Origin of the sequence: Edaphosphingomonas laterariae, assembly GCF_900188165.1 — a bacterium.
In the GTDB taxonomy this organism is placed as follows: Bacteria; Pseudomonadota; Alphaproteobacteria; order Sphingomonadales; family Sphingomonadaceae; genus Sphingomonas_E; species Sphingomonas_E laterariae.
Genome location: NZ_FZOS01000011.1, coordinates 57092 through 114472, shown reverse-complemented (window position 1 = coordinate 114472; position 57381 = coordinate 57092). Strand labels below are relative to the sequence as shown.

Annotated in this window: 53 protein-coding genes (2 of these 53 only partly in view); 28 read left to right on the top strand and 25 right to left on the bottom strand. The window is 66.3% G+C overall.

What is annotated here, in order from left to right:
- Both CHB74_RS11820 and CHB74_RS11815 read left to right on the top strand, forming a co-directional pair.
- A protein-coding gene (locus tag CHB74_RS11820) for an amidohydrolase family protein (RefSeq protein ID WP_089219842.1) crosses the window boundary here: on the top strand, positions 1-308 show its 3' end. The gene continues 808 nt to the left of window position 1, outside the view; 308 of the gene's 1116 nt are visible here — the last part of the coding sequence; its start codon lies off the left edge, out of view; it ends in the stop codon at positions 306-308.
- A gap of 163 nt (positions 309-471) precedes the next feature.
- Complete coding sequence (locus CHB74_RS11815; protein WP_089219841.1) at positions 472-1491, top strand: AraC family transcriptional regulator; 1020 nt, start codon at positions 472-474, stop codon at positions 1489-1491.
- A gap of 26 nt (positions 1492-1517) precedes the next feature.
- Here the strand turns inward: CHB74_RS11815 and CHB74_RS11810 are convergent, their stop codons facing one another.
- The gene (locus tag CHB74_RS11810; RefSeq protein WP_089219840.1) at positions 1518-2504 is read right to left on the bottom strand and encodes a L,D-transpeptidase; all 987 of its coding nucleotides are present in this window, start codon (positions 2502-2504) and stop codon (positions 1518-1520) included.
- A 248-nt stretch (positions 2505-2752) separates the two neighbouring features.
- Between CHB74_RS11810 and CHB74_RS11805 the strand changes: the two genes are divergently transcribed.
- Both CHB74_RS11805 and CHB74_RS11800 read left to right on the top strand, forming a co-directional pair.
- Positions 2753-4258, top strand: a complete 1506-nt coding sequence (locus CHB74_RS11805; protein ID WP_089219839.1) for an amidase — start codon at positions 2753-2755, stop codon at positions 4256-4258.
- Between the two features lie 116 nt (positions 4259-4374).
- A complete protein-coding gene (locus CHB74_RS11800) occupies positions 4375-4995 on the top strand; it encodes a murein L,D-transpeptidase catalytic domain family protein (RefSeq protein ID WP_089219838.1) in 621 nt (206 codons plus the stop codon).
- 4 nt (positions 4996-4999) lie between these two features.
- Here CHB74_RS11800 and CHB74_RS11795 read toward each other — a convergent pair whose 3' ends face one another.
- Both CHB74_RS11795 and CHB74_RS11790 read right to left on the bottom strand, forming a co-directional pair.
- Entirely contained in the window at positions 5000-6061 is a 1062-nt protein-coding gene (locus CHB74_RS11795; protein WP_089219837.1) for a PepSY-associated TM helix domain-containing protein, read from the bottom strand.
- Between the two features lie 68 nt (positions 6062-6129).
- Positions 6130-8313 (bottom strand): TonB-dependent receptor, encoded by a 2184-nt coding sequence (locus CHB74_RS11790; RefSeq protein ID WP_425442268.1) that lies wholly within the window; start codon positions 8311-8313, stop codon positions 6130-6132.
- A 140-nt stretch (positions 8314-8453) separates the two neighbouring features.
- On the opposite strand from CHB74_RS11790, the gene CHB74_RS11785 reads away from it, so the two are divergent.
- Both CHB74_RS11785 and CHB74_RS11780 read left to right on the top strand, forming a co-directional pair.
- Positions 8454-10484 (top strand): amidohydrolase family protein, encoded by a 2031-nt coding sequence (locus CHB74_RS11785; protein WP_245842857.1) that lies wholly within the window; start codon positions 8454-8456, stop codon positions 10482-10484.
- A 12-nt stretch (positions 10485-10496) separates the two neighbouring features.
- Positions 10497-11252 carry a glucose 1-dehydrogenase gene (locus CHB74_RS11780; protein WP_089219836.1) on the top strand — a complete coding sequence of 252 codons (756 nt, stop codon included), beginning with the start codon at positions 10497-10499 and terminating at the stop codon, positions 11250-11252.
- Between the two features lie 112 nt (positions 11253-11364).
- Here the strand turns inward: CHB74_RS11780 and CHB74_RS11775 are convergent, their stop codons facing one another.
- Entirely contained in the window at positions 11365-11718 is a 354-nt protein-coding gene (locus tag CHB74_RS11775; protein WP_089219835.1) for a DUF488 domain-containing protein, read from the bottom strand.
- Positions 11719-11923: 205 nt separating this feature from the next.
- On the opposite strand from CHB74_RS11775, the gene CHB74_RS11770 reads away from it, so the two are divergent.
- The 5 genes from CHB74_RS11770 to CHB74_RS11750 all read left to right on the top strand — a co-directional run bounded on the left by CHB74_RS11770 (position 11924) and on the right by CHB74_RS11750 (position 17485).
- Positions 11924-13402, top strand: a complete 1479-nt coding sequence (locus tag CHB74_RS11770; RefSeq protein WP_089219863.1) for a L,D-transpeptidase family protein — start codon at positions 11924-11926, stop codon at positions 13400-13402.
- Between the two features lie 15 nt (positions 13403-13417).
- Positions 13418-13765, top strand: a complete 348-nt coding sequence (locus CHB74_RS11765; RefSeq protein ID WP_144033780.1) for a hypothetical protein — start codon at positions 13418-13420, stop codon at positions 13763-13765.
- 99 nt (positions 13766-13864) lie between these two features.
- Positions 13865-14776: a hypothetical protein gene (locus CHB74_RS11760; RefSeq protein WP_144033779.1), complete on the top strand. Its 912-nt coding sequence runs from the start codon at positions 13865-13867 to the stop codon at positions 14774-14776.
- Positions 14777-14930: 154 nt separating this feature from the next.
- Positions 14931-16667 (top strand): N-acyl-D-amino-acid deacylase family protein, encoded by a 1737-nt coding sequence (locus CHB74_RS11755; protein ID WP_089219832.1) that lies wholly within the window; start codon positions 14931-14933, stop codon positions 16665-16667.
- Complete coding sequence (locus CHB74_RS11750; RefSeq protein ID WP_089219831.1) at positions 16664-17485, top strand: hypothetical protein; 822 nt, start codon at positions 16664-16666, stop codon at positions 17483-17485. Before CHB74_RS11755 ends, CHB74_RS11750 begins: the two co-directional genes overlap by 4 nt.
- Before the next feature lie 85 nt (positions 17486-17570).
- Here the strand turns inward: CHB74_RS11750 and CHB74_RS11745 are convergent, their stop codons facing one another.
- A complete protein-coding gene (locus tag CHB74_RS11745) occupies positions 17571-19865 on the bottom strand; it encodes an arylsulfatase (protein WP_245842856.1) in 2295 nt (764 codons plus the stop codon).
- A gap of 281 nt (positions 19866-20146) precedes the next feature.
- Between CHB74_RS11745 and CHB74_RS11740 the strand changes: the two genes are divergently transcribed.
- A complete protein-coding gene (locus CHB74_RS11740) occupies positions 20147-21058 on the top strand; it encodes a formylglycine-generating enzyme family protein (protein WP_089219829.1) in 912 nt (303 codons plus the stop codon).
- A gap of 28 nt (positions 21059-21086) precedes the next feature.
- Entirely contained in the window at positions 21087-22331 is a 1245-nt protein-coding gene (locus CHB74_RS11735; protein ID WP_089219828.1) for a TetR/AcrR family transcriptional regulator, read from the top strand.
- A 27-nt stretch (positions 22332-22358) separates the two neighbouring features.
- On the opposite strand, the gene CHB74_RS11730 is transcribed toward CHB74_RS11735, so the two are convergent.
- The 3 genes from CHB74_RS11730 to CHB74_RS11725 all read right to left on the bottom strand — a co-directional run bounded on the left by CHB74_RS11730 (position 22359) and on the right by CHB74_RS11725 (position 24613).
- Positions 22359-23279: an alpha/beta fold hydrolase gene (locus CHB74_RS11730; protein WP_218821426.1), complete on the bottom strand. Its 921-nt coding sequence runs from the start codon at positions 23277-23279 to the stop codon at positions 22359-22361.
- On the bottom strand, positions 23231-23473 hold the full coding sequence (locus CHB74_RS22245) for a hypothetical protein (protein WP_218821425.1): 243 nt from the start codon (positions 23471-23473) through the stop codon (positions 23231-23233). Before CHB74_RS22245 ends, CHB74_RS11730 begins: the two co-directional genes overlap by 49 nt.
- Positions 23474-23551: 78 nt before the next feature.
- Positions 23552-24613: a TIGR03617 family F420-dependent LLM class oxidoreductase gene (locus tag CHB74_RS11725; protein ID WP_089219827.1), complete on the bottom strand. Its 1062-nt coding sequence runs from the start codon at positions 24611-24613 to the stop codon at positions 23552-23554.
- 301 nt (positions 24614-24914) lie between these two features.
- Here CHB74_RS11725 and CHB74_RS11720 point away from each other — a divergent pair, with 301 nt between their 5' ends.
- Positions 24915-25382: a Ros/MucR family transcriptional regulator gene (locus CHB74_RS11720; protein ID WP_089219826.1), complete on the top strand. Its 468-nt coding sequence runs from the start codon at positions 24915-24917 to the stop codon at positions 25380-25382.
- Between the two features lie 200 nt (positions 25383-25582).
- On the opposite strand, the gene CHB74_RS11715 is transcribed toward CHB74_RS11720, so the two are convergent.
- The gene (locus tag CHB74_RS11715) at positions 25583-27862 is read right to left on the bottom strand and encodes a sulfatase-like hydrolase/transferase (protein ID WP_089219825.1); all 2280 of its coding nucleotides are present in this window, start codon (positions 27860-27862) and stop codon (positions 25583-25585) included.
- A 55-nt stretch (positions 27863-27917) separates the two neighbouring features.
- Here CHB74_RS11715 and CHB74_RS11710 point away from each other — a divergent pair, with 55 nt between their 5' ends.
- Positions 27918-28571 (top strand): TetR/AcrR family transcriptional regulator, encoded by a 654-nt coding sequence (locus CHB74_RS11710; protein ID WP_179220818.1) that lies wholly within the window; start codon positions 27918-27920, stop codon positions 28569-28571.
- 42 nt (positions 28572-28613) lie between these two features.
- On the opposite strand, the gene CHB74_RS11705 is transcribed toward CHB74_RS11710, so the two are convergent.
- Positions 28614-30074: a CYTH and CHAD domain-containing protein gene (locus CHB74_RS11705; RefSeq protein ID WP_179220817.1), complete on the bottom strand. Its 1461-nt coding sequence runs from the start codon at positions 30072-30074 to the stop codon at positions 28614-28616.
- Positions 30075-30309: 235 nt separating this feature from the next.
- Here CHB74_RS11705 and CHB74_RS11700 point away from each other — a divergent pair, with 235 nt between their 5' ends.
- Entirely contained in the window at positions 30310-30777 is a 468-nt protein-coding gene (locus tag CHB74_RS11700; RefSeq protein WP_089219823.1) for a Ros/MucR family transcriptional regulator, read from the top strand.
- Between the two features lie 22 nt (positions 30778-30799).
- On the opposite strand, the gene bluB is transcribed toward CHB74_RS11700, so the two are convergent.
- Together bluB and CHB74_RS11690 are read right to left on the bottom strand one after the other, a co-directional pair.
- A complete protein-coding gene (gene bluB, locus CHB74_RS11695) occupies positions 30800-31462 on the bottom strand; it encodes a 5,6-dimethylbenzimidazole synthase (protein WP_089219822.1) in 663 nt (220 codons plus the stop codon).
- A 504-nt stretch (positions 31463-31966) separates the two neighbouring features.
- Entirely contained in the window at positions 31967-34282 is a 2316-nt protein-coding gene (locus tag CHB74_RS11690; protein WP_089219821.1) for an EAL domain-containing protein, read from the bottom strand.
- Between the two features lie 242 nt (positions 34283-34524).
- Here CHB74_RS11690 and CHB74_RS11685 point away from each other — a divergent pair, with 242 nt between their 5' ends.
- Positions 34525-36249 (top strand): GGDEF domain-containing protein, encoded by a 1725-nt coding sequence (locus tag CHB74_RS11685; protein WP_245842854.1) that lies wholly within the window; start codon positions 34525-34527, stop codon positions 36247-36249.
- A gap of 9 nt (positions 36250-36258) precedes the next feature.
- Here the strand turns inward: CHB74_RS11685 and cobT are convergent, their stop codons facing one another.
- The 4 genes from cobT to CHB74_RS11665 all read right to left on the bottom strand — a co-directional run bounded on the left by cobT (position 36259) and on the right by CHB74_RS11665 (position 40132).
- Positions 36259-38097 (bottom strand): cobaltochelatase subunit CobT, encoded by a 1839-nt coding sequence (gene cobT, locus CHB74_RS11680; RefSeq protein ID WP_089219820.1) that lies wholly within the window; start codon positions 38095-38097, stop codon positions 36259-36261.
- A complete protein-coding gene (locus CHB74_RS11675; RefSeq protein WP_089219819.1) occupies positions 38094-38507 on the bottom strand; it encodes an OsmC family protein in 414 nt (137 codons plus the stop codon). The genes cobT and CHB74_RS11675 overlap by 4 nt, the downstream gene beginning before the upstream one ends.
- Before the next feature lie 72 nt (positions 38508-38579).
- On the bottom strand, positions 38580-39584 hold the full coding sequence (cobS, locus tag CHB74_RS11670) for a cobaltochelatase subunit CobS (protein WP_089219818.1): 1005 nt from the start codon (positions 39582-39584) through the stop codon (positions 38580-38582).
- A gap of 20 nt (positions 39585-39604) precedes the next feature.
- Positions 39605-40132 (bottom strand): J domain-containing protein, encoded by a 528-nt coding sequence (locus CHB74_RS11665; protein WP_425442270.1) that lies wholly within the window; start codon positions 40130-40132, stop codon positions 39605-39607.
- A 109-nt stretch (positions 40133-40241) separates the two neighbouring features.
- Here CHB74_RS11665 and CHB74_RS11660 point away from each other — a divergent pair, with 109 nt between their 5' ends.
- Together CHB74_RS11660 and CHB74_RS11655 are read left to right on the top strand one after the other, a co-directional pair.
- Entirely contained in the window at positions 40242-40538 is a 297-nt protein-coding gene (locus tag CHB74_RS11660; RefSeq protein WP_089219816.1) for a BolA family protein, read from the top strand.
- Positions 40535-41464 carry an alpha/beta fold hydrolase gene (locus tag CHB74_RS11655; RefSeq protein WP_089219815.1) on the top strand — a complete coding sequence of 310 codons (930 nt, stop codon included), beginning with the start codon at positions 40535-40537 and terminating at the stop codon, positions 41462-41464. Before CHB74_RS11660 ends, CHB74_RS11655 begins: the two co-directional genes overlap by 4 nt.
- 47 nt (positions 41465-41511) lie before the next feature.
- Here CHB74_RS11655 and CHB74_RS11650 read toward each other — a convergent pair whose 3' ends face one another.
- Positions 41512-42492 (bottom strand): DUF3800 domain-containing protein, encoded by a 981-nt coding sequence (locus CHB74_RS11650; RefSeq protein WP_144033777.1) that lies wholly within the window; start codon positions 42490-42492, stop codon positions 41512-41514.
- Positions 42493-42495: 3 nt separating this feature from the next.
- Here CHB74_RS11650 and hisG point away from each other — a divergent pair, with 3 nt between their 5' ends.
- From hisG to CHB74_RS11610, 8 genes are all read left to right on the top strand, one after another.
- Positions 42496-43167: an ATP phosphoribosyltransferase gene (hisG, locus tag CHB74_RS11645; RefSeq protein WP_089219860.1), complete on the top strand. Its 672-nt coding sequence runs from the start codon at positions 42496-42498 to the stop codon at positions 43165-43167.
- Positions 43157-44443, top strand: coding sequence for a histidinol dehydrogenase (gene hisD / locus CHB74_RS11640; protein ID WP_089219813.1), 1287 nt, complete (start codon positions 43157-43159; stop codon positions 44441-44443). The genes hisG and hisD overlap by 11 nt, the downstream gene beginning before the upstream one ends.
- Positions 44440-44895 (top strand): transcription antitermination factor NusB, encoded by a 456-nt coding sequence (nusB, locus tag CHB74_RS11635; RefSeq protein WP_089219812.1) that lies wholly within the window; start codon positions 44440-44442, stop codon positions 44893-44895. The genes hisD and nusB overlap by 4 nt, the downstream gene beginning before the upstream one ends.
- Positions 44896-45071: 176 nt before the next feature.
- Positions 45072-46028 (top strand): thiamine-phosphate kinase, encoded by a 957-nt coding sequence (gene thiL, locus CHB74_RS11630; protein WP_089219811.1) that lies wholly within the window; start codon positions 45072-45074, stop codon positions 46026-46028.
- A gap of 168 nt (positions 46029-46196) precedes the next feature.
- The gene (locus CHB74_RS11625) at positions 46197-46397 is read left to right on the top strand and encodes a hypothetical protein (protein WP_218821424.1); all 201 of its coding nucleotides are present in this window, start codon (positions 46197-46199) and stop codon (positions 46395-46397) included.
- Positions 46398-46438: 41 nt separating this feature from the next.
- Positions 46439-48373, top strand: coding sequence for an excinuclease ABC subunit UvrC (gene uvrC / locus CHB74_RS11620; RefSeq protein WP_089219809.1), 1935 nt, complete (start codon positions 46439-46441; stop codon positions 48371-48373).
- Positions 48374-48643: 270 nt separating this feature from the next.
- Positions 48644-49375, top strand: a complete 732-nt coding sequence (gene recO / locus CHB74_RS11615; RefSeq protein WP_089219808.1) for a DNA repair protein RecO — start codon at positions 48644-48646, stop codon at positions 49373-49375.
- Between the two features lie 60 nt (positions 49376-49435).
- On the top strand, positions 49436-50425 hold the full coding sequence (locus CHB74_RS11610) for an NADP-dependent oxidoreductase (protein WP_089219807.1): 990 nt from the start codon (positions 49436-49438) through the stop codon (positions 50423-50425).
- Between the two features lie 91 nt (positions 50426-50516).
- Here CHB74_RS11610 and CHB74_RS11605 read toward each other — a convergent pair whose 3' ends face one another.
- From CHB74_RS11605 to CHB74_RS11570, 8 genes are all read right to left on the bottom strand, one after another.
- Positions 50517-51134, bottom strand: coding sequence for a F0F1 ATP synthase subunit B family protein (locus tag CHB74_RS11605; protein ID WP_089219806.1), 618 nt, complete (start codon positions 51132-51134; stop codon positions 50517-50519).
- Positions 51135-51147: 13 nt separating this feature from the next.
- Entirely contained in the window at positions 51148-51642 is a 495-nt protein-coding gene (locus CHB74_RS11600; RefSeq protein ID WP_089219805.1) for a F0F1 ATP synthase subunit B family protein, read from the bottom strand.
- Positions 51643-51699: 57 nt separating this feature from the next.
- The gene (locus tag CHB74_RS11595; protein WP_089219804.1) at positions 51700-51927 is read right to left on the bottom strand and encodes a F0F1 ATP synthase subunit C; all 228 of its coding nucleotides are present in this window, start codon (positions 51925-51927) and stop codon (positions 51700-51702) included.
- A 43-nt stretch (positions 51928-51970) separates the two neighbouring features.
- Positions 51971-52759, bottom strand: coding sequence for a F0F1 ATP synthase subunit A (locus tag CHB74_RS11590; RefSeq protein WP_089219803.1), 789 nt, complete (start codon positions 52757-52759; stop codon positions 51971-51973).
- Between the two features lie 34 nt (positions 52760-52793).
- On the bottom strand, positions 52794-53114 hold the full coding sequence (locus CHB74_RS11585) for an AtpZ/AtpI family protein (RefSeq protein ID WP_089219859.1): 321 nt from the start codon (positions 53112-53114) through the stop codon (positions 52794-52796).
- Positions 53115-53236: 122 nt separating this feature from the next.
- On the bottom strand, positions 53237-53623 hold the full coding sequence (locus CHB74_RS11580; RefSeq protein WP_089219802.1) for a YdbL family probable chaperone protein: 387 nt from the start codon (positions 53621-53623) through the stop codon (positions 53237-53239).
- Positions 53620-53799: a YnbE family lipoprotein gene (locus CHB74_RS11575; RefSeq protein ID WP_179220822.1), complete on the bottom strand. Its 180-nt coding sequence runs from the start codon at positions 53797-53799 to the stop codon at positions 53620-53622. Before CHB74_RS11575 ends, CHB74_RS11580 begins: the two co-directional genes overlap by 4 nt.
- Positions 53800-53855: 56 nt before the next feature.
- Positions 53856-56864, bottom strand: coding sequence for an intermembrane phospholipid transport YdbH family protein (locus CHB74_RS11570; RefSeq protein ID WP_089219801.1), 3009 nt, complete (start codon positions 56862-56864; stop codon positions 53856-53858).
- Positions 56865-56941: 77 nt separating this feature from the next.
- Between CHB74_RS11570 and radC the strand changes: the two genes are divergently transcribed.
- Positions 56942-57381, top strand: partial view of a RadC family protein gene (radC, locus tag CHB74_RS11565; RefSeq protein WP_089219800.1) — the 5' portion only. The gene runs 250 nt beyond the window's last position; only the first 440 of its 690 coding nucleotides appear in the window; its start codon is at positions 56942-56944; its stop codon lies beyond the right edge, outside the window.

The following is a 57381-nucleotide window of genomic DNA, read 5'->3' as shown; positions in this document are numbered from 1 at the left end:
TGATCCTCGATGGCCGCATCATCCAGGGCCATTACAGCTTCCCCAACCTGAAGATGCTGCCGACCGAATATTTCAAGCGGCAGATGGGCGCGACGTTCATGTACGAGCCGCTCGGCCTGAAATATTGCTACGAATATTTCGGCCCGGACGTGCTCTATTGGTCGACCGACTTCCCGCATCCGGCGACGTCGTGGCCCAATTCGCGCGCGCTGATGGAAAAGCAGTTCACCGCCGCCGGCATCCCGGATGCGGACCGTCGCAAGATCGTTTGCGACAACGGCCTGCGGATGTTCGCCACCAACACCTGACACGCCAAAACACGCGCGGCGATCCTTCGGGATTGCCGCGCCTGTCGCCCCCTTCCGGCCGGGCCCGCTGGCGCGATACACGGCCTTTTGCGAGCCGCGCACCTTGCCAACCCGCCCCATCGCATTAAGCTCCCCCTGGCTGGGACAGACGGGAGCCGAACAGGTGGCCGCGGCCACGCTTATCGACCATTATGCGCGAACCTTCCTCGCCAGTGCGGAACGGGCGGGCTTCGACCCCGCCGCCGTGGCCGAGGGGCGCGAGCCTGTCGCCGGTCGCTATGACGGCGCGGCGCTATCGACCATATCGCGCAACGCGAAGCTGATGATGCAGGACGAATTGTGCGGGCTGACCGCGCACCCGCTGCGCATGGGCGCGTTCCAGCTGATGTGCGAGATCGGCGCGCTGAGCGAAACGGTGGGCGACGCGCTGGACCGCGCCTTCCGCTTCTATGCCGCCGCGACGCCGGACCTGCGCTTCACCCTGACGCAGGAGGACGAGCATGACGCCGTCCTGACCGTCGCCATTCCCGATACCGGGCATGATCCGCTGCGCGTGCTGCCGGGCTGGTGGCTGATCTTCTGGCAGCGCTTCGCGCAATGGCTGATGGGCGAGAAGTTCGCGGTGATCGCCGCCGAATTTCCGGGCGAACCGGCGGTGCCGATGCCCGAATATCTGGAGGTGATGGGGTGCGACTGCCGCTTCGGCGCCGAAGTCGCGACGCTCCGCCTGCCGCGCACCGTGCTCGCCCGCAGGGTGGTGCGGGTTCCGGCGGACATTCCACGCTTCCTTGCCCACCGGCCGGTCGACATGCTGACGGTGGACGATGTCGGCGACGGGATCGTCACCGCGATCCGCGCCCGGATGCGCGCCCATCTCGAAAGCCATCAGGCGCTGCCCAAGCTGGAGACGCTGGCCGAAGGCTTCGGCATGTGCGGCCAGACCCTGCGGCGGCGGCTGGAGGGCGAGGGATCGAGCTATCGCGCGCTCAAGGCCGATGTCCGCCGCGAAGTGGCTTTGCTCTGCCTGCACGACCATAATATCCCGATCAGCCAGATCGCGACCCGCGCCGGCTTTGCCGAGGCGAACGGACTGGCCCGCGCGATCCGCGCCTGGGCCGGCGTATCGCCGACCGCCTATCGCCGCATGGTGCTCGACCGCGCCGGCCCGAGCGCGACGCCCTGACCGGACGGGAGCCGGGGCCGGCTCCCCTACCCCTCGTCCTCGCTCTTGATGACGGTCAGCTTCTTGCCGGCGCCGCCCGAACGCAGGCTGTCCCCCGTCAGCACCACCGTCGCCCCCGGCGCGAGGATGCCGGCCAGTTGCGCGCGGAAATCTTCCGGCAGGCGCAACCGTTCGCGTTCCTCGGGCAGAAGTTCGGTATTGGGCGCCACCGTCTGCCCCGGCAGCGGCAGTTGCAGCCAGTGATAGGTCGTGCCTTCGATCGCGCGCAGCGTATAGGCGCTGGTGCCGGCGACCTCGCCCGCGATGGTGACGGGCGTGCGCCCGATTTCCTTGCCGTTGCGCAACACCACAAGCCTGCGGTCCGACGCGCTGATGATGATCGAGATCGGCCCGGTCGGCGATTTTTCCGGCGTCCAGCGCACGCCATCGGCGTCCGCATCGGGCGGGGTGCCGGTGCCCGCTTCCAGCATCGCCGGCGTCGGCGCCACGCGCGGCACGGCGCCATTTTCGGTGATCACCACGGTCAGCCCCAGCGCCGTCACGCCGTAAAGCTGGCGGGCGAAGGCCGGGGGCAGGCGAATGCAGCCATGCGACGCCGGATAGCCCGGCAGCGAGCCGGCATGCATGGCAATGCCATCCCATGTCAGCCGCTGCATGTAGGGCATGGCCGCATTGTTATAGAGGTTCGAATGGTGAACCTTGGCCTTTTGCAGCACGGTGAACACGCCCGTCGGCGTTTCGTGCCCCTTCTTGCCGGTGGACACGGTGGAAACGCCGATCAGCACGCCGTTGCGATAGACATAGGCCCGTTGCAAAGCGAGGCTGACGAGCACCATCACCGGCCCGTCGGGGGCGATGTCCGGCGCCCACAGGAACTGGCCGGGCTTGAGGTTGGCAACCGATTCCTCGATCGTCGCGGGGTTCAGGGCCTGCATCGCATGGGCGGCGCCCGCCGACAGCGCGATGCCGCCGCCCAGCCACAGCATCGCCCCGCGCCGACTGGTGATCATCATGCTTCGTCCCTGCCTCTTCGCAAACACATCATGCCCTTGTGATGGAACCGCAGGGCAGCGGGATCAATCCGATATTACCCTAGGGCAGAGCGTCCGCGGGCCCGATCCTGACCTCGGACTATGGCGTTACGGACGAGCCGGCCGCGATGCGATTCAAATGGGCAACGCAATCCGCTTGCGCGGACGCCCCTGCCCCGGCCATCCTGACTGACGGGCCGCGCACAGACGCGGCGGGGAGAGGATGTGGAATGAAGATGTCACGGCGGGAAACGATGGCGGGGATGGCGGCGACGGCCGCGATTGCGGCAGGCGGCGCCAATGCGGCCGCGCCGAAAAACGTGCTTCAGGACCATGATGCGCTCGGCCTTGCCGATCTCGTCCGGCGCAAGCAGGTGTCGGCGTCGGAACTGCTGGAAGCGGCGATCGCGCGGACCGAGGCAACCAACCCGCGCTACAATTACATGGCGTCCAAGCTCTATGAGCGCGCCCGCGCGACGGTGGCCAAGGGGCTGCCGGACGGCCCGTTCGTGGGCGTGCCCTGGCTGGAAAAGGACCTCAACACCCATATCGCCGGCGAGATTACCGGGCAGGGCAGCCGTTATTACAAGGATTTCCGCCCGACCGTGACGTCGGAACTGGTGAAGCGGCACGAACGCGCCGGCCTTGTCATCTTCGGCAAGACGACCACCCCGGAATTCGGGCTGACCGGCACGACCGAAAGCAAGGCCACTGGGCTGACGCGCAACCCGTGGAACGGCGAACATATTGCCGGCGGATCGAGCGGGGGCGCCGCCGCCGCCGTGGCCGCGGGCGTGCTGCCCGCCGCCCATGCCACCGATGGCGGCGGATCGATCCGCATCCCGGCATCCTGCTGCGGGCTGTTCGGCCTGAAGCCGAGCCGTGGCCGCGTGCCGATGGGCCCGCCGCGCACCGAAGGCTGGGGCGGCATGTCCGCCCACCACGCCGTCACCATCAGCGTGCGCGACAGCGCCGCGCTGCTCGATGCGACGCACGGGCTGGAGCCAGGCTCACGCTATGGCGCGCCAACGCCGGAACGCCCGTATCTGGAGGAGGTGAAGCGCAATCCCGGCCGCCTGCGGATCGCGCTCAACGTCGCCACCATGGGCGGCACGCCGGTCGACCCGGAAGTCATCGCCGCCACCCGCGCGGCGGCCAAGCTGTGCGAGAGCCTTGGCCACCATGTCGAGGAAGCGACACCGAAATTCGATGTCGCCGCGCTCGGCCAGGCATCGTTCGCGATCATCACCTCGTCCATCGTTGCCGACCTGCAGGCGCGCGAGAAGGTGACGGGCATCCCGATCGGCCCCGACGTGATCGAAGTCGCCACGCTGGCTTATTACCAGATGGGCCTTTCGATGAAGGGCACCGATTATGCGATCGCCAACAACACCTTCCAGACGGCCGCCATCACCATGGCCGAGTTCATGGCCGATTATGACGTGCTGCTGACGCCGACGACTGCCGCGCCGCCGCCGAAGCTGGGCGTGCTCGGCCTGTCGCCGACCGACGTGCAGGCCTATTTCAAGGCCGTTACCGAGTTCATTCCCTTTACCGGCATCCACAACCAGACCGGCCAGCCGAGCATGTCGGTGCCGCTCGCCATGTCCAAGGCGGGCTTGCCGATCGGCGTGTTGTTCTCCGCCCGCTATGGCGACGAAGCGACCCTGTTCCGGCTGGCGGGCCAGCTGGAGCAGGCCGCGCCCTGGGCGGGCCGGCGCGCGCCTGTCGCCTGACATGGCATAGGGGATCGGCCGCGCGGCCTTGCCGGCGCGGCCGATCCCCCCTTCCCCATCTGCGCTACATCGGATGACCCATTGCCCGGCGTTGCGGGCGATGGCTTAATCCCGCGATGCAGACCCGGCCGCCCGCCTGCTCCCGCCGCGAGTTGCTGCTCGGCGCCATGGCCGGGGCAATCGCGACGCCGGCCATCGCCGGCCCCGGCGGGCTGTGGCGGGCCGCACCGGGCATCGACCCGGGCCTCAGATCACGCGCGCTCCAGGCGCTTGCCCGCCATGAACGGCGAATATGGTCCCGCGATATCGTCGCGATCGCCGATTTCGGTCTGCCGTCCACCGCCATGCGCTTCCACCTGATCGACCTGCAACGCGGGCGGACCCGCAGCTTTCTGGTGGCGCATGGCAAGGGTTCGGACCCGGCGCATGACGGCCGGCTCCACCGCTTTTCCAACATCGTCGGATCGGAAGCGACGTCGGAAGGTGCCTATCTGACCGGCCGGTCCTATCGCGGCGAACATGGCGCCGCGCGGCGGCTGATCGGCCTCGACCGAACCAACAGCAATGCCGAGGACCGCGCCATCGTGATCCACGCCGCCGGCTATGTCGGGCCGGATGTGCTGGACCGGCAGGGCAAGCTCGGCCGCAGCAATGGCTGCTTCGTCTTTTCGATGGCCGATATCGCCGAGATCCTCGGCCGGCTCGGGCGTGGGCGGCTGCTTTACGCGGGCCGCTAAAGGCTCAGCGCGCGGGGATCCTGCGCCCGCCCCGGAACCAGAAGGTCCAGACCGCGAGGCCGCCGAGCAGCGCCATGGCGAGGCCCGATACCGTCATCACCAGCCGATAAGCGAGGCCGCCCACCTTGGCGGCATGCAGCGGGTAGAAGAGGTTGAAGCCCTGCGCCTGCGCCGGCAGATCAAAGGCATTGCGCGCGTCGACCAGCACGCCGCTGTCGGCGGCGAACCACAGCGTCGAACGGCCGTTGGGCAGCCATTCGGCCTGCTGGCGGGTGCGCAGCGAGATCATCCCGCTCTTGCCGCGCGGCAATGACAGGATGCGGAGTTCCGCGTCGGGGAAGCGCGCGCGCGCGGTTTCGATCATGCCGCGCCAATCGGGGTGCGCGGCCAGCTTCGCCTCGCGCGGGGGTGGTGGCGCGAGTGCGCGCGAAACGACGGCCGGCGCCGAGGGGCCAAGGATCAGCGCCGCCACCGGGCGGAAGATCAGCGCGGCGCCGGTGACGATCGACAGCAGCAGCAGCGGCGCGACGACGATGCCGAGATCGCGATGCTGGCGCACGATCGCCGGGCGGCTCATCCGCCGGGGCCACAGGCGGAACTCGAAGGTCTTGCGCGTCCGCCACCACAGGATGGCGCCGGTGACGACGAAGAACAGCCCGCACAGGCCGGCAATGCCCGCCACCGTTTCGCCCGTATCGCCGGTGAACAGGTGGTGGTGGAGATCGAACAGCCAGAGTTCGGGCCGTTCCCACTGGCTCGCCCAACGGGTCACGATCTCGCCCGTCTGATCGGCATAGGCGCCGCCGCCATCCGCATAGCTCAGCCGGTTGAGGCCGAAATTCTGGCTGGCGAAGACGATGCTTTCGGGCCGCGCCGCCGGATCGGCCATGATCTTCGCGACCGCGTCAGCGACGGCCCCGGTGTCCTGCACCTGCGGATCGCCCGCATGGGGCAGCATGATCCACGCATCGCGGTGGACGAGCAACGCGCCGGTAAAGCCCAGCACGGCAAGCACGAGGCCGATCAATCCGCCCATCCAGCGGTGCAGCAGATCGATCAGCTTCATCCTCGCGCGCCCATTTTTATCCCGCGATGTCCGAGCCGGCAGCGGATGCCAGCGGCTTCGAAATCGCTTTAGAACCGATAATCCCAGCCCAGCGTGAAGGTGCGTCCCCGGCCGGCATAATAACGCGTGCTGTCCGTCGGGCGCTGGGTATCGCTGTTATAGTCGATGTAGAATTTGTCGAAGAGGTTCTGCACCGCCAGCGTCAGCCCGCCGACCTTCGTCTGATAGCGAATGATCGCGTCGGTCAGGTTGTAGCCGCCGAAATCATTGGCGCGGTTGAGCCCCGCGAAGTTCGGCAGCGGGCTGTTGTCGAACCGCCGCGCCAGATAGAATTGCGACTGGACACGGACGCTGAGCGGACCGTTCGCATAGCTCGCCGCCAGATTGAAGCGATCGGGCGAGATGTTGGCGCCATCGAGATCGATGTTGACCTTGTCGACGCCGTCATTGGGCGTGCCATCCGCGCGGCCCTTGAGATGGGCATAGCCGGTCGAGAGGGTGAGCCCGTCGATCGGCATCTTGACGCTGAGGTTCAGCTCCAGCCCCTCGATCTCGACGCGCTGGCGCTGCACTTCATAGACGCTGTTGACCAGGACGAGCAGCTGCCCGTTCTTGCTGGTCGACCAGAAATAAGCGGCGCTGAAATCCACCGGCCCGCGCTTCGCTTCGAAGCCCAGTTCGCGATTGTTGGAAATCACCGGGCTGATGTCGAGATAATTGTCGAGATCGACGCCGTCCCGTGCGATCGAGCGGGTAATGCGGCCGACATCGGGCATCGTATAGCCTTCGGCATAGCTCGCATAAGCGCGGATGCCGGGCACCGGCTCGACGATCACGCCGCCGTTGAACAGCGTGTCGCTGAACTTGGGCACGCCGCCATCCACCTGACGCGAACCATAAGAGGCGAGCGTGGTGTAGTCGTCGATCTTGATCCGCACATTTTCGTTACGGACGCCGCCGGCGATGCGCAGCTTTTTATCGAACAGCGCAAGATTGAGCTGACCGAAGGGCGCGAGGCTGCGGAAATCCGTGGGCGGCACCCAGGTGCGGCCCGTCTGGATCAGCGTCTGTTCGGTCTTGTCGAACAGAGCGTCGAAACCGATCGTCGCGGTCAGCGCATCCCAGCCGGGCACCGACCGTTCATAGCTGAACTTGCCGCCGATCTTGCGCGAGCGGTTCTCAGACTGATCGACCAGCGTGCCATCCGGCGCGATCGACGTGTCCTGGAAGGTATCCCCCGCAACGGCGGGCGACGCGCCGAAGGTGTCGCGCGTCCGGCTGTAGAAGATCTGGGTGACGAGGTTGCCGCCGGCCAGATCATCGTCGGTGAAGGACAGCGATGCGCTCTGCGCCAGGTTGCGCGGCGCCTTGCCGAGCGTCTCGCCCTTCTCGCTGGTGCTGGGCAGGCCGGTCAGGCGGTCGCCCGGCACGACGACATAATCGCCGTCGCCTTCGAGCTGGAAGCGATTGAGGATGAGATCGAAGCGCGCGCTTTCGTCGACCGCATAGCCGAAGCGGCCGAACAGCGACCAGCTGGTCGAATCCATCGTCTCGCCCTGCACCGCATCGATGCCGATGCGGTTGCCATGGCCGTCATAGAAGGCGCCGCGCTGTTCGAACGCGGCACCGACCGTCGCGTCGAACCGATCGGTCTTGTAGGCGACGAGGCCGCCGAGCTTGCCGCCCAGCCCGTCGCCGTTGAAATCATTGTCGGCCGAACCCTGCACCAGCACGCGGCCGGTGAGCCCGTCTTCCTTGGGCGGGCCGACCGTCACCTGATTGACGATGCCGCCGGTGCCGCCAATGCCCTGCAGCGCGTTCGAGCCGTAGATCAGTTCGACGCGATCGACGAAGAAGGGGTCGATCGTGAAACCGTCGCGGCTACCGTCGCGCAGCGGCGTCGACTGCGGGATGCCGTTGATCGCATAGAGGGGCGAACGACCACGCAGGGTTTCGCCCGAACCCGACAGCTTCTGTCGCGTGGGCGAGAAGGACGGGGTGAGGTTGGACACCGCATCGACCACCGAACCGCCGATCGCGACCTGCTGGTCGAGCGCCGACTTGTCGATCACGTCGATGGTGAGCGGCAGCGCATTGGGCGGCAGCGCCGTGCGCGCGGCGGTGACGACGATCACGTCCCGCTGCTGATCGGCGCGATCCTGCGCGATAGCGGGCATCGCGACGAGCGAGGCGGACGCGATCAGCATCATCGGCGTGAGCGTGCAGGAACGAACGGCAACGGAACGGCGCATCTGAATTCTTCCCCTTTGGGCCAGAGCGCGCCGCTAGCAGGGGGACTAATGCAAATCAATCGCAGGCTTGTGAAAGAAGCTCGCGATAGCAACGGTCGCAGGCCCTTTATTTCCCGCACGCACCATGATTTACCGGGCTTATGAAGACCTCGCTCCGCCTGGCCCTGTGCCTTTCCGCCGCGCTCCTCCCCACCATCGCCTCCGCGGCGCCCGAGCGCTTCACCGTGATTTTCGGCGGCCGCAATGTCGGCCACCTCAATGCCGACACGAACGGCGACACCACCGTCATCGATTATGATTTCAAGAATAACGGGCGCGGGCCGACGATCGCGGAAACGCTGCGCGTCGGCGCGGATGGGCTGCCCGCCGCATGGACGATCAGCGGCGCCACCACCTTCGGCAGCAAGGTGGCCGAACAATTCGCGATCAAGGGCCGGACGGCGACGTGGACGGATTCAACCGGACCCGGCAGCGCCCGGCTCGCCGAACCCAGCCTCTATGTCGGCCAGTCAGCCAGCCCATGGGCGCTTGGCCTCTATGCCCGCGCGCTGCTGAAGGATGCGGACGGCACCTTGCCCACGCTGCCCGGCGGCACGCTGCGCCTGGCCAAAGGCGACGTGCTGCAGGTGGCCGGCAAGCCCGGCCCGGAGACCGTGACGGCCTATGAACTGACCGGCACCGACCTCAACCCCGATACCGTGCTGCTGGACGCGCAGGGCGGCATGTTCGGTTTCGTCACGCCCGAATTCATCGTCGTCCGCCAGGGTTATGAGGGCGAGGAGGAACGGCTGCGCGGCCTTGCCGCCAAATGGTCCACCGATCGCTATGTCGCGATCCAGAAGAAGGTCGCCCACGCTTATGCGGCGCCCGTCCGCATCCGCAATGTCCGCCTGTTCGATCCCAGGACGCAGGCGCTGACCGCGCCGGTGGCGGTGCTGGTCAACGGCCGCGAGATCGCCGCGATCGAACCGCTCGACAGCCCGGCCACCCCCGGCGAGGTGACGATCGACGGCGCGGGCGGCACGCTGGTCGCCGGCATGTATGAAATGCACGCCCACATCTCGCAGGATGATGCGCTGCTCAACCTGATGGCCGGCATCACCACCGTGCGCGACATGGGCAATGACAATGCCGTGCTCGACAAGCTGATCGAACGCATCGACGGCGGGGTGATCGCCGGCCCGCATGTCGTGCGCAGCGGCTTCCTTGAAGGGCGCAGCCCGTTCAACGCCAATAACGGCATCGTCGTCGAAAGCGAGGCGCAGGCGGTGGATGCGGTGCGCTGGTATGCGGCGCGCGGCTATTGGCAGATCAAGGTCTATAACAGCATGAACCCGGCCTGGGTGCCCGCCGTGGTGGCCGAGGCGCATCGGCTGGGCCTGCGCGTGGCGGGCCATGTTCCCGCTTTCTCCAGCGCCGATGCGATGATCGCCGCCGGCTATGACGAGATGACGCACATCAACCAGTTCATGCTCGGCTGGGTGCTGCAACCCAAGGAAGATACGCGCACGCTGCTCCGCCTGACCGCGCTCAAGCGGCTCCAGACGCTCGACCTCAACAGCGCGAAGGTGCAGGCGACGATCGCAGCGATGGCGGAACGCAAGCTGGCGATCGACGTGACGCTCGGCATCCACGAGATGCTGACCCAGAATCGCGACGGCCAGATGCCGCCCGGCGCGGTCGATTATCTCGATCATATGCCGATCGGCTTCCAGCGCGGCGCGCGCAAGGCGATGGTCGACACGTCGGCGCCGGGCGACGACGCGGCCTATCGCGCCGCGTTCGACAAGATCGTGGCGACGGTGAAGATGCTCAACGATCGCGGCGTGCTGATCGTGCCGGGCACCGATACCGGCGGCTCCTTCACCTATCATCGCGAGCTGGAACTCTATCAGAAGGTGGGGATGACGCCCGCCCAGATCCTGAAGCGCGCGACATGGGACATGGCCGCCTATCTGGGGCAGGACCAGCGGCTGGGATCGATCGAGAAAGGCAAGCTCGCCGATTTCTTCCTGATCCCCGGCGATCCAACGCGCGACCTGAAGGCGATCAAGACGATCTCGATGGTGGCGAAGGACGGCGTCTTCTATTTCCCGAGCGAGGTTTACCCCAATTTCGGCATCAAGCCCTTCGCCCCCGCGCCGAAGGTGACGCCGGCCACGGCGCGCTGACCGGCAGGAGGCATGGGTAGCGTGGACCATCGCACAGCCATCGTCACCGGCGGCGGATCGGGCATCGGGCGCGCCGCCGCCATCGCCTTCGCCAAGGCCGGCACCCATGTCGTGCTGGCCGATGTTAACCGGGTTGCCGGCGAAGAGACCGCCCATCTGATCGAAGCGGCCGGCGCGAGGGCGATCTTCACGCCCTGCGACATCACCGCGGCCGATCAGGTGGAAGCGATGGTGGCGGCAGGCGTCGCCGCCTTCGGCCGGATCGACCATGCCTTCAACAATGCCGGCATCGCCCCGCCGGGCCGCCCGATCGCGGACATGGACGAAGCGGACTGGGATCGCATGATCGCGGTCAACCTGAAGGGCGTGTGGCTGTGCATGAAATATGAATGCCGGCAGATGCTGGCGCAGGGCGGCGGCGCGATCGTCAACACATCCTCCACCATGGGCGTGGTCAGCGCGCCCGGCCTCAGCGCCTATTCGGCGTCCAAGTTCGGCGTCGTCGGGCTCACCAAGGCGGTGGCGATGGATTATGCGGCGCAGGGCATCCGGGTGAACGCGATCTGCCCCGGCGGGATCGGCGGCACCGCGATCACCGACGATCCCGTCCACCAGTCGCACATGGCGCAGCTGACGCAGGCGACGCCGATGGGCCGGCTGGGCGCGCCGCGCGAAATCGCCGATGCGGTGGTGTGGCTGTGCAGCGAAGGCGCGTCCTACATGACCGGGCAGGCGATCACGATCGACGGCGGCTTCACCGTCTGGTGACGGGCTGGTCCTGAGCGTTTTCCAGGCAGGCGGAATCGCCTGCTGACGCGGAAAGCGCGGCGAACCAAAAGTTTGGAGCGTTCGAGCCGCCGCAGCCGGGTCGGAAAATGCTCTAGCGCAGCCGATCGGCCAGATAATCGGCAAGCGCCACCGCCTGATTATGCGCCGTATCGCGCGCGCCATAGAGCAGGGTCACGTCGCCGGCGGCGGCAAGATCGCGCAGGCGGGCCACCACGCTCGGCATGGCATCCAGCTCGGCACGATAGCGGCGGCGGAATTCCGCCCAACGGGCGGGATCATGGCCGAACCAGCGGCGCAGTTCGGTGGAGGGTGCGATGTCCTTCAGCCACAGGGCCAGCGCGGCATCGTCACGGCGCACGCCGCGCGGCCAGACGCGATCGACCAGGATGCGCTGGCCGTCTTCGGCCGCCGGGGGTTCATAGACACGCTTGATGCGGATCGCCATGCGCGGTTCCCCTGCTGACGGACCGGCGAAACAGGAAATCCGCGCTTCGGGCTGGCGTCCGGCCCTCCGTTCATCCTAACCTTCGGCGGTTCAGGCTGAATCAACCTGGAATGTGGATCAGGGTTGCTCCCCCAGGCAAGGGGGCCAATCGATTGGGGTAACGAACGTGCGTATGGAAAAGAGCGGGTTCACGATGCGGAATGCGATGCGGACGATATCGGGGGCGGCCGCCGCCCTGCCGCTTACGTCGCTCATCCTGGCGGATGCCGCTCTGGCGCAGAACAGCGTGGCGCCGGCAGTGCCCGCCGCCCCCGTGATCATGGCGCCGCCGCCCCCTCCGCCACCGCCGCCGGTGATCCTGCCCACGCTCAGCGACCAGCAGGCGCGCGAGCTGGCCGATCTCATCCGTCGCGACGCGGTGGCGCAGGGGCTGCGCGACACCGAGGTCGCGCCGGATACGAGCAGCAACAACGCGCTTGTCCGCGCGGCGCTTGATCATGCCCGCGCGGTGCGCACCGGCCGGCTCGACCCGTCCGACTTCCGCAAGGACTGGGGCTTGCGGCCGGTGGCCTATGATCCCCTGCCCGCCTTCGCCGATGCGGTGAAGCGCGATCGGCTGGCCGCGTGGATCGCATCGCTGCCGCCGCCTTATGCCGGCTATGACGGCTTGCAGCAGGCGCTGGGCACCTATCGCGCGCTTGAGCAATCGGGCGGCTGGTCTGCCATCTCCGCCGGCCCCGACCTCAGCTTCGGCATGAGCGGCCCGCGCGTGGCCGAGGTGCGCAAGCGCATCGCGATCGAGGACAAGGAACTCGCGGCGACGGGCGACAAGTTCGATACCGCGCTGCTCGAGGCCGTGCGCCGGGCGCAGCGCCGCTATGGCCTCAACCCCAGCGGGCTCGTTTCCGGCCAGACGCTCGCCGCGCTCAACGTGCCCGTTCATGCCCGCGTCCGGCAGATCATGGCGAACATGGAACGGTGGCGCTGGCTGCCGCCGGAACTGCCCAAGGATCGCATTCAGGTGAACATCGCCGCCGCCGTCCTCACCATGTTCGACGGCGATGCCCCGGTGGCATCGATGAAGGCGGTGACGGGGCGGCCGGGCGACGAGACGCCGATGCTCCAGTCGTCGATCCACAGCATCGTGCTCAACCCGCCATGGAACGTGCCGCAGTCGATCGCGACGAAGGAGCTCTGGCCCAAGGAAAAGGCCAGCCCCGGCTATCTGAAGCGCAACGGTTTCAGGGTCATCCCGCTTGATGGCGGCGGACGGCGCCTGCAGCAGGCATCGGGCCCGTCGAGCGCGCTTGGCCGCTACAAGTTCGATTTCGACAATAATTTCGCGGTCTATCTGCACGACACGCCGGCGCAGGCGGGCTTTTCGCGCTACAGCCGGCTGGCGAGCCATGGCTGCGTCCGGCTGGAAAAGCCGGCCGAGCTGGCGGAGCGGCTGCTCAGCAACGAACCGGCCTGGAGCGGCGACGCGATCGAAACGGCAGTGGACGCCGGCAAGACGGTGCGCGCGCGGCTGACCCAGCCGGTCGCGGTCTATCTGCTCTACTGGACGGCCTTCGCCAGTTCGACCGGCCCGACGAGCTTCCGTGCCGATCCCTATGAATGGGACAGCCTGTTGGCGGACAAGATCGAGGCGCGTTCGGCGCGCCAGTCGCTTGCCGCACGATAACAAAGGGGAATGACCATGATGCACAGCTCCACCATCCGCCGCCGCCTTGTCGCGGCGAGCGCCGCCGCCGCGATCGCGCTGCTCGCGGGCTGCTCCGGCACGTCCGATGAGGACGCCGTCGTCAATGATCTCAACGCCGCGGAACTCGTTCCCGACGAGGTGGAAGCGCCCGTCAACGTGATCGAGCCGGTGGACGAGGTGCCCAACATCGTCGAACCGGCGGCGAACCAGGCCGCCGCCACGCCGCCCCCGCCGCCCGTGGAGCCCGACGCGCAGATGATCGACGACGCCGAAGCCACCGGCATGACCGCGCGCGTATCCCGCGATTACACGGCCGGCAACGAAGCGACCGTGCAGGAATAAGGCGCCCGGAACCGCTCCGTTTCGGAGACGGTTCTAATTGGCCGGCTGGCCCCATGCCGATAATCGCCGCGTCAATCCGTGACAGGAAAGACGCGGCGCATGAAACGATCGGGGGGCACAGGGTGCGGCGGGCCGAAGGCGGCGATCATCGCCATTTGGCTGGTACTAGCCTGCCATGTGCCGATCGGGCCGGCACTCGCGCAGGGCAGCAACCTGCCCGTCATCGTCGATAACCGCCACGTACCGACGACGCTGGAAAGCAGCGGGCTGACGCGCGAAGCGGCGCCCGGCAGCGAGCGATTCGGGCACAGCGACCCGACATTCAACCCCCATGTTTATGCCGAAATGGCCCAGATACTCTTCGCCACGCTCGTCATCGCCATATTGCTGGAATCCGCGCTCGCCCTGATCTTCAACTGGCGGCCCTTCCTGATGTATTTCGACCGCCGTGGCGTGAAATCGGTCATCGCGCTCGCGGTCGGCTGGGCGACGGCCAGCGTGCTGAACCTCGATATCGTCCAGCGGCTGTATGTCGCGATCAACGGCCCCACCCCGGGCCTTTCCGTCGGCGGGTTAGGTGAGTTCCTGACCGGGTTGATCCTCGCCGGTGGCAGCGCCGCCGTTTACAATATCCTGCATGCGCTCGGCTTCCGGCAGTTCGATCGCGCGGCGGAAGTGACGCCCAAGCCCGCCACCGACAAGGCATGGATATCCGTGCGGCTGAAACGGGTGGTCGCAGATGGGCCGGTCAGCGTGCTGCTTTCGCGGAATGGCGGCACGCCCGAGCTGATCGGCGTGATCCGGGGCACGCGGCGCCCGCCAGCGGCCTGGGCCTGGGCTTTTACCGATTGGACGCGCTTTCCGACGGTCGCCGGCTATGAACTGCCGACCGGCACCGAGATCGCGCTGACGCTGAAAGGCAAAAACGAAGCAAACCAGACGGTTGAATCACGCGCCGAGACAGCAAAAGTCGGCGCGCGCGCCATCATCGATTTTGAAGTCGCACTGTGAATTGCGCCCAGCGGCTTTTGAGTCGCGGTGAACACATATGTCGCGATCGGACTATCGCTTGCCAGCCGGATAATCCGTCATAGTCTTGCCCGACAATCGGAGCGCGGCCGGCCGCCCGGGCTTGCCGCGACTTCGGCAAAATGGGTGAGAGGATATGGCCGAATTTGATCTCGTGCTGCGCGGCGGGCTGATCGCCGATGGCAGCGGTGGCGATCCGCAGGTGGGCGATGTCGCGATCCGTGGCGATCGCATCGTCGCGGTGGGCGCGGTTGCCGGCCAGGGCGCGCGTGAAATTGATGTCGCCGGCCGCGTCGTGGCGCCGGGCTTCGTGGACATCCACACCCATTATGACGGGCAGGCGATCTGGTCCGATCGCTTGAATCCATCGTCCCAACATGGCGTGACCACGGTGGTCGTCGGCAATTGCGGCGTCGGCTTCGCGCCCTGCCGCCCGGGCGACCATGATCTGCTGATCAATGTGATGGAAGGCGTGGAGGATATTCCCGGCGTCGTCATGGCCGAAGGGCTCGACTGGCATTGGGAAAGCTTCCCCCAATATCTCGACGCGCTGGAGGCCCGCCCCCGCGACATCGACATCGCCGCCTACCTGCCCCACAGCCCGTTGCGCGTCTATGCGATGGGCGATCGCGGCGCCGCGCGCGAAGCGGCGAACGACGACGATCTCGCCCGGATGCGGACGATCGCCAAGCAGGCGATCGAGGCCGGGGCGCTGGGCTTCGCCACCTCGCGCACCTTCATCCACCGCACCGCCGCCGGCCAGCAGATCCCGAGCTTCGATGCATCGCAGGCCGAACTGGAAGCGGTGGCGATGGGGCTTGCCGATGCCGGCGACGGCATCATCCAGGCCGTGCTCGACGTGCCGATGCGCAGCTGGGACGATGAAATCGCCATGCTGCGCGCGGTGATCCGCAAGACCGGGCGCCCCGCCACCTTCACGCTGGCCGCGCCCAATTCCGGCCCGCGCCTGTGGGAACCGGTGCTCGCCATGCTCGACGATGCGCGCGCCGAAGGCCAGCAGCTTTCCGCGCAGGTCTTCCCGCGCCCGATCGGCATGATCGCCGGGCTGGAACTTTCGACCAACCCCTTCTCGCTCTGCCCGACATTCCAGGCGATCGCGCAATTGCCGCTTGCCGAGAAAGTGGCGCGAATGCGCGATCCCGATTTCCGCGCGAAGCTGGTCCGCGAGGCGCCGGCCGACGGTCATCCGCTGACCCAGATGGGCCGCGCGTGGGACTGGATGTTCCTGCTGACCGACGAGCCGGACTATGAACCCGCGCTCGACAAGAGCGTGTCGGCCATCGCCAAGGCGCGCGGGGTTACGCCCGAGGAGGTCGCCTATGACCTGCTGCTCGAGGATGATGGCCATGCGATGCTGCTGATCGCGCTCGGCAACTTCTTCGAAGGGCGGCTCGATGCGGTGCAGGCCATGCTCGATCACCCCAATGTCGTCGTCGGCCTGGGCGATGGCGGCGCGCATTATGGCGTGATCTGCGATGCCAGCTTCCCCACCTTCACCTTGCAGCATTGGGTGCGCGACAGGACGGGTTCGCGCATGCCGCTCGGCCAGGCGGTGAAGATGCTGGCGCACGATCCGGCCCGCACCGTCGGCCTGCACGATCGCGGCCTGATCGCGCCCGGCTACAAGGCCGACATCAACGTCATCGATCTCGATCGGCTGCGGCTGTGCAAGCCCGAGGTGCGCTATGACCTGCCCGCCGGCGGCCGCCGGCTCGATCAGCGCGCCGAAGGATATGATTTCACGATCGTTTCGGGCGCGATCATCGCTGAGCGCGATACGCCCACCTCCGCGCGCCCCGGACGCCTTGTCCGCGGCACGCAATCCGCACCCGTTCTGGAGGCCGCCGAATGAACGACATTCCTTATCTGTTGCGCGGCGTGCAGCCGATGACCACCGAAAGCTCGGTGCTGATCAGCTCGTCCAAATATCTCAACGATCCGCGCCTGCGCGAATGGGTCGCCAATATCGCGCTCAAGCGCAACGGCCCCGACATGCCCGCGCAGGCGGAAATGTATCCGCTGATCGCCCTGCTGGATGAATTGCAGGACAAACACCGGATCGAGGAGCTGTTCACGGCGGAGCGCAAGAAGAACCCGGTGATGGATGCCTGGTTCAACGAATGGTTCCTGTCGGATTATGACGCGGACTATTTCAAGCAGTTCGACGAAGGATCGCTGGGCCACATCTTCTATCGCGACGTGATCGAAAAGAATTTCGAGATCGTGATCTACGAGAAGCCGCAGGCCAAGACCCAGTTCGAATATTTCCTCTACCGCGCCGGCCAGAATCACGATCTGGAACACATCCTGACCGGCGGCGATTTCAACTATATGGGCGAACTGGTGCCGGCCTGGTTCCGCATCACCAACCAGTTCAAGCATCTGAGCCCCGAACTCGCGACCGAGGTGTCGCTAAGCTACCTGTTCGTGACGATGCGCTATTCGATCCGCACGCTGCTGCATTACCCGACCGTGTGGCAGACCTGCCAGAACGCGATCGAGCGCGGCATGAAATGCGGCCACGCATCGGGCCCGCTGTTCATGGCGAAGTACGAACCCGTCTTCCACCTGCCGCTGGCCGAGGCACGCCTCGCGCTCGACGTGCATGAGGCGGAATTCGTCGATACCACCGGCCCGTCGATGGTGTGGGCGGGGCGCGACGCCGCCTGATCCCCCCGCCGGCTAAGAGGTCCGGCAAAAGAAAAGGCCGCCCCGGTTTCTGCCGGGGCGGCCTTTTCATGTCGGGCAACCGCGATCAGCGCAGTTCGATGGTGACCCCATCGATCTTGGCACCCGCGATCGGATAGCCGAGCGGCGCGGTTTCGGGATAGCGGCCGGCGGCCGAGCCCGTGTCGAGGCCGACATCGAACGTCTCGTTGATCGAGAACATCGAAGGCGGGCTGGCCGGGATCGTGTCGCTCGCCGCCGGCGCGCCGTTGACGAGCAGGCTGAGCTTGCCGCCCTTGGCAAAACCCTTGCCGTCATAATCGAAATCGACGCGCAGCGCGTTGCGGCCTGCGGGCAGCGGCGCGCCGACAAGGTTCACGGTCTTGAGGTCGAACAGGCGGTAGGTGAAGACCGGCCGGCGCTGAGGATCGATATAGAGCGACCAGCCCGCCGCCGTGCCGCCGATAGTGGCGATCACGCCCTGCGCCTGATCGGCGACATTCACGTCCGACGAAAGCGACCAGGACCGGTTGGCCATGTGCGGAACCGCCGTTTCCGGGACGCTGATCGTGCCCTGCCGATAGGTCGCCTTGGTGCGGCCCTCGGCCAGATCGGGCAACCCCTTCTTGCTCATCGACTGGCCCTTCAGCGGCAGCACCTGATTGGCGGCGGCCTGCTGCATGAACAGCGCCTTCATTTCTTCGAGCTTCGCGGGCTGCTTGGCGGCAAGGTCATTCGCCTGCGAGAAATCGGTCCGCAGGTCGTAAAGCTCCCACTTGTCCTCCTCGAACGGCTTGTTGCCGAGGCTGAACGCCTTCCACGGCAAGCGGTTGTGGAAGGCCGACGCCATCCAGCCGTCATGGTAGATCGCACGGTGGCCGAACACCTCGAAATATTGCGTGGTGTGCCGTTCCGCCGCCTTCGCGTCGTTGAAGCTATAGGCCAGGCTGACGCCGTTCATCGGCTTCTGGGCAATGCCGTTCACTTCCGCCGGCGCCTGCAGGCCAAGAATGTCGAGGATCGTCGGCGCGATATCGTTGACGTGGCCGAACTGGCTGCGCAGGCCGCCCTTGTCGGTGATCTTCTTCGGCCAGGTGACGATCAGCGGATTGCGCGTGCCGCCAAGATGCGAAGCGACCGTCTTGGTCCACTGGAAGGGCGAATTGGTCGCCCAGGCCCAGGCCGAGTTGACGTGGGCGTAGGATTCCGCCGTGCCGATACGATCCATCCCGGCGAGCTTGCCCGCCTCCGGCTCGGGCAGGCCCTGCAGCGTGCCCATATAGTTCAGGCTGCCTTCCAGCCCGCCCTCGGCGCTCGCGCCGTTATCGCCGACGACATAGATGAACAGCGTATTGTCATACTGGCCGCTATCCTTGAGCGACTGGACCAGCCGGCCGACCTGGACATCGGTATGTTCGAGGAACGCCGCATAGGATTCCATCAGGCGCGACGCGAACTTCTTCTGGTCCGGCGTCATGCTGTCCCACGCCGGCATGCCTTCCGGGCGCGGGGTGAGCTTGGTGTTGGCGGGAATGATGCCGAGCTTCTTCTGGCGCGCGAAAACCTCCTCGCGCAGCTTGTCCCAACCCTGATCGAACTTGCCGCGATAATGTTCGATATAGGATTCCGGCACCTGGATCGGCGCGTGAATGCCGCCGGTGGCGAGGTAGAGGAAGAAGGGCCGGTCGGGCGTCACCGCTTCCTGCGACTGCAGCCACTGGATGCTGTGATCGACGAGATCGTCGGTCAGGTGATAATCCTTGCCCGGCGGGCGCATCACCGGCGTCGTGCCATCATAGAGCGTCGGTTCGAACTGGTCGGTCTCGCCGCCCTGGAAGCCGTAGAACTTGTCGAAGCCCTCGCCCGTCGGCCAGCGATCGAACGGGCCGACCTGCGACACTTCCCAATCCGGCGTCTGGTGCCACTTGCCGAACGCGGCCGTGCTGTAGCCGTTCTGCTGCAGGATCGTCGCGATGGTCGCGGTATCCTTGGTGTGGAAACCCGAATAGCCCGGCCGCGCATCGGCACCGTTCATGACCGCGCCGATGCCCGTCGCGTGCGGGTTGCGGCCGGTGAGCAGCGAGGCGCGGGTGGGCGAGCAGATCGCCGTGGTGTGGAAACGGTTGTAGCGCAGCCCATCCTTGGCCAGCGCGTCCATCGCCGGCGTGCGCGCGGCGCCACCGAAGGTGGAACCGAGGCCGAAGCCGACATCGTCGAGCAGGACCAGCACGATATTGGGCGCACCGGCAGGCGCCGTGCGCTGATATTGCGGGGTCGGCGCGGCGGGCGCGGCGCCGGTATCGGCGGCTGCGGGCAGCGACCAGGAAGCCGCCAGTGCAAGCGCCAGGGCCGAAATGGCCGTCTGGTTACGTCTTTTCTTCACAGTGCTTTTCCCCTCTCCCCGGCCCGGAGCGGCCGTTGCTTCGTACGAGACTATACAGTACCAATCATGCCAGGATGCAAGCGATAATGCGCGAGCCCGGCATTGCCCCGCCCTCTTCAGGGATAAGCAAAGCCGACGGAAAATGGCAGTTACCGGCACGGAATGCCGGCCCGATGGGCGCCGAAGGCCCATTGGGGAATGGCCGTGACGCACGGGGGACGCTATCCGCCCGGCGTGGCGGCGGAAGAACATGGACGATACGGGAGACGCATGTGGACGGGATGATCGCGATCAAGGGCGGGCAGTTCCGCATGGGATCGGACCGGCATTATCCCGAGGAAGCCCCCGCGCATGACGTGATCGTCGACGATTTCCTGATCGACGAAACCCCCGTCACCAACGCGCAGTTCGCCGCCTTCGTGGCCGCGACCGGCCATGTCACGCTGGCCGAAACGCCGCCCAACCCCGACGATTATCCGGGCATCCTGCCCGAAATGATCCGGGCCGGATCGCTGGTGTTCACGCCCCCGCCCGGCCCGATCCCGCTGCACGATCCGTTCGCCTGGTGGTCGTTCACCTTCGATGCGGACTGGCGCCGACCGCTCGGCCCCGGCAGCACCATCGACGGGATCGAGGATCATCCCGTCGTCCATATCGCTTATGCCGATGCCGTCGCTTATGCCGCATGGGCGGGCAAGCTGCTGCCCACCGAGGCGCAGTGGGAATATGCCGCGCGCGGCGGGCTGGACGGCCGCGATTATGCCTGGGGTGACGAGCTGGAAGCCGGCGGCCGGCACCATGCCAATGTGTGGCAGGGCCAGTTCCCCTGGCAGAATCTGGTGGGCGATGGCTGGGACCGGACATCGCCGGTGCGCAGCTTCGCCCCCAACGGCCACGGCCTTTACGACATGATCGGCAATGTCTGGGAATGGACGAGCGACTGGTATGTCGATCGCCATGCAGCGTCGCAATCGGCCAGCCCCTGCTGCGTGCCGCGCAACCCGCGCGGGCCGGCCGAAGCCGACAGCCATGATCCCTGCACCCCCGATCTGGCGATCGGCCGCCGCGTGCTGAAGGGCGGATCGCATCTGTGTGCGCCCAATTATTGCCAGCGTTACCGGCCAGCCGCGCGCCACCCCCAGCCGATCGACACATCGACGTCGCACGTTGGCTTCCGGTGCGTTGCGCGCTAACGGACGGCCACCGACGAGCGCCCGAGGGATGAAGCACGCGCAGATGCGACCGGAAGACGAACGGCGGCAACGGATCATCGCCGAGGCGGCGGGCCATTTCCTGCGCAACGGGTTCGAACGCACCAGCATGGATCGCATCGCCGCCAGCGCGCATGTCAGCAAGCAGGCGATCTACGAATATTTCCGCAGCAAGGACGATCTGTTCGAACAGGTGGTGCGCAGCGAACTGCGCGAAGTGCTGTCGGACGGGCTGGAACCCCAGCAGGATGTGCGATCCGCGCTGGAAACCTTTGCCGACAGCGTGATCCATGGGTTCGGATCGCCGCGCAATTACGGGCTGTTCCGCGCGAACATCATCGCCACTCGGCAATTTCCGGGCCTCGCCACCGCCCTGCACGAATATCGCCGCGGATCGAGCCGGGCGCTGGCCGATTATCTCGAACAGCTTGCCACAGCCGGCCGGATCGGCGCGTTCGAGGGCAATGCGCTTGACCTCGCGACCCGGCTGGGCGGCATGGCGGTGGAAGGTGTCCGCCACTTTCTGGGCCATGATCTGCCCGATCCGGCCGAACGGCGCGATCAGGCCCGGCTCGCCGCCGGCATCTTCCTCCACGGCTATCGCAAGGCCGATACGGCCGCGGCCGACGGCGCGGCGATCGATGCCCTTGAGCTGCCGGAAGCGACGACCAGCGGTGCGCAGCTGCGGCTCAAGCCCGAACGCTTCGCCCTGCTGTGCGATGCGGCGATAAGCGAATTCATGGCCCATGGCTTCGATCGCGCCAGCATCGACAAGGTGATCGCCGCCAGCGGCGTCGGCCGATCGACCATCTACCGGCAGTTCGGCAACAAGCAGGGCCTGTTCCGCTATGTCATCGGCCGCGAGATCGAACGGATCGCCGGCGATGCGATCGCCATCCCGCCGGGCGACGATATGGAGACGCGGCTTGCGCAGCTTGCCCGCATCGTGCTCGATCGTCATATCGACGGCCGGTCGATCCCACTCTTTCACCTGCTGATCGAGGAGGCCCAGGCATTCCCGGACCTCGCCCGCGCCTTCTATGCCGCGCATGTCGCCCGCGCCGCCCGGCCGTTCGCTGCCCTGCTGGCGGAATATGGCGCCCCGCCGCCGAGCGGGGCAATGACCCGCATCTTCCACACACTGGCCACCTTCGGCGCCCGTTACATCGCCACGCTGCGCCCGGTGGACGAGGATGAGCGCGCGCTGGTGTCGCGACAGGCGGCGAAGATCATTTGCCGGGGCGTGACGGCCTGAACGCCGCCGACGGATAAGCGCCCTTCATCAGCGGTTCGCGGTCGCGAGCGGACGCACCTTCTCCACCAGCGTCAGCAATGTCTTGCCGGGTTCTTCCACCATCAGTTCGTGGCCCGAATGTTCGAACCAGACGAGTTGCTTGGCGGGGGCATCGAGGCGCCCGAACCATTCCGCCGCCACCTCGGCCGAGACATTGACGTCGTGACGACCGAGCAGCAGGACGACGGGAACCTCCAGCCGCGCAAGCGACGACAGGTCGGTATCGAGCACCGCCGGCAGCAGGCGTTCCACCGACCGGGCCTGTGCCGTCCAGACGTTGCGCACATCATCGTCGCTATAATCGGGCGACAAGGCGACGGCGGCGCCCTCGAAGCTGGAATCGGGGCGGTTATAGGATGCCCCGCCAAATGCGTTCACCCATTTGCGCTGGAGCAGGACGGCATCCAGCGGGATGGGTGACGGCCCTTCGGCATAAGGCGCGATCGACCGGAGGTCGGCCATGGCGGCCGCGTTACCGGCATCACGCGCTTTCGCCATCGCCCAGGCCCAGCCCCGCCGCTCGCTTTCGCGCATGTCGATCGCCTGCCCGACGCCGATATAGGCATAGAGCCATTCCGGGTGGCGACGCGCGATATCGAGGCCGAGGATGCTGCCCCAGCTATGGCCGAGCAGCGCGATCCGATCCTGCCCGAGTTCGCGACGCACCCACTGGACCATGGCATCGGCGTCGCGCTGCATCTGATCGACGGTCAGCGTCGCGGCCACGGCGGCCGGGTCATTCGCGCCGTAGGTCTTGCCCGCACCGCGCTGATCCCATTGAACAACGGTGAAATATTCTTCCCAGCCGGGCGTGAAATACCAGGATGTCGGCATCGTCACCCAGCCGGGGCCGCCATGAATCACCAGCAGGACCGGGTTGCGGCGATCGCGACCGCGGATCGAACCCATTGATCGATCCCGTTGATGCGGACGCGCTCCAGCCGCTCCACGCCATTGGGGGTCACCACGCGCCGCAGGCCGGCGATGATCTTCGTCGCCTCGGCCCGGTTGCGCGGCGCGACGGCGCCCTGTTCCGCCCGCGCAAGCACCGGCGCGAACAGGATCGACGTCGACAGGCCGAGAACCCAAAGCAGCAAACGCACCACGGCACATCTCTCAAAAAATCAAAGGCGTGCCCAAGTGTCGCGCATATATGGGCCGCGACGCAATCGCCCCAGCCGTCATGCCACGCTTTTGCCCGGCAGCGCCTTCAGCCCCGCGACGATTTCGGGCAACACGGCATCGGATAGCGCGTAAGGCGTGTAGAGCGTCACGCGATCGACCAGCCCGGCGCACCGCGCGGCGATGCGGCCGGCAATTTCGCTCGGGGCACCGCGCACCGCGAAGGCATCGACGATTTCGCCGGTGATCAGGCCGGTCATCTCATCCCAGCGCCCTTCCTTGGACATGCGGTTGAGCCGGGGGCCGAGATCGTGCCAGCCATGATGTTCGAGCACGCCATAATAAGCCGGTGTCGAGCCATAGAAAGCGATCAGCTTGCGCACGGCGCGATCGGCCGCCGCGATCGCGCGATCATCCTCGCCCGTGATCGTCATGATCATCGCCGGCATGTCGAAATCGGCAAGCGTGCGGCCCGACCGGGCAAGGCCGATCTCCAGAGACGGAAGCTGCACGTCGCGCATGAAGGCGATGGTGGTGAAGGGGTGGCCGTAGAGACCGTCCGCCACCTCGCCCGCGACCTCCACCATCTTCGGGCCCAGCGCGCCCAGATAGATCTTTGGATCGGGCAGATCATTGGGGCCGGGATTGAAGGTCGGCGTCATCAGGCTGTGCCGATAATAAATGCCCCGGAAATCGAGCGGCACGCCACGCCCCCAGCAATCCCAGATCGCGCGGATCGCCAGGATCGCTTCCCGCATTTTCGCCGCCGGCGGGCCCCAGGGCATGGAAAACCGCTTTTCGATATGCGCCTGCACCTGCGATCCGAGGCCGAGAATCATGCGTCCGCGCGAATAACGCTGCAGGTTCCACGCCTGCAGCGCCAGCGTCATCGGGGATCGCGCGAAGGCGATGGCGACGCCGGTGATGAGTTCGCATCGCCGGCTATGTTCGGCCGCAAGCAGAAGCGCCATGAAAGGATCGACCGTGGTGTCGAGCGTGAAGAGGCCATCGAAGCCCATCTCTTCCATCAGGGCCGCGCGCCCGGCGATATCGGCAAGATCGCCGGAATAAAGATTGTCGCCGCCCTTGAAGATCGCGCCATCAACCTTGAGTCGCGCCATCAGCTCTTCCCCTTGATATTCGGCATCTGCTTGTGCCGATCTTTCGGTGCGTACAATTTATCTGAAACTGGCCCGGCGCAAACCATATCGCGCAACACACCCGCTCGTGACGCGAAATCCGTCAAAAACCATCATTTTGCGTAATGAATATACATGATCGATACGCAATGTCCCAAGATGGAACAGATATTTTCCCGCACCATGCAAGTTCATATCAATAGCGTGACAACGAATAAGGTTGTAGGGCGGGCTTAGCGAGAAATCGCTCAAGACATATAGTGACCGACCCCGGGAGCGTAGAATGACGAATGACTTGAACCGGGCATTGGTGGAGATCACGGCCGATATCGTGTCGGCGCATGTTTCCAACAATGTCGTCAGCAACAGTGACGTGCCTCACCTGATCCAGACTGTGCATGACGCGCTGTCGAAATTATCCAATGGCACCGCCGCCGCAACGGAAACCGAAGCATCGGAAAAGCCGACGGCCGCCGTGGGCATTCGCAAGTCCACCGCGAATCCCGAATTCATCCTGAGCATGATCGACGGCAAGCCCTATAAGAGCCTGAAGCGCCATATCGGCCGCCACGGCTACACGCCGGAAAGCTATCGCGAGGCGTTCGGCCTGCCGGCCAACTACCCGCTGGTGGCACCGTCCTATAGCGAGCATCGCCGCGCCGTCGCCAAGCAGTTCGGCCTCGGCCGCAAGAAGAGCGACGACACCGCCGCCGCCAAGCCGGTCCGCAAGCCGCGCAAGGCCGGCGTCTGATCGACCGCACCCTCCCCGGGGCGTGGGGCTTCGGGGAGGTTCGGGCGAACCAACGGTCCGCCCGATATTCGCCCAGAGCGATTTCGAAACTGTTGCTCTGGAGCGTTTTCCAAGCAGGTGGAATCACCTGCTGACTCGGAAAACGCGCCAAACTAAAAGTTTAGAGCATTCGAGCCGACGCAGTCGGATCGGAAACGGCTCTAGCGCCGCGCTGGCGGATCGCGCGTGATGCGCACCTCTTCAATATCGCCACCATAGACGAACGGCGCCTTGTAACCGCGCGCCGCCGGCGTGCCGCAGGTGCGCCCGACGCAGAGCGCGCCGAGATAGGAAGGCAGCGCCACCCGCGCGATCGGCGTTTCGCCGACGACCGCGCCATCCACCGACAGACGACCGCGCGCGGCGGCGCCCTGCCCCGTCAGTTCGAACGCGATATCGTGCGCGCCCGGAGCAAGCGGTGCATTGCTGCGGATTTCATCCCAATGGCGGCCGCCGACATTGTTCTGGTAGACCAGCCGGCCGCCTTCGACGAACAAGGCGAACCCGCCTTCGCGCGCACCATTGGCGACGATCGTGCCATCCGCGCCGCCCGCCGGCACGGTGATCCGCGCGGTGATGCGATGCGGGCCGAAGAGCAGCGGCGCTCCGGTGAGCGAAGGGATCGGCGCGCCATCGCGGTGGAAGGTGAAACTGGTCCGCCCGGCCTCCAGCGAAGGCTTGCTGGTATCGAAACCGATATTGGTGACCATCGGCAGCACATCATTGCGCTGCGCCTCGCTGAGGAACAGGGCCTTCAGCTCCTCCACCCGCGCCGGATATTTGGCGGCCAGATCCACTGCCTGCGAAAAGTCCCGCGTGAGATCATAGAGTTCCCACTTGTCGTCCTCGACCGAAAGCGCGCGGCCGGTACGCTGCCAGGGGAAACTGTGCCGCGCGCTCGCGATCCAGCCATCGCGATAGATGGCACGATTGCCGAACATCTCGAAATATTGGGTGCGGTGCGCCGGCGTGACGGCCTTGCCGCCCAGGGTGGTCGCGAAACTCACGCCGTCGATGCTTTTCTGCGCAACCCCATCCACCGCCGCAGGGGGCGCAATGCCCACCGCATCATAAATGGTCGGCGCGATATCGACGACATGGGCGAATTGCGGCCGCAGCGCCCCCCGATCCGTGATCCGCGCCGGCCAGGATATGACCATCGGATTACGCGTACCGCCGAAATGCGACGCGACCTGCTTCATCCACTGGAAAGGCGCGTTGGTTGCCCAGGCCCATGGCGCGGCAAAATGATTGTCGAGCGCATCGCTGCCAAGCTGATCGGCCCGCGCGAGCTGCGTCGCCACATCGGCCGCGCCGAAACCGTAGAAGATGTCGGCAAGATTATGGTCCGAACCGTCCATGCCGCCTTCGGCCGAGGCGCCATTGTCGCCCATGATATAGATCACCATCACATTGTCGCCGCCGGGCGCCTTGCGCGCCGCATCGACGACGCGGCCGATTTCATGGTCGGTATGCGCTAGGAAGGCGGCATAGACCTCCATCTGGCGGGCGGCGAGGCGCTTCTGGTCGGGCGTGCGGCTGTCCCACGACGGCAGTTCCGCCGGACGCGGGGTGAGCTTCGCATCGGCCGGCACCACGCCCAGCTTCTTCTGGCGGGCAAAGATCTCCTCGCGCAGCTTGTCCCACCCCTGATCGAACCGGCCGCGATATTTATCGATCCATTCGCGCGGCACCTGGTGCGGCGCATGCGTCGCCCCCGGCGCGAAATAGAGGAAATAGGGCTTGTCCGGCGCCAGCGACTGATGCGTGTGGATCCAGCCCGTCGCATCATCGGCAATGTCGGTGGTGAAATGATAGCCGGGCTTGTCCGGCGTCGGCGCGATCGCCGTGTTGCGGTAGAGGATCGGCGCCCACTGATCGGCCTCCCCCGCCATGAAGCCATAGAAATATTCGAAGCCAAGCCCCGTCGGCCAGCGATCGAACGGGCCGACCGGGCTGGCTTCCCAATTGGGCGTGTTATGCCATTTGCCGAACGCCGCCGTGCTATAGCCGTTGCGGCGCAGGACATCGGCCATCGAGGCGGTCGATTTCGGCCAGATGCCGTTATAGCCGGGCTGGGCGACCTCGCTGCCCGAAGCGATGGCGAAATTGACGCGATGCTGGTTGCGCCCGGTGAGCAGCGCCGCGCGCGTCGGCGAGCAGACGGAGGTGGTGTGGAACTGGTTGAAACGCAGCCCTTCGCCCGACAGGCGATCGAAGACCGGGGTGGCGACGGGCCCGCCAAAGGCGCCGGGCGCGCCGAAGCCGACATCGTCGAGCAGGATCAGGATGATATTGGGCGCGCCGCGCGGCGCTTCCGCCGGCCGCTGCCATGGGTCCGCCGCCGGAGCGGACGCGGGCGCCGCGACCACGGGCTCCGCACCTGCCATGCCCACCATCAAACCGATCAAAGCGGCGCCGCGCCATGCCCCGTTACGCATCCACTCTCTCCCTTTTCCCGTTTATAAGTGTTATCACTTAAATATGGAGTCAAGCGTGACCGGTGGCGATCGGGACAAATCGGCGGCGAAAGGGCCGGCCATCAAGGCATCGCGCCGTGGCGCGACGCGCGATCGGCTGATCGCGGCAGGCGAGGCGATGATCGGCCAGCGCGGCATCGACGGTGTATCGCTGGAGGAGATTGCCCGCGCGGCCGGCCAGGCGAACAAATATGCCGTGCAATATCATTTCGGCAGCCGCGAAGGGCTGATCCAGGCGATCCTCGACACGCGCATCGCCGCGATCGAGGTGGAACGCCACGCGCTGCTCGCCAGCATGGACCCCACGGACGTCCACGCCATCATCGGCGCGTTCGTCCGGCCGCTGGCCCATCAGGTCGACGCCGAAGGCCAGTGCGCCTTTGCCCGCTTCCTGCTGCAGTTCGCCACGCAGTTCCAACCCTGGCCCGATATCGTCCATCCCTTGAGCGAGGCCAGTGGCGACGCTGCTTCGCTGGCGCTGTTCGAAGCCCTGTGCGCCGCGCTTCCCCAGCATGCCCCGCGGCTTCTGGGCGAACGGCTGATGCTGCTGATGCACCTGCCGCTGCGTGCGCTGCTGCCGGGGCCGGACAAGCAACAGGCGGACCCGGCCGAGCGCCTGGATGATGTTATCGCGATGATGGTGGCGGCGCTGACGGCACCGTCCCGCTGACGAGCGCCACATATATAACCGCAACGCCGGCGCGCGATGCCCTCAGCGCCAGAAGGGTTTCGTCTCCAGCAAATGCTGCTGCGCGCGGGAAGCGGCGCGGACAAGCTCGGCCCGGCGCTTGCCATCGACGGGATCGGCGCGATCGACAATGCCAAGCCGGACCAGAAGGCCGGCCGCCGACGCCATGTCGTTCAACCGTCCAAGGCTGTCCTGCATCTCCTCCAGCGCGGCAACGAAGCTTTCATATCGTTTCGCCGCCTTCTTTGCCGTGAAGAGCGGTCCGAAATATTCGCTGGCATAACGCAGTTTCTTGGCGGCGATCCGCACCCGATGGCGCGCATCGTCATCGAGATGGTTGAGCTTGCCCGCACGCTTGATCCGTCGCCGCAGGCGATCGAGCGCATCGGCCGCCACCTCGACAAGCGGCGCCGTCACCGATGCGGGATCGGCCGGCGCGCGACGCCAGTCGCCGATCGCGATCCATTCGGCCAGATCGATCATCAACCCGCGCGCACGCGGCGATTCGAGCGCGGCCAGCGCTGTCGCATAAGCCGCGTCACGCGCATCGACGAGCCCCGGCCGAAGCGCAACATGGTCGCCATCCTCGATCAGCACGTCGAGCGCACGGGCGGTGCCCAGTTCGCCGGCCAGCCAGCGCAGTTCATTTTTCAGGAAATCGCCCTGCCCATCGCCCAGCATGTCGCGAAACATGACGATCGTGGATCGCAGGCGCCGGAGCGCGACCCGCGCCTGATGGAGCGCGCCGGCATGGGGGCGTTCCATCAGCAGGCTTTCGTTGAGCCGGAACTGACGCAGGCACGCCGACGCTATCGCCGCAAAGCCTTCCGCCGCGCTTGCATCCACCGCCAGCCCGGGAAGCTCGGCGCGAGCAGGATCACCGGCGGCGCGCTCCGTCAACCGATAGGCGCGCTCGGCCTTGCTGAGAATGCCGCAGCGGACGGCGGCAATCTCGTTCATCCGCCGGGCGAGATCGAACAAGGCCGCCGGCTCGCCCTGGCACAGTTCCAGCTCGATTTCGGCAAAGCTCTCCACGCCATCGGGCGTGACCGCGCGGCCATGGTCGATCGCGACTTCGATCACCGCACCGGCATGGCCGACGATGCTGGTCCGCCGCTCGACCTCGATCTCGAAGACCGCCGCGATCCGCTCCCGATCGGCACTGCCGAGCACCGCGTGCAGCGGCACCTTATCATCGATCACCGGTTCGGTTCCGGCCACCTCGCGCCGCCATTCCTGCCGGGCGAACAGCCCCGCCGCCGCGCCGCCCGTCACCTTGAGCGTCTGGACATGGCGGCCGTCTTCCCGACGGATGCGAAAGGACAGTCCCGCGCCGCGAAGCGCCTGTTCAGGCGTATCGAAATAGATCGCCGCCAGCCGATCGACGCGCGCTGGCACGGCCGCCAGCAAGGGCGAACACCGGATCGCTTCGGCCGCAGCGGCCGTCACGTCCAGCTTCAGCTCGATCTCATCCTGTTTCGCCACCCCGCCTCCGCATTCGGAAACATGCATGCCATCGATAATGGCAGCCAATTATCATCGCAACGTCAAGCCGTGAACGCATCTGTCCAGTCGCTGCCGTGCAATGTTACGGCGGTGATGCCGCAGATTAACTATGCCAGATGGAAAGCCATAGTATTACACCCAATTATTCGCTAGATAGTAAGCAGATATCGACCAGCAAAGTCGAATCCCTGCAGCATCGGTAGCGGAGAATGGCATGGCCGACGATCGGAACGCAGCGCTCATCGAACTCACCGCAGATATCGTTTCAGCGCATCTTTCGAACAACAATGTCGCCGCCGGCGATGTGCCGGTGCTGATCCGATCGGTGCACGATGCGCTGGTGAAGGCCGCTGGCGGAACCGGCGCCGCCGAAGCCGCGCAGGCCGACAAGCCCGTCGCCATGGTCGGCGTCCGCAAGTCGCTGTCCAATCCCGAGCATATTGTCAGCCTGATCGACGGCAAGCCGTATAAGAGCCTGAAGCGCCACATCACGCGTCACGGCTATACGCCGGAAAGCTATCGCGAGGCCTTTGGCCTGCCGGCCACCTATCCGATGGTGGCCCCGGCCTATAGCGAACGCCGCCGGGCGGTTGCCAAGGAACTCGGGCTGGGCCGGAAGAAGGGCGAACGGCCCGCCGCGAAGCCGGCCCCGCGCACACGCGGAAGCAAGGCCGCGCAGTAAAACGCGTTCAGCGTCCTATTGATCAGCGTTCGATCAGGCCTGCCACCCACGCGTGGCGGGCCTGCCAGCCGCGACGTTCCAGTTCGGGGATTGCGGACGGCGCCTCGGGATAGCCGACGCATAGCAAGGCGATGAAGTGCCAGTCGGGCGGCACGGCCAGCAATTCCGTCATCGCCGCCGGGTCGACGATCGACACCCAGCCGATGCCGATGCCGCGGGCACGGGCGGCAAGCCACAATGTGTGGATCGCCATCACCGTCGAATAACGCAGCGCCTCGGGCATCGTCTGGATACCCAGGCCGTGCCCGGCATCGGGTGATTCGTCCGAAAAGACGGCCAGGATCTCGGGCGCCTCGCGCAGCCCATGGAGCTTGAGCGAGCGATAGAGCGCCCGGCGTCCATCGTCCCCGTAGCGCGCGCCCGCCTGCTCCACCTCGTCATCGACATGCTTGGCCAGGACGCTCCGTAGCTCCGGCGTACGCAGGCGAACGAAACGCCATGGCTGGGCATTGCCGACCGATGGCGCCAGCGCGGCGAGGCGCAGCAGATCGTCCAACGCCGCATCGGGCAGCGGATCACTACGGAAATGCCGAACGTCGCGCCGCCAGGCGAGGAGGTCGGCCAGTTCCTGCTGGAACTGATCGTCGAATTCCGGCGCACCGGCTGCCACGTCACGGTCCGCCATCAGCGGCACCCCGCGATCATGTCAGCGTTCCATGCCGACGGCGTAGGCAACAGCACAGGCAAGGCGATTCGCGGCGGGGTGAAACGCGTGAACAACGGATGGGAATCATGCGCGCGAGAATATCGCGCCTCCCTTGCGAGGCCAAATTGCGAAGCGATTCGTGAAACTGGAACGCGGCAGGCCGAACTGAACTGCGCCAGCCAAGATCAGATATTTTGTTTGTTGCGCGTTACAAACCCGCGGCCACGCGCCGCCAGGCGGGGTCGCAGCCAAGAAAAAAGCCCCGCAAAAGCGGGGCTTCATCCTTCTCGATCGCTAGATCGAAATTAGCGCCACTGGCCACCGCCAAGGAGCCAATCCCAAATATCCCAGCGAACCGGCTGATGCGAAGTACCGCGAACATGACCCGTCATATTGATGCCCCTCTCATTGCACGGGCGCGCTCAAGTGCCCGTGAGGGAGCATTTACCATTAATGTTAATGGTTAACAAGCAGATGTTTACGTCACGCCGCCGAGTGGACTGCATCGGGCAGTAGTTGCGCGAGGAGTGCCGCGACCGACATCGGCCGGCCGGTGTGATATCCTTGCACGAAGTCGCATTGCATGCGGCGTAGCTCGGCCAAAGTGGCGCCATTCTCGACGCCTTCGGCGACAACCTTGCGGCCCAGAGAATGGGCGAGCTGGATGGTCGAGTGGACCATGATCCGGTCGCCCTGCGACTTGTCGAGCATGCCGATGAAACTACGATCGATCTTGATCTCGTTCGCCGGAATCTTCTTGAGATATTCGAGCGTGGAAAGACCGGTGCCATAATCGTCGATCGACAGTTCGATGCCGAGCGCGCTCAACCGTTCGAGATTCGCGAAGGATTCGTTCTCGCTCGCCATCGCGGTGGTTTCCGTCACCTCCAGCGTCAGCAGATGCGGCGCAAGGCCATGACGGGCGAGCGCGCGTTCGACCATGCCGATCAGCCCGGGATTGTCGAGCAAGCGCACCGACAGGTTGACGGCAATGCTGAACGGCCGGCCGGCGCGATTGATCCGCGCGGCCGTGGCCACCGCATTGTCCAGGATATAAGCGGTCAGATTCTCGATGCGGCCGCTCCGTTCGGCAGCAACGATGAACTGACTGGGGAAGATCTCGCCCTTCTCGGGGTGCTTCCAGCGCGCAAGCGCCTCGGCGCCGATCACGCGATTGCTGGCGAGGTCGATCTTGGGCTGATAGGCGACCCAGATCTCGCCGCGCTCAATGGCCTGATCGAGCCGGCCGAGCAGCGACAATTTCCACTCCGCATCCTCAAGCGTCGCCGGATCGAACGTCGCCCAGCGCTGCCCTTCCTTTGCGGCATCGTCGGCCGCGACCAGCGCGCTGGCGACCCGCTGCATCAATGGGCGCGACCCATCATTGTCGACGCCGAAAGTGACGCTGAGGTCCACGAGTTGCGCCGACACCACCACCGGACTGCGGAACAGCGCGTGCAGGCCGTTGAGCTGTTCGATCAGGGCTTCTTCGCGCTGTACGGGCGCGATCCAGATGAAAATCCCCTCGTCCGCCTGATAGATAGGCGATCCGATCGCGCCGAAGCTGAACCGGCTGGCGATCTGCTCGACCAGTTCCTTCTCATATTCCTGCGGCAGCGCGGTCGTGATCTCGGCGAAATTCTGAATCCGCGCCGCGATGATCGTGCCCTTCATCGATTCGCCCTGCTGGCGCAGTGCATTGAGGTTGGGCAAGCCCGAAACCGGGTTTGTATTGCCGCGCGCCTGATAGGCCTGGCGGGCATTGCTGTAGGCGCGGACGCCAGCGACGATGCCCAGCACGGTGAGGGCCGGCATGACTTCCAGGAAGATATGCAGGCTGTCGAGGAACACCGGCCCCACCAGGAACAGACCGCAGGCGATCGCCAGAATGCCACGCGCCACGGTCCGCTGCCGGACCATCAGGAAGGCAGCGGCGAAGGCAGCCGCGAGCAGCATCGGCGGCAGCCAGCCGAGCGCAATCGGCCGGCCGGAGCGCAGCGTTTCTGCGGCCAGAACCTGGAAGAACGCACCGGGAACCAACGCGTAGCCCGGCGCATAATAATGCTCGGCGTTGCTGGATGTCTGCGCGACCACGATATCCTTGCCGCGCACCGCCGCCGCGTTCCAACGACCGGACAGGACGTCGCGGGCACTGATCACGGGCACCGTGCGGACATCGATCGAATAGTCGATCGGGAACCGGGCGCCGGCCTGCCCCGATACGTCGCTGAGCACGCTGGCGAGCGAAGGCATCGGCCGACCGCCGACATCGAGCGAATAAGGGTGCGTCCAGATCTTGCTGTCGCGGTGCACCCAGAGGTTCGTGTTGACGATTCTGGCGCTCCCGGCGAATCGCGCAATCGGCCGATTATCGACGCTGCCGCCCGAAACCATGTCGACCGAAAGGCGGGCGGGAAGCGTCACATGGCCCCGCGTCTTCACCAAAGCCGCTTCCAGCCGCGCATCATCCGCGGCCGCGCCGGGCGCCGACAGATCGAAATCGAGATGGATATTGCGGGCGTTCGCGTCGTGGAGGCGGAGCGCGATATCGCCCAGCCGTGCACGCGGCCATGGCCAGGAGCCGAACTCCGCGAGACTGGGATCATCGATCGCGACCACAACAATCTGCCCGCTGGCGGGTTCGCCATGCAGCTTGTTGCGGATCGTCTTCATCGCAAACTCAAGCGGACCGAAGAGCGATGCCGCGCCGACCAGCAGGCCAACGAGCAGCGCGGCGCAAAGTATGCGCAGATTTCGTCCTCTAGGAGACGTGTGTGGAGAGGATGGTGTCGACCCCATGCCCTGTTTCTTTGCCCGTTCGGAACAAGTTTGAACAAAAATCGTTAGCGAAACGGAAACGACCGGAATCCCGGCAGCGCACTTCCAAATCCGGCTTTCCTCCCCCTTATAGCGCCGTTAACTCACATCGGCGGACTTTGATCCGCCAAAATCGTGCGGTAAGGCTTTGATCATCCCCGATAGCTAATAGCTATGCGATGATGTGCGTGCACTGCGCGCGGCCATGTGGAGTAGTTGGGCTGGTGCGTCTGCGGACGATCATCGCGATGGTGCTGGTGCTGTGCGGTTTCGCCGCAGCGGCGAAGGCCGCGCCGACCGTGCTGCACATCAATCAGCCGCTGTGCCACATTGTCACGCCGGGCGGCCGGGCGACGCCGCCCCCGGCCGATCAGTTCCGCTGTCATGGCGAACCCGCCGGCTATCAGAGCGGAAGCCTGTGGCTGCGGGCGGACCTCAGCAAGGCCCAGCCGATCACCGATGGGCTGGCCTTGCTGACCCACCAGACGCGCTTCAGCCGGATGGTCGTGGCGTTCGATTATGCGGACGGCACAAGGCGCATTGCCGAGGTGCGCCAGGGCGCATTCGGATCGCACTGGCGGATCGGCGGGCAGATCGCCTTCGAAGCGCCCGCGCGCGATTCGCCGCTGACCGCAATGACGATCGGCTTCGATCGCCTTGCCAGCCATTCGCTGCTGCGGATGCGGCTGATGACCACCCCGACCGCCGCGACGCAAAGCTCGATCATCGCGGCCATCGTGGGGGGCGCGCTGACATTGTTGCTGCTCGGCGCGCTTTACAATCTGGCGCTGGCCCATGCCGTGCGCCGCCAGTTCATCGCCTGGCATGGCGCCTGGGCGGCATCGGTGCTGATCTGGGGGCTGTTATGGTCGCAACTGGCGCTGTTGGCCGTCCCGCAGGTGGCCGGCGCGCTCGCTTCGCAAATCTGCACCTTTCTTTCGACGCTGGCGATCGGCTGCGCCACGGCGAGCGCCATCACTTCGCTGGAACGCGGCCTGCTGCCGCGCGGCGTGCGGATCGGCGTGCTCGCGCTCGGCGGCAGCATCGCCCTGATCGGCATCCCCACCGCGATGATCCGCAGCGCGGCGATCGACATGATCGCCCCCCTGCTGGGCCTGTTGATTCTTGCCGATCTGGTTGCGGTTGCGGCCTGCATCATCTGGGCGTGGCGGCAGGGGAGCAGCGAGGCGCGCGACTTCGCACTCGCCTGGGCGCCGCCGATGGCGACATTGGCGCTGACCCAATTGGTCGATATCGACGATCAGCTCTTTGGCGGCGGATCGCAGGTCGCCGTGCTGATCGCATCCGCCCTGCAAACCGCGTGGCTCTCGGTCGCGATCACCCGCCGGCTCGCCCGGTTGCGGGCCGAGCGCGACAATGCGCGCGCCGCGCAGCGGGAACTGGATGAACTGGCGCGACGCGATTCGCTCACCGGACTGCTCAACCGTCGCGGCTTCATCGCCGCCGCCAACGACGCCCTGGCCGAAGCGGCGGCGGAGGGAAGCGCGTTCGGGCTGCTGCTGATCGACGTCGACCATTTCAAGTCGATCAACGATCGCTTCGGCCACGATGTCGGCGATGCCGTATTGAAACGCATCGCCGAACGCCTGCGCCAGTGGGAAGGCGATATCTGCACCGCCGGGCGGCTGGGCGGCGAGGAATTCATCCTGGCGATGCGCGGGCTGGGCAGCCGATCGCTGGCCGAGTTCGCCGATTGCGTGCGGACCGGCATTTCAGGCCACAGTTATCGCGATATCCTGCCCGAAGGGGCCGGCGTGACGGTGAGCATCGGCACCGCCGACAGCCGTGGCGGCGACAATTTCCACCGGCTCTACAAGATTGCCGACGAGGCGCTCTACGAAGCGAAGCGCACGGGCCGCGATCGCGTCGTCAGCGGCAATGTCGACGCCGCCAAAACCATCACCGCCATGGCCAGCCGGCGCGCCTGACGGCCGCGATCAGCGCTGCGGCAGATCGAACAGGCCGGCCAGCTGCTCCACCATCGTGCCGCCGAGCTGCTCGGCATCCATGATTGTCACCGCGCGCGCATAATAGCGCGTCACATCATGGCCGATGCCGATCGCGACCAGTTCCACCGGCGAGCGATTCTCGATCCACGCGATCACCTGGCGCAGATGCTTTTCAAGATAGGAGCCGCTGTTCACCGACAGGGTGGAATCATCGACCGGCGCGCCATCGGAGATCACCATCAGGATCTTGCGTTCCTCGACCCGGCCGATCATCCGGTTGTGCGCCCAGAGCAGCGCCTCACCGTCGATATTTTCCTTCAGCAACCCCTCGCGCATCATCAGGCCCAGCGATTTGCGGGCATGGCGATAGGGCTCGTCGGCGCGCTTGTAGACGATGTGGCGCAGATCGTTGAGCCGCCCCGGCGATGGCGGCCGGCCGTTGGCCAGCCATTTTTCGCGCGATTGCCCGCCTTTCCAGGCGCGCGTGGTGAAGCCCAGAATCTCGGTCTTCACCCCGCAGCGTTCGAGCGTGCGGGCCATGATGTCGGCCGAAATCGCCGCGATCGAGATCGGCCGGCCGCGCATCGACCCCGAATTGTCGATCAGCAGCGTCACCACCGTATCGCGGAAATCGGTCTCGCGCTCGATCTTGTAGGATAGCGAATGGGCCGGGTTGATGACGACGCGGGCCAGTCGCGCGGCATCGAGCAGGCCTTCTTCCTGATCGAAATCCCAGCTGCGATTCTGCTGCGCCATCAACCGCCGCTGCAGCCGGTTCGCCAATTTGGTGACCGCGCCCTGAAGGTGGACGAGCTGCTGATCGAGATAGGCGCGCAGGCGGACCAGTTCCTCCTCGTCGCACAGCTCCTCGGCGGTGACGACCTCGTCGAATTCCTCCGCATAAGCCTTGTAATCGAATTGCGGGCCGGGATCGGCGGGCGGACGATTGGGGCGGACGGGCATCGTGCCCTGTTCGCCCTCGTCGCCCATGTCGCTTTCCATCTCGGACAGCGATTCCTCGTCCATGTCGACGCTTTCACCGTCATCGTCGGCATCGGCGCTGGCTTCGGCACGCGATTCCATCGGCGCGTCGGTCTGGCCGGACCCATCGTCCTGCTGGTCCTCGCCATCGTCGCCCTGATCCTGGTCGTCGCCCTCGCCTTCCTCACCGCTTTCCTGCTCGTCATCGGGCTGCATCTCGCCTTCGACGAGTTCCAGATCCTCGAGCAGGCGGGTGGCAAGCCTGGCGAAAGCGGCCTGATCGTCGAGCGTCAGGCCCAGCGCATCGAGATCGTGTCCGGCCTTTTCCTCGATCCAGTCGCGCACCAGCGACAATCCATGGCGTGCCGCTTCGGGCGGGGCATCGCCGGTCAGTCGTTCGCGGACCATGAGGCCGAGCGCGGAGGACAAAGGCACCTCGTCGCGCGAGCGGGCACGGGTGAGCGGATCGGATTTCAGCCGCACGTCGAGCGCGCTCGCCAGATTCGCCCGCACGCCCTGCATCGCGCGCGCGCCCAGCGCCTCGACGCGCGCCTGTTCGATCGCGTCGAAAGCGGCGCGCGCCACGGCTTCGGCGGGCGCGTTGCGCTGGTGGAGCGCGGCATTGTGGTGACGCAGGCGCAACGCCGCTCCGTCGGCAAATCCACGCGCCTCGGCAACCTGATCGGCCGGCAGCGAGCGCGCGGGCATCGGCACCTTGATCGCCTTGCCCAGCGATTGCGGCGCATCGGCCGAATAGCCGACCTCGACCTCGGGTTCATGCGCGATCGCGCGCGCCGTTCCGCCGAGCACCTGGCGGAACGCCTCAAGCGGTGTCTGCTGGCTCATAATTCGGGATTCCCGCGATCGCGGGCGACCGCGATCGTCTCGATTTCGGTGCGCACCTCGGTCATCAGCTTGTGCACCGGGCAGCGGCCGGCGACGCCGACCAGCTTGTCATGCTGTTCGTCGGTCAGCGGACCGCCAAGCGCGATGCGCGTCTTGAGGCGATAGACGCCCTGCCGTTCCTCGCTGGCATCGCGGCTCACGCCCACGCGGATATCTTCCACCGGAATATCGTTGCGCTGCGCGTACCACAGCATCGTCAGCGCCTTGCACGCGCCGATCGCCGCATCATAGAGGTCATGCGGATCCGGCCCCTCGCCCTCCGGCGGAGTCAGATCGGCGACGATCTCGTGCAGGCCGATGGAGATGCGGTGCGCGGTGCCGTCCGGCGCGATGCGTTCGACGACGATCATGGCTGCTCCCTGCCCTAATGAACGGAACCGACCCGCCGCGCCGCATCGGGCGCGGCGGCCAGCTCCCGACGATCATGCCTTGCCGACGACGCTTTCGGGCAGATCCTTGCCGAACACGCGCTGATAATATTCAGCCACCAGCGGCCGTTCCGCCTCGTCGCACTTGTTGAGGAAGGACAGGCGGAAGGCGAAGCCGACATCGTTGAAGATGAGCGCGTTCTGCGCCCAGGAGATCACCGTGCGCGGCGACATGACGGTGGAAATGTCGCCGGCGACGAAGCCCTGGCGGGTCATGTCCGCCACCTTCACCATATTCTCCACCACCTTCTTGCCATCGGGCTTGTCATATTCGCCCGACTTGGCGAGCACGATCTGCGCCTCGGTCGCGGCCGGCAGATAGTTCAGCGTCACCACGATGTTCCAGCGGTCCATCTGGCCCTGGTTGATCTGCTGCGTGCCGTGATAAAGCCCCGTCGTATCGCCCAGGCCCACCGTGTTGGCGGTGGCGAACAGGCGGAAATGCGGGTTCGGGCGGATCACCCGGTTCTGATCGAGCAGCGTCAGCTTGCCTTCAGTTTCCAGCACGCGCTGGATGACGAACATCACGTCGGGGCGGCCGGCATCATATTCGTCGAACACCAGCGCGGTCGGCGTCTGCAGCGCCCAGGGCAGCAGGCCTTCGCGGAACTCGGTCACCTGCTGGCCGTCGCGCAGCACGATCGCATCGCGGCCGATCAGGTCGATACGGCTGATATGCGCGTCGAGGTTGATGCGGATGCACGGCCAGTTGAGCCGTGCGGCCACCTGTTCGATGTGGCTGGATTTGCCGGTGCCGTGATAGCCCTGCACCATGACGCGGCGGTTGAAGGCAAAGCCCGCGGCGATCGCCAGCGTGGTATCCGGATCGAACACATAGGCCGGATCGAGATCGGGCACGCGTTCATCCGCTTCGGAGAAGGCCGGCACCTCCATGTCGCTGTCGATGCCGAAGACATCGCGCACCTTCACCATCTTGTCGGGCGCGTCGAGCACCGGCGCGGCGCGGCTATCGGGCTGGATGTTCGGCAGATCGGACATGGCACTACTCTCGAACGGAATCAGGCAAAGGCGGGAGCCGCCTTCAGATGCGTATAGGCGCTGATGACGTCCTGCAAAGCCTTCTCATGTGTCCGGTCCCCACCATTGCGGTCAGGATGATAGCGGCGGACAAGTTCCGTATAGCGTTTGCGGATCGCCTTCAGATCGGCCTCGGCGGTGAGGCCCAGCGTTTTCAGCGCGCGGCGATCGGCATCACCCAGCGGCCGGCCATCGGGGCGCACCTGCCGCGCTTCGGCGAAGCGCGCGCTGATCGCGTCCAGCGGATCGACGAAATCGCCCCAGCGCGGGCCGGCGGAGCCGCCAGCGGCGGAAAAGGCCCGCGTCTCGCGCTCCCAGCCGGCAAAGGGCCGCTGCGCCTGCTCGATCTCGTCCGACGACATGCCGTCGAAGAAATTATAGCCCGAATTGAACGCGCGGACATGTTCGAGGCAGAGCCAGCGCCAGTCGCCGGGGCCGTCGAAGCTTGACCGGGCGGCGCCGGGCGCGCGGAATTCGCCGCGCTCCATGCAGCCGGGATGCGCGCACATCTGCTCGCCCGAGCCGATCCGCCCGTGGAACCGATCCTGCCTGCGCTGCGTGTTCCCGTCCGCCAACTTCGCCTCTGCTCCTTCGCGCCGATCCGGCTATATAGGCGCCATGACCGATATTCCCAGCCGCCCCGGCCCCGTCGCCGCCGAGATCGCCCGCCTCCTCACCGCCGCCTTGTCGCCCGCGCATCTCGCCGTGATCGACGACAGCGAAAAGCATCGCGGCCATGCCGGCCATGATGCGCGCGGCGAATCGCACTTCACCGTCGAAATCGTCGCCGCCGCGTTCGAAGGGCAATCCCGCGTCGCCCGCCAGCGCGCCGTGAACGCGGCGCTGGCCGAACTTCTGCGTGAACGTGTCCACGCGCTGGCGATCAAGGCGCGCGCGCCATCCGAACTGGCGTGACCGCGCTCCGCCGCCAGCGCTTCGCTTTGCCGACCGGCGTCGAGCTGGACGTCACGCTGGGCGGGAATGGCGGCGGCGGCGCTGACGGCGACACCGGCGATCCCATCCTCTTCCTCCACGGCTTTCCCGAATCGGCGCGGACGTGGCGGCACCAACTGGCGGACCTCGCCACCGATCATGTCGTCGTCGCGCCCGACCAGCGCGGCTTCGCCCGATCGTCCAAGCCACGCCATGTTGAGGATTATGCGACCGACCTGATCGTCGCCGACGCGATCGCGCTGGCCGATGCGCTCGGGCTAGCCCGCTTCACGCTGGTCGGCCATGATTGGGGCGGGGCGGCAGCGTGGGCGGTGGCGCTCAAGCATCCCGACCGCGTGGCACGGCTCATCATCGCCAACGCCCCGCATCCGTTGATCTTCCAGAAAAGCCTGATCGACGACCCCGCCCAACGCGCGGCCTCGCAATATATGCGCGCCTTCCGCGATCCGGCCATCGAGGCGCGGACCGCCGAATGGGGAATCGAGGGCTTCTATGCCCGCAGCTTCGAGGCGCATGTGCCGGCCGGCTTGGTCGATGCGGACGAACGGGCGATCTATCTCGACCAATGGCGCCAGCCCGGCGCGCTGACCGCGATGCTCAACTGGTATCGCGCCTCGAAAATCATCGTGCCAGCCATGGGCGAGGAGGTGGAGCGGCCAGCGTGGATCGACCAGCCCTTCCCGAAGCTCGCCATGCCTACGCTCGTGATCTGGGGAATGCAGGACAAGGCGCTGCTCCCCTGCCAGCTCGACGGGCTGGACGCGCTGGTGCCCGACCTCCGCATCGTGGCGGTAGAGGACGCCGGCCATTTCGTGCCGTGGGAGAGGCCGGATGCGGTGACGGCGGCGATCCGGGCGTTTTTGGCGGAGAGAGCGCGCGCGGATTGAGCGGAATGGCAGGGGGCGGCGCCATTGCGGCCATCGGGCCAAGCAAGTTAACTCTGCTTAGGCTGGGTCGCTAGCATGCTGTTCAGGATTTCGCTCACATCAGTATCCACCTTTAGGTCGCGCGTGGAATGCACACAGTACAGGCCAGCCCCCACCACTGCTTGGGTTTCAGGATGGCCAAAGAAATGTGGAGCGAGCTCACGTAGATAGCGCGGCTCCGTTATGCTGAAGTTGGCGGTCGACTTGTCGACGCATTTGTACAGCGCGTGTGCAACAAGATCGGCCAGTTGCAGAAGCGGCTCCTCGCCCTTTTCCTTCACTGCTATTTTGTCGATGTCGATATGCTGCAGCCATTTTGTGCTCGAGTGCTGAGGGCTGGACTGACATTTCCTCAGCAGATTTTTCATCTTATCGTAATCAACGTTTGCTTTCTCAAAGATTATATCGAGATTTTCCGGCGGAATCTTGCGCACCTGCATGAACCACCCAACGCGCTCCAGCAAATACTGAGCACATTTATTGTAGTACTTGCTACTGTTATCGGATATCTCCGCCTTATAATTTCCGAGAGTATCTTTTTTCGATATAACCCCGAACAGCCTCATTCTTATTTTCGTGATCTCACGGACAAAAAGAAGAAGTTGATAGTGATTCAATTGAGAGCAATGAAGCGATTTTTTGCGGACCTTATCTCTGATTTTGCCCAGAGCGTCTTCGCAAGCCTCTCGAGATTCATTGCTGATGAGTGAAGCGCCCAAGGTCATGTATGGTGAAGCGCCACCCGACGTTTCAGAGCGAATCTTTCCAATTCCAGCTTCACCGCTTTCATCAATGAAGATTGTGAATCGATCTTGCATCGTAATGACATAGCGAAGACGGATGCTCTCATACAACGCTCTCTCACCCCCGATCAAACGGACTGAGACGGACTCGATAGAGCCGGAACGCGCGGTCGAGCCTGCGCCGTCCCCCGCCCATTCGCCATGCCGCCATTGCGCCCGCCTGCCCGCGCCAGTAAAGCCGCCCACGTCATGGCCGAGCCGATCATCATCGCTATCCCGAAGGGACGCATCCTCGTCGAGACGCTGCCGATGCTGGCGCGCGTCGGCATCGTTCCCGAAGCCGCTTTTTCGGACGAGGACAGCCGCGCGCTGCGTTTCGCCACCAACGATCCCAATATCGGGCTGATCCGGGTGCGCGCGTTCGACGTCGCGACCTTCGTCGCGCATGGCGCCGCGCAGATCGGCATCGTCGGATCCGACGTGCTGGACGAATTCGATTATTCGGAAATCTACGCGCCGGTCGATCTCGGCATCGGCCGTTGCCGGCTTTCGGTGGCCGAACCGGTGGAAATGGCCGCTGAGGACGATCCGCGCGAATGGAGCCATGTTCGCGTCGCGACCAAATATCCCGAACTGACCCGCCGCCACTTCGCCGCGCGCGGCGTTCAGGCCGAATGCGTCAAGCTCAACGGGGCGATGGAAATCGCGCCGGTGCTCGGCCTTGCCAGCCGTATCGTCGATCTCGTGTCGTCGGGCCGGACGCTCAAGGAAAACGGCCTCGTCGAGGTCGAGACGATCTGCGAGGTATCGGCCCGCCTGATCGTCAACCGCGCCGCGTTCAAGACGCGCGCCGCCGAAATCGCGCCGCTGGTCGAAGCCTTCCGGGCGCTGGTGGCGGAAGGGGCGAAGGATGCCGCTTAGGCTCGACACGCGCGACGCGGGCTTCGTCGCCGCGTTCGACGATCTGGTCAACGCCCGGCGCGAAGCGGACGATGACGTCTCGCGCGCAGTGTCCGCAATCCGTGCCGAGGTGCGCGAGCGCGGCGATGGCGCGTTGAAGGATCTGACCGCGAAGTTCGACGGCCATGATCTCGACATCACCGGCTGGCAGGTGCCGCGCGCCGAACGGCAGGCCGCGCTGGCGGCGCTTTCGCCCGATCTGCGCGCCGCGCTCGAACTCGCGGCCGAACGGATCACCGCCTATCACGTCGCGCAAAAGCCCACCGACAGCGAAACTATCGATGCCGCCGGGGTTCGCATGGGCGCGCGCTGGCGGGGCGTGGATGCCGCCGGCCTCTACGTGCCGGGTGGCCGCGCCGCTTATCCGTCGTCGGTGCTGATGAACGCGATCCCGGCGCGGGTCGCCGGCGTCGGCCGCCTCGCGATGGTGACGCCAACGCCCAGGGGCGAAACCAATCCGCTCGTGCTCGCCGCCGCCGAGATTGCCGGCGTGGACGAAATGTGGCGCGTCGGCGGTGCGCAGGCGATCGCCGCGCTCGCTTACGGCACCGATCGGATCGCACCGGTGGACGTGGTCGTCGGCCCCGGCAACGCCTGGGTGGCCGAAGCCAAGCGCCAGCTTTACGGCGTCGTCGGCATCGACATGGTGGCCGGCCCGTCCGAAATCGTCGTGGTCGCCGATGCCGCCAACGATCCCGCATGGATCGCCGCCGACCTGTTGAGCCAGGCCGAGCATGATCCGACCAGCCAGTCGATCCTGTTCACAGACGACGCGGCCTTCGCCGATGCCGTCGCCGCCGAGGTCGATCGCCAGATCGCGACACTCGCCACCGGCGCCACCGCGCGGACGAGCTGGGACGCCAATGGTGCGATCATCCTCGTCACCGATCTCGCCGCCACGCCGGCATTGGTCGATCGCCTCGCGCCCGAACATCTCGAACTGGCGGTCGCCGATCCCGAGCCGCTGTTCGCCGCCGTGCGCCACGCCGGATCGGTGTTCCTCGGCCGCCACACGCCCGAAGCCGTCGGCGATTATGTCGGCGGGCCGAACCATGTGCTGCCCACGGGGCGGCGCGCGCGCTTTTCGTCCGGCCTGTCGGTGCTCGATTTCATGAAGCGGACCAGCTTCCTCGCCTGCGATGCGGCCTCGATCGGCAGGATCGGCCCGGCGGCGGTGGCGCTGGCCGAAGCCGAGGGCCTGCCCGCCCACGCCCGATCGGTAGCGGTAAGATTATGACCAAGACCAACGAACGCTCCCGCGCACGCTCCGCCGCGCGCCTTTTCGCCGTGCAGGCGCTCTACCAGCACGAGATGGAAAAGACCCCCATCCCCAAGCTGCTCGACGAGTTTCACCAGCACCGGCTGGGCCGCACGATCGAGGACGTGACCTACGCGCATGCCGAGATCGATTTCTTCGACGATCTCGTCCGCGGCGTCGACGCGCGGCGTGAGGAGATCGACGCCGCCATCACCGGCAAGCTCGCCGCCGGCTGGTCGCTGGAACGGCTCGACAAGCCGATGCGCCAGATCCTGCGCGCCGGCACCTATGAACTGATCGCGCGGATCGACGTGCCGACCGCGACCGTGATCAGCGAATATGTCGACGTGGCCGACGCCTTTTATGACAAGCGCGAAAAGGGCTTCGTCAACGGCCTGCTCGACGGCGTGGCCAAGGCGGTGCGCGGCTAGAGCGTTTTCCAAGCAGGTGGAATCACCTGCTGACTCGGAAAACGCGGTAAACCAAAAGTTTAGAGCATTCGAGCCGACGCAGTCGGATCGGAAAATGCTCTAACCAGCCGCGCCGTCGGTCTAAACGCGCGCCGGTGGCGCTCGCCCCTCGCGGGCGGGCGCGCTAGACCGACGAGATGACCCGCGAATCCGATTTCATCGCCGCCCTGCGCGCCATCGCCACGCACCCGGCCGCGCGCGGGCTGGCGGATGATGCCGCAGTGCTGCCGCTGTCCGGCGATATCGTGCTGACCCACGACATGCTGGTCGAAGGCGTGCATTTCCTGCCCGGCGATACCGCGCAGGATGTGGCGTGGAAGCTCGTCGCGGTGAACCTTTCCGATCTGGCCGCCAAGGGCGCCGTGCCGGTCGGCCTGCTAATGGGCTATGGCTTTGCCGGCGGACCGGGCTGGGACGCGGATTTCGCGGCCGGGCTGGATCACGCCGTCCGCGCCTTTGCCGTGCCGCTGCTGGGCGGCGACACGGTGGCGATGCCCGCCGGCGCGCCGCGCACGCTGGGGCTGACCGCGATCGGCCAGGCCCCCGCCGGCGGAGCGCCTTCGCGCGCGGGCGCGCGGGCGGGCGACGATCTGTGGGCCACGGGAACGATCGGCGATGCCGGCCTCGGCCTCGCCATCGCGCTGGGCGATCGCACGGGCCCTGCCGCGCTGCTCCGCCGCTATCACCGCCCGCAGCCGCGCCTCGCCTTTGGCCAGGCCATCGCAACCAGCGTCGCCGCCATGGCCGACATATCGGACGGGCTGCTGATCGACGCCGGCCGGATGGCGACGGCGAGCGGGCTGGCCATCGCCGTGGACCTCGCCGCCATTCCCTTGTCCGACGATCTTCTGTCCATCCAGCCCGACAATCGCCCCACGCGGATCGCCGCCGCAACGGCAGGCGACGATTATGAGCTTTTGTTCGCAGCCCCTCCATCGGCGGAAGCCGCGATCCGCGCGATCGCCGCCGAACATGGCCTGCCAGTCGCGCGGGTCGGCGCCTTCACGGCCGGCACCGGAATCGCCCTGCGCGATGGCGCGACAGCGGTGGCATTGCCCGGCCGGCTTGGCTTCGAACATGGCCCGGTCGCCTGAACCACGGCCCGGAAAGCCCGCCCGATCAATTCGTTACGGCTCGTAAACGGCTTCTTAGGTGATCGGCGCTAAACCGGCGCCATGAAGTGTGTTGCGTGGCTTTGGTCTTTCCTGATGCTGGCCGGCATTGTTTTCGCCGCCAGCCAGGGAAGCAGCCTTGGCCTTTGGGTGCCGCGCAATCTTCTGCTGGGCATGGCCTTCTCCGCGATCGTCGCTTTCCCGCCGCTGTGGCGCACGGGTGGCCCGCTGGCCGATAGCGGGCTGCCGGGGATGAGCCGCGCGCTCCTCGCGCTGGCGCTGCCCGCGATCTGCGGGCTGGTCGGCACCGCTTACGGGCTCGACGCCTTCATCCACCCCGCCATCGCCTGAAGCCGCTGGCGCCACGGCCGGCCACGTCCTAAATCCGGCCAGTGACCAACCAACCAACCGATCAGCCGACCGACCGCTTCAACGAAGAAAAATCCGTCTACACCGTGCGCGGATCGGACAAGCCCGATCTGGAAGCCGGCGTGGCCGCGATCCGCAACGTGCTGAAAACGCTTCCCGTGCGGCCGGGCGTCTATCGCATGCACGATACCAAGGGCGATGTGCTCTATGTCGGCAAGGCGCGCGCGCTGAAGAACCGGGTCACCAACTATACCCAGGTCGCCCGCCTGCCCCGGCGGCTGCAGCGGATGGTGGCGCAAACGCGGTCGATGACGATCGTCACCACCAATACCGAGGCGGAGGCGCTGCTGCTCGAAGCGCAGCTGATCAAGCGTTATCGCCCGCCCTACAACGTGCTGCTGCGCGACGACAAAAGCTTCCCCTTCATCCTGCTGCGCGAGGATCACGCCTTTCCGCGCGTGCAGAAGCATCGCGGCGCGCGGCGGGCCAAGGGGCAATATTACGGCCCGTTCGCCAGCGCCGGCTCCGTCACGCGCACGCTCAACGCGCTGCAAAAGCTGTTCCTGCTGCGAAGCTGCACCGACAGCTTCTTCGCCAATCGCGATCGGCCCTGCCTGCTCTTCCAGATCAAGCGTTGTTCGGCGCCGTGCGTCGATCGGATCACGGCCGACGATTATGCCGAACTGGTGGACGACGCGAAGGCGTTTCTGGCCGGCAAGTCGACCGAGGTGCAGAAGAAGCTGGGCGAGGCGATGACCGCCGCGGCGGACGCGATGGATTTCGAACTGGCCGCCGTCTACCGCGATCGCCTGCGCGCGCTCACCTTCATCCAGTCCGCCCAGGCGATCAATGCCGAAGGCGTGGGCGATGCCGACGTGTTCGCGCTGGCCGCCAAGCAGGGGCTGATCGGCATCCAGGCCTTCTTCATCCGGGGCGGGCAGAATTGGGGGCATCGCAGCTTCTTCCCCGCGCACACCGCCGACGTGCCCGAGGGCGAGGTGCTGGAAAGCTTCCTGATGCAGTTTTACGAGGACGTGCCGCCGGCGCGGCTGGTGCTGATCGATCGGTCGCTGGCCGACGAGACCGGGCTGATCGAGGAGGCCTTGTCCGAGCGCGCCGGGCGCAAGGTGACGCTCAAGGTTCCGCAGCGTGGCGAACAGCGCAAGCTGATGGAACAGGCGCGCCGCAATGCCGAAGAAGCGATCGACCGCCGGCTGGCCGAATCGACCACGCAGGGCCGCATCTTCCAGGAAATCGCCGATCTGTTCGAACTGGACGAGCCGCCGAACCGCATCGAGGTGTACGACAACAGCCACATCATGGGCACCAACATGGTGGGCGCGATGATCGTCGCGGGGCCGGAAGGCTTCCGCAAGAGCCAGTATCGCAAGTTCAACATCAAGCGCCCTGAAACGACGGCGGGCGACGATTTCGCGATGATGCGCGAAGTGCTCGAACGCCGCTTCGCGCGGCTGGAAAAAGAAGACCCCGATCGCACCGGCGGCGAATGGCCCGATCTGCTGCTGATCGACGGCGGCAAGGGGCAGGTATCGGCCGTGTGCCGCGTGCTGCAGGAATCGGGGGTCGAGGACGTGCCGGTGGTCGGCATCTCCAAGGGGCCGGACCGCAATGCCGGGCGCGAACATTTCCATCTGCCCGATGGTCGCGAATCCATGCTGCCGCTCAATTCACCGACGCTTTTCTACCTGCAGCGCATCCGCGACGAGGCGCACCGCTTCGCCATCGGCGCGCATCGGGCGAAGCGCGCCAAGGCCTTCACCGCCAGCCCGCTGGACGAAGTCCCCGGCATCGGCCCGGCGCGCAAGAAGGCGCTGCTGATGCACTTCGGCACCGCCAAGGCGGTGCGCGGCGCGGCGCTCGAAGATCTGGAACGCGCGCCCGGCGTGTCGAAGGCGATGGCGCGCGCGATCTGGGATTTCTATCATCCCGAGGCGTGAGCACCGGCGGCTTCCAACCGGGAGGTCATGCTGAACCTGTTTCAGCATCCATCGCCGCAACCACCGATAACGGGCCAAGCGGCAGTCGGTGCCGGCGCTCGTCAGTTTGGCCCGGAATGGCACGTCGAGTCGTAGCGATTCATCCCGGTCCACACTAGAGCAGTTTCCGATCCGACTGCGTCGGCTCGAATGCTCTAGGCTTTTTGTTTGCCGCGCTTTCCGAGTCAGCAGGTGATTCCACCTGCTTGGAAAGCGCTCTAACGTCCCCTTATGCACCTCAGCGCCACCGCCATCGTCTGCGCCGTCCTTGCCCATGGCGAACATGGCGCCGTCGCGCGGCTGATGACGCCCGAGGATGGGTTGCTGCCCGGCTATGTGCGGGGCGGGCGATCCCGCCGTCTGAAGCCCGTGCTGCTGCCCGGCAATATCGTGCAGGCCGAATTCCGCGCGCGGAGCGAGGACCAGCTGGCCCAGTTGACCGTGGAACTGGTCCACAGCCGCGCGGGATTGCTGGGTGAACCCCTGGCCGCCGCCGCGATCGAATGGGCGACGGCGCTCACCGCCGCCACGCTTCCCGAAGGCCAGCCCTTCCCCACGCTCCACGTCGCACTCGACGGCCTGATCGCGGCGATCGAGGCCGCGCCGTCGGCGCGCGGCTGGGGCTCGGCGCTCGTGCTCTATGAATTGCTGCTGCTGGGCGAAATCGGCTTCGGGCTGGATCTGTCCGCCTGCGCCGTCACCGATGCGCGCGACGACCTGATCTATGTCAGCCCCAAAAGCGGCCGCGCGGTCAGTCGCGTGGCCGGGCAGGATTATCGCGATCGCCTGCTGCACCTGCCCCCGTTCATGGCCACCGGCGGCCCGGCGCGCGACTGGGCGGATATCCATGACGGGCTGAAGCTGACCGGCCATTTCCTTGGCCGCGACGTGCTGATCGATCGCCGCGCGCCCCTGCTCGCCGCGCGCGAACGCCTGATCGATCGGATCAAGCGGCTGAGTTGACGCTTGCGGAACCCGCGTTCGCGGTTAGGCTCCATCGCAAACACAGCATGGAGGATTGCCATGGCACGCGCCTGGAGCCTGAAATCACGTCCCGCCGGCCTGCCCGGCCCAGAGCATTTCGAACTGGTCGACATTGCCGATGCGCCGCTGGCCGACGGCGAAGTCCGCGTCCGCAACAGCTGGCTTTCGGTCGACCCCTATATGCGCGGCCGGATGAACGACGTGAAAAGCTATGTGCCGCCGTTCAACCTCAACGAGCCGCTCGGCGGCGGCGCGGTGGGCGTGGTCGAAGAATCGCGGGCGGAAGGATTCGCGCCGGGCGATCGGGTGCTCCACATGCTCGGCTGGCGCGACGTGGCGACCGGCCCGGCGAAAGAATTCACCAAGCTGCCCGCCGGCGGCGCGCCCGATCAACTGTTCCTCGGCCTGCTCGGCATGCCGGGCATGACCGCTTATTTCGGCCTGCTTTCGGTGGCCGAGGCCAAGGCCGGCGAAACCGTGTTCGTATCGGCCGCCGCCGGTGCCGTGGGGTCGGCCGTGGTGCAGATCGCCAAGCTCAAGGGCATGACGGTGGTCGGATCGGCCGGCGGCGCGGACAAATGCGCGCTGGTCCGCGATCTCGGTGCCGATGCGGCGATCGACTACAAGGCCGAAGGCTCGCTGATCTCCAAGCTCAACGCCGCCGCGCCGCAGGGCATCGACGTCTATTTCGACAATGTCGGCGGCGATCATCTCGATGCCGCGCTGGCGCTGGCCCGCGACAATGCCCGCTTCGCGATGTGCGGCATGATCGAAAGCTATAATTCCCTGGAACCGCTGTCGCTGCGCTACGCCATGCGCATCGTCGGCGCGCGCCTGCGCCTGCAGGGCTTCATCGTCATGGATTTCTTCCACCGCATGGCCGAGTTCCATGCCGAAATGGGCGGCTGGGCCGCCGCCGGCAAGCTCAAGAGCCCCGAAACGGTGCGCGACGGGCTGGAAGCCACGCCCGATGCGTTCCGCGCGCTGTTCAGCGGCGGCAACACGGGCAAGATGCTCGTCCGACTCTGACGGCCTCGCGTCCACCCACGAAACCACAAAAGGAAACGCCGCCCCGGTACTGGACCGGAGCGGCGTTTCCTTTGTTCGCAGGCTTGTACGATCAGTTCAGGCGGGCCGAACCGATCCCCGCGATCGTCTGGTCGACGAGCGCCTTATCGGCGGCAGCGTCATGGCCCTTGGCAATCAACTCCGCCGCAGCGGCAGACGCGGCGGCAGCGGCCTTGGCACGGACCTCGGCGATCGCCGTGCGTTCGGCCGCGGCGATCTTGTCCTCGGCCATCTTGCCGCGACGTTCGATCAGCGCGCTCGCATCGGCCTTCGCCTTGGCGACGATGCCTTCGGCCTCGTCACGGGCGTGGGCGATCATCGCATCCGCCTCGCTGGCGGCCGCGGCGGCCTTGCGCTCATATTCGGCCTTCAGCGCCTCGGCTTCGGCCCGCAGGCGCGAAGCTTCGTCCAGCTGCACGCGGATCGACGCGATCTTCTTGTCGAGCGCGCCGCCGATCAGCGCCGGCACCTTCTTCCAGACCATCAGGACGATGACGACGATCATCGCCAGCGCCACCCACGCCGTGGCATTCATGCCAAGCGCCGTGGGATCGACATGATGTTCGGCAGCGGCACCTTCATGCGCCAGCGCAGCCGTGGTGTTGCCGTGCAGTTCGGCGGCGTGAGCGAGGTTATCGGCCACGAGTTCGGAGCCGGCGTCCTGCGCCATGGTGTGTGCCTCCTCAGCCATTGGCCAGGGCGGCCTTCACCGCGCTGGCGGCCTGATCGCGGCTGACCGCCACGCCCGAGACCTTGGAAACGATCTCCTGCGCCGCATCGGCGGCGACGTCCTCGATCCCGGCAAGCGCCTGTGCCTGGGCGGCCGCGATGCGGGCATCCGCATCGGCGGTTTTGGCGGCAAGCTCCGTGTCGGCGGCCTTGACGCGCTGTTCCGCCTCGACGGCGGAAGCCGCCTTGGCTTCCTGCGTCGCCTTCTGCGCGGCGGCGCGGGCAGCGTCGATCTTGGCGCGATAGTCCTCTTCGGTCTGGTCCGCGTCGGCATGCGCCTTCTTGGCCGCCTCGAGATCGTCGGCGATCTTGCGGTCACGGGCTTCCACGGTCGCCTCGATCTTGGGCAGCATCGCCTTGCCGATACCGAAGTAGATCAGGCCGAAAACGATGAGCAGCCAGAAGATCTGGGACGCATAGGTCTCAAGAATCTGGGCGATCTGAGGCATGGGAAATCCCGCTCGAAAATTGGGAGGGGCCGGACGGGTCCGGCCCCGGACAGTCTGTTAGGCGACGAACAGCAGGATCATCGCAACGACGAACGCCAGCAGGCCGAGAAGTTCGGCGGCGGCGAAGCCGATGAACAGGCGGCCCTGCTGGCCGTCGGCAGCGGCCGGGTTGCGCAGCGCGCTCTCGAGGAACGAGCCGAAGACGTTACCCACGCCGAGCGCGGCGAGGCCCACACCGATCGCGGCCAGACCGGCACCAACCAGCTTCGCGGCTTCTGCGTCCATGATAAACTCCCTTGTCGAAATCGTTAGAAGGTTAAGAACAAACTCAGTGCAGGTTGATCGCGTCGTTCAGGTAGAGCGACGTGAGCAGTGCAAAGACATAGGCCTGGATCGCGCACACCAGCAGTTCGAGCAGGGTGATACCGATCATCAGGATGAAACTGGGCAGCGAAACGATCGCCGCGATACCGGCACCCGCGTTCAGCCCGTTGATCACGAAGCCGGCGAGAACCTTGAGCAGGATGTGCCCCGCCGTCATCGCCACGAACAGTCGCAGACCGAGCGAGAAGGGGCGGATCAGGAACGAGAACAGCTCGATCAGGAAGATCAGCGGAATCATCGGCACGGGGGTGCCGTGCGGGATGAACAGCGAGAAGAAGTGCAGGCCATGCTTCGCGAAGCCGACGATCAGCACGATCGAGAAGCTGATGATCGCCAGAACGCCGGTGACCGTCAGGTGGCTCGTCACCGTGAAGGCGTGGAGCCCGGGGACGATGCCGATCGGCATCATGCCGACCAGGTTGGCGACGAGGATGAACATGAACAGCGAGAACACATAAGGCGTGAACGCCTTGCCCTTCGGGCCGATGTTCGCGTGCATCATGTTCGAAATGAAGCCGGTGAAACCTTCCACCGCGGCCTGCCAGCGGCCGGGGATCAGCGCACGCTTCATGCCGCCAAGCATGAACACCCAGATCAGCGCCAGGGTAACCACCATGAACAGCGCCGAATTGGTGAACGCGATATTATAGCCCGCGATCTCCCAGGTCCGACCGAACAAAGGTTCGATCAGGAACTGGTGCATCGGATCGATCTTGCCGCCTTCTGCCGCCACCGCTTGGCCCCTGTTTATGCGCCAAGCGCCCGAATCACTCCGGGCGCTCGTTTGAAATCCGTATGATATTCCTGAAGCCGACACCGATTCCGAGGAACAGCATCGCCAACAGTATCCAAGGCGTGGTGCCCAGCCAGCGGTCCAAGACCCAGCCGACCAGTGCGCCCACCGCAGGCCCCGCTATCAGTTCCGCCAGCACGCGATTCCCTTGGGAATAGCCCTTTCCGGGCTTCGCCTGCTTGGTGGCGGTCCTGTCCCGTTCCGCTTCCGCGGCAGCTTTCAATCGCTGTTGCAGCGATGTGAGCCGCGCGTCTTCGACACTGGGCGGATCCTGCCCGGGTTCGTCCTTCGCCATGTCATCCCCTCTCCCTTCGGAGCGCGCGACAGACATGCCGACGAGCGACCCCGCCAAGGCGAGGCCCCTTTAGGAAGGGGGGTCGCCCAAGTCAACCGCGGGGGTGCGCCTTCGCTTGCCGATCAGCCGCAGTTGCCCGGCAGCGCGATCGGGCTGGCATCCTTCACCCGCCACACGCCATCGGGCAGCAGATAGGCCTGGCCCGGCTTCACGCGGTTGCGCAGCGTCTGGCAGCCGATCGTCGCCGCCCATTCGCGCAGCGCCACGCCATGCTTGGCCGCCTGATCGGTATAGGCCGCGCGCCGCTTGATGTTGAGCGCCTCCACCGCCGAACGGATGTCGCCGCCCACCGGCTTGGCGATGCCCATATAGCCATCGGCCTGCTCGCCCACCTGGCCGCTGGCAATGGCCGCCGAAAGCGCCGCATCCTGCGCCATGGCGATTCCCGCGACGCCCAGCGCGAGGGCGGCAGCGGCACCGATGAGCGACAGCTTGGTCTTGCGTGTCATTGCGGGAACAACTCCGGATTTTCGGTGATGAATTCCTGCGCGTCCTTTTGCAGACGCACCACCACTTCCTGCTTCACGTTCACGTTCAGGTTGATCTCGATCGGCTTGTCGGGCGCCTTCACCTGGATGCAGCCCCCCGCGAGCAGCGCCATGCCGCCGCAGAAAATCACACGCATCCCCGTCATCAACATCCCCTTGCTTCGTTCGAGATCGAACGCCTCTATCACGAAGATCATCGCTTATCTTCGCTTTCCTGCGTCTGAACGGGCTTGGGCGAATCGCCCGGCTTCTGATTGCGAATCAGGGCGGTGGGATCGATGAAATTGCTCGCCGTGCTCACCAGCCCGCGGAACGGCGCCCGCACCGTGATGTTGAAGCGGAACGGCAGGCCGGTCAGCTCCTCCGCCATGCCTTCCAGCTTCTCGCCGCCAATCGGCCGTTCGTTGATGCCCGTGAACAGGATTTCACTGACGATTTCGCCGTCGAGATTGCCGTCCAGCCGGATGGCCAGATTGTCGTATCGCATGGATTTCAGCGCATCGAACGCCATCTTGCCGAAGGTGCCTAGATCCTCATTGCTGAGTTCGCCGACATAAGCGAGCGTGCCGCCGCCTTCGCGGACCTTGAGCAGCCCGTTTTCGATTCGGCCGCCCGAATCGTCGAACACCATCGGCAGGGTGCCGTCGAAAATGCCGGTGCCGGCGATGTTCTCGAACTCGAACTGCTGGATGAACTGCGCGGCATCCAGCCCCGCCACCCGAAAGGTCATATGACGCGCCACGGGCTGGGCGAAATCCATCACCGTGGGCTCCAGAAACAGCTCACCGCCCGAAAACGGCCAGCGCCCGCCCTCGACGCGCAGCTTCTGGCCGGGGAGCAGCTGGTAACGGATCAGGCCGTCGGTCACCGCGACGCCGGGATTCACCTCGGCCAGCCGCACCTCCTGCCCCGGCGGGGTTTCAAGCCCGAGCAGATCGGAGAAACGGATTTCGCCGGCCAATCCGCGCACGGGGCCGAAGGCGGCCGCCAGATCGAGCGAATCGGTGCGGAAGGCGCCCGTGCTGGTGACGCCGGCATCATTCCAGTCGATTCGCCCTTCACCGCGCACCGTGCCTTCGACATTGGCGACGACGCCAAAGGTCAGCCGGGTCAGCCTTTCGGGCTGCAGAGCCCGGCCGAAGGTGATGCCGGGCACATCGAGCAGCGCGGTGCCGCGCGCCTTGGCCAGATCATGGTCGATCCGCACGGCGGCCACGGCGACATTGGTCTCGGGCTGGCGCAACTGGCCGGTGGCGTGGATGCGGCCGTCGATCAGGCTCAGCCGCACGTCATCCGAAATCAATGGCTCGAAACGCGGGTCGGCGGCCGCATCGGCAACCTTGAGCCGGCCGGTGAGGCTGAGATCGGCATTGGCCAGCCGCCAGTCGCCCTGCCCTTCGGACAGCAGCAGCGGCACGGCGCCGATCTGCCCGGCAGCGCCTTCGAATCGGCCCGCCAGCCCCCGCGCATCCGCCTGCCCGGTGAGCCGGTCGACATCCAGCCGGCTGACCGAATCACCCGCGCCCAGCCGAATCGCCACCGTATCGGCAATGAAGCCGGGGCGGCCGATGTCGAACCCGAAGCGGCGATTGACGATGGTAAGCGGCGCACCGCCGACATGGCCCGCAAGCTTCAGGCCGGGAATCGCCCCGCCCCCGCCAACGCCGCCATCGGGCGCGATCGTCACCAGCGCCTTTCCGGTCGGGCACAGCGGCAGCCGCGCCGGAGCAAGGCGAATGCCCGCGACCGCAAGCGATTCGAAGGAAAGCGGCGCGCAGGCGGTGTTGAGTGCGATCGCGCCATTGCCCCCGATCCGCGCCGTCAACGGCATCGCCAGCCCCCGCACGGCGCCATCGCCCAGCGGGCCATCGAGCGTCGCCGCCGTCTGCACGCGATAGCTGCCGCCATCGGCGTCGATGCGGATCGGCGCCAGCGCCAGCCGCGCGCCACCGGCCGCGATCGGCGCCACGGTGAAGCGTCCCTCGCCCCCGCCACCGGCGATGGCCAGCCGGCCGGCAATCTCGGGCAAGCCGCCGCCAGCCAGCCGCAAAGCGCCGTCGGCCGTGATGCCTGCGGCCGAGGACCAGCCGATTCCCTTCCCGTCGCGCAGCGTCAGCCGCGCGGCCGTTGCCGATTCGAGGGCGATGTCACGCAGGTGCACATCGGTCGTCCGGCCATGGCGGAGCAGCAGGCGCGCCTTGCCATCCACGTCGCCGCTGGCGCCGGCCAGCGCGTCGACCAGCGGCGGGACGAGCGGGGCGACCGGGCTGCCGGCCAGCGCCCCGCGATAATCGCGCAGGCTGGCACGCAGATCGGCGGGTGCGGCGGCATCGACGAAGCCGATATCGCCTTCCAGCCCGCCCTCGCCCGCATCGAGATCCGCCGCGAACTTGCCCACGAAACGCCAATCCTTGGCGGTGACCGAAGCGATCTGCCCGTTGGCGGCGAGCAGCGACACATCCCCTTCGGCATCGCCAAGATCGCCCGCCAGCTTCAGCCGGGCGCGGCCCTTCACCTGCCCCAGCCCGCCCGCGCCATCACAGGCCAGCGAGCCGAGATCGACCGGCCCGTCGAGCGCGATACCCGACTTCGCGGTCCGCACCTCCGCCGCGATCAGCAGGCCGACCGCATTGCAATCCCCGGCGGAAAGGCGCGGGGCATGGAGCCTGAGCCGGCCACGAAAGTCCCGGGCGAGATTGCCCTGCCCGTCGAGCGCCAGGCCGATCCGGCCGGCCGGCGTTTCCAGCCCGAGCCGGGCATCGTCCAGCGCGACGCGCAGGTCGGGCAGCGCGAACGGGGCGCCCGTCGGCGCCGGCATCAGCCTGTCGAGACTGCCCAGGTTCAGCTTGCCATCGACCAGCCGGCCATTGAGGCGCACGCCGCCGGCACGCACTTCCACCACCTGCGGGCCACCAAAGCCCCAGGCGAGCCGCAGTTCGGCCCAGTCGGCAGTCAGATCGGGCCGGGCGGGATCGCCGAGCGAAACATCCTCCAGCCGCTGCGTGAACGGCCCGAGCGCGGCGATGCGATAGCGCGCCGGCAAGCCACGTTCGGCCAGCGCCCGATCGACATAATGTTCGGCGATCGGCCGACGCTCGAACCACAGCACGCCCAGCACGACCGCGGGGAGCGCCAGCCCGGCCGCCAACCGCTTGATCCGCTTGGGCGGGCGCACCGTTTCGCCTTCATCCATCCGCGCCATCTCTAGCGCGACGCGGCCGCCTTGGGCCAGCGCGATTCGGTTGCGCCGCCGTCACGACCCATGCACAGTCCCCCGCCATGAGCGATGCCGATCCCGCCAACGACGCCAGCGGCCACCGCGCCCGGCTGCGCGCGCGGCTGGCCGCACAGGGGCCGGATGCGCTGCACGATCATGAACTGGTCGAATATCTGCTCGCCCTTGCCATCCCGCGCCGCGACACCAAGCCGATGGCGCGGCGGCTGCTGGCGGAATTCGGCAGCCTCGGCGCGCTGTTCAGCGCGGAGCCGGCGGCACTCGCCCGCAAGGGGGGTCTGAGTGAAAACGCGGTCGCCGCGATCAAGATCGCCGAGGCCGCGGCGCTCCGCCTGCTGCGATCGCGCGTCGCCGAACGGCCGGTGCTGGCGAGTTGGCAGGCGCTGCTCGATTATCTGCGCGCCGACATGGCCCATCGCGGCATCGAACGCGTCCGCGTGCTGCACCTCAACGCCAAGAATCTGCTGATCCGCGACGATCTGGT

Bases quoted from the DNA above. Each gene is read 5' to 3' on its own strand.
- CHB74_RS11810 (WP_089219840.1), bottom strand. From the start codon at position 2,504: ATGATGATCACCAGTCGGCGCGGGGCGATGCTGTGGCTGGGCGGCGGC.
- CHB74_RS11805 (WP_089219839.1), top strand. From the start codon at position 2,753: ATGAAGATGTCACGGCGGGAAACGATGGCGGGGATGGCGGCGACGGCC.
- CHB74_RS11800 (WP_089219838.1), top strand. From the start codon at position 4,375: ATGCAGACCCGGCCGCCCGCCTGCTCCCGCCGCGAGTTGCTGCTCGGC.
- CHB74_RS11795 (WP_089219837.1), bottom strand. From the start codon at position 6,061: ATGAAGCTGATCGATCTGCTGCACCGCTGGATGGGCGGATTGATCGGC.
- CHB74_RS11790 (WP_425442268.1), bottom strand. From the start codon at position 8,313: ATGCGCCGTTCCGTTGCCGTTCGTTCCTGCACGCTCACGCCGATGATG.
- CHB74_RS11785 (WP_245842857.1), top strand. From the start codon at position 8,454: ATGAAGACCTCGCTCCGCCTGGCCCTGTGCCTTTCCGCCGCGCTCCTC.
- CHB74_RS11780 (WP_089219836.1), top strand. From the start codon at position 10,497: ATGGGTAGCGTGGACCATCGCACAGCCATCGTCACCGGCGGCGGATCG.
- CHB74_RS11775 (WP_089219835.1), bottom strand. From the start codon at position 11,718: ATGGCGATCCGCATCAAGCGTGTCTATGAACCCCCGGCGGCCGAAGAC.
- CHB74_RS11770 (WP_089219863.1), top strand. From the start codon at position 11,924: ATGCGGACGATATCGGGGGCGGCCGCCGCCCTGCCGCTTACGTCGCTC.
- CHB74_RS11765 (WP_144033780.1), top strand. From the start codon at position 13,418: ATGATGCACAGCTCCACCATCCGCCGCCGCCTTGTCGCGGCGAGCGCC.
- CHB74_RS11760 (WP_144033779.1), top strand. From the start codon at position 13,865: ATGAAACGATCGGGGGGCACAGGGTGCGGCGGGCCGAAGGCGGCGATC.
- CHB74_RS11755 (WP_089219832.1), top strand. From the start codon at position 14,931: ATGGCCGAATTTGATCTCGTGCTGCGCGGCGGGCTGATCGCCGATGGC.
- CHB74_RS11750 (WP_089219831.1), top strand. From the start codon at position 16,664: ATGAACGACATTCCTTATCTGTTGCGCGGCGTGCAGCCGATGACCACC.
- CHB74_RS11740 (WP_089219829.1), top strand. From the start codon at position 20,147: ATGATCGCGATCAAGGGCGGGCAGTTCCGCATGGGATCGGACCGGCAT.
- CHB74_RS11735 (WP_089219828.1), top strand. From the start codon at position 21,087: ATGAAGCACGCGCAGATGCGACCGGAAGACGAACGGCGGCAACGGATC.
- CHB74_RS11730 (WP_218821426.1), bottom strand. From the start codon at position 23,279: ATGGGTTCGATCCGCGGTCGCGATCGCCGCAACCCGGTCCTGCTGGTG.
- CHB74_RS11725 (WP_089219827.1), bottom strand. From the start codon at position 24,613: ATGGCGCGACTCAAGGTTGATGGCGCGATCTTCAAGGGCGGCGACAAT.
- CHB74_RS11720 (WP_089219826.1), top strand. From the start codon at position 24,915: ATGACGAATGACTTGAACCGGGCATTGGTGGAGATCACGGCCGATATC.
- CHB74_RS11715 (WP_089219825.1), bottom strand. From the start codon at position 27,862: ATGCGTAACGGGGCATGGCGCGGCGCCGCTTTGATCGGTTTGATGGTG.
- CHB74_RS11700 (WP_089219823.1), top strand. From the start codon at position 30,310: ATGGCCGACGATCGGAACGCAGCGCTCATCGAACTCACCGCAGATATC.
- bluB (WP_089219822.1), bottom strand. From the start codon at position 31,462: ATGGCGGACCGTGACGTGGCAGCCGGTGCGCCGGAATTCGACGATCAG.
- CHB74_RS11690 (WP_089219821.1), bottom strand. From the start codon at position 34,282: ATGGGGTCGACACCATCCTCTCCACACACGTCTCCTAGAGGACGAAAT.
- cobT (WP_089219820.1), bottom strand. From the start codon at position 38,097: ATGAGCCAGCAGACACCGCTTGAGGCGTTCCGCCAGGTGCTCGGCGGA.
- CHB74_RS11675 (WP_089219819.1), bottom strand. From the start codon at position 38,507: ATGATCGTCGTCGAACGCATCGCGCCGGACGGCACCGCGCACCGCATC.
- cobS (WP_089219818.1), bottom strand. From the start codon at position 39,584: ATGTCCGATCTGCCGAACATCCAGCCCGATAGCCGCGCCGCGCCGGTG.
- CHB74_RS11665 (WP_425442270.1), bottom strand. From the start codon at position 40,132: ATGTGCGCGCATCCCGGCTGCATGGAGCGCGGCGAATTCCGCGCGCCC.
- CHB74_RS11660 (WP_089219816.1), top strand. From the start codon at position 40,242: ATGACCGATATTCCCAGCCGCCCCGGCCCCGTCGCCGCCGAGATCGCC.
- hisG (WP_089219860.1), top strand. From the start codon at position 42,496: ATGGCCGAGCCGATCATCATCGCTATCCCGAAGGGACGCATCCTCGTC.
- hisD (WP_089219813.1), top strand. From the start codon at position 43,157: ATGCCGCTTAGGCTCGACACGCGCGACGCGGGCTTCGTCGCCGCGTTC.
- nusB (WP_089219812.1), top strand. From the start codon at position 44,440: ATGACCAAGACCAACGAACGCTCCCGCGCACGCTCCGCCGCGCGCCTT.
- thiL (WP_089219811.1), top strand. From the start codon at position 45,072: ATGACCCGCGAATCCGATTTCATCGCCGCCCTGCGCGCCATCGCCACG.
- recO (WP_089219808.1), top strand. From the start codon at position 48,644: ATGCACCTCAGCGCCACCGCCATCGTCTGCGCCGTCCTTGCCCATGGC.
- CHB74_RS11610 (WP_089219807.1), top strand. From the start codon at position 49,436: ATGGCACGCGCCTGGAGCCTGAAATCACGTCCCGCCGGCCTGCCCGGC.
- CHB74_RS11605 (WP_089219806.1), bottom strand. From the start codon at position 51,134: ATGGCGCAGGACGCCGGCTCCGAACTCGTGGCCGATAACCTCGCTCAC.
- CHB74_RS11600 (WP_089219805.1), bottom strand. From the start codon at position 51,642: ATGCCTCAGATCGCCCAGATTCTTGAGACCTATGCGTCCCAGATCTTC.
- CHB74_RS11595 (WP_089219804.1), bottom strand. From the start codon at position 51,927: ATGGACGCAGAAGCCGCGAAGCTGGTTGGTGCCGGTCTGGCCGCGATC.
- CHB74_RS11585 (WP_089219859.1), bottom strand. From the start codon at position 53,114: ATGGCGAAGGACGAACCCGGGCAGGATCCGCCCAGTGTCGAAGACGCG.
- CHB74_RS11580 (WP_089219802.1), bottom strand. From the start codon at position 53,623: ATGACACGCAAGACCAAGCTGTCGCTCATCGGTGCCGCTGCCGCCCTC.
- CHB74_RS11575 (WP_179220822.1), bottom strand. From the start codon at position 53,799: ATGCGTGTGATTTTCTGCGGCGGCATGGCGCTGCTCGCGGGGGGCTGC.
- CHB74_RS11570 (WP_089219801.1), bottom strand. From the start codon at position 56,864: ATGGCGCGGATGGATGAAGGCGAAACGGTGCGCCCGCCCAAGCGGATC.